Here is a 50395-nt window from a genome sequence, read left to right as displayed (position 1 = left end):
CCGTCAAGCGCTGGGGCCCAGGATGGGCCCTGCAGCGCGGTCCTCCCGGGAGCAAGGCCGGAGTGAGGGAACCCCGGAGCGAAGCGCAGGGGCCGTATGAATGGAGCGCAGCGGCTTTGGTTACTTTGGCCAAGACCAAAGTAACCCGCCGTAAGGGCGGAAAGGTGACTATGCGTCGACATCGCAAATGAATGCGCATACAACTATAAAAACAATCACCGCCCAGACTCAGAAACTCAGAAACAAAAAACCATGACAAACTAACCCGACTCCAACAGCAAGGCCCCACCCCACCATGTTCTACCGCCTGGCCGCCGACACCCTGGTCCTGTTCCACCTCTCGTTCATCCTGCTGGTCCTGTTCGGCGGCCTGCTGGTGCTCTGGCGCCGCCGCGCCCTGCTGATCCACCTCCCCGCCCTCGCCTGGGGCCTGGCCGTGGAAGGCCTGCACCTGGAGTGCCCCCTGACCGACTGGGAAAACCACCTGCGCAAAGCCGCCGGCGACGCCGGCTACCACGGCGGCTTCGTCGAACACTACATCTGGCCAGTGATCTACCCCGCCGGCTTGACCCCGCAAATCCAGCTGTGGCTGGGCACCATCGTACTGCTGCTCAACCTCGGCATCTACGCCTGCGTGCTCTGGCGCCTAGCGCGTCGCCACCACGAATAACCGCGGGAACGGCAACAACACCCTGCCATCGCTGGCCGGCGGGTAGTCACGCTGCATGGCCTGCAAGTAAAGCTGCAGGAAACTCGCCTGCTCCTGCTCATCCAACCGCGCCAGGTAAGGCCGCAACGCCGAGCCCTTGAACCACTCCACCACCGCCTCGGCGCCGCCGACCAGCGGGTGGTGATAGGTGGTGCGCCAGACATCCACCCGCGCGCACAGCGGGCTGAGCAGGTCGTAGTAGAACCCGGCGTTGTGCCGCGGCGGCAGGCTGAAATCGGCGAACTTCGCGGCCCAGGGCCCCTGGCTGGCGATCTCGCTCAACCGGCGGTGCGCCGGCTCGTCGAGGTTATCGGGGGTCTGCACGGCCAGGCTGGCGCCCTCGCCCAGTTGCCGCACCAGGTGCGGGTAGAGGCTGGCGTGGTCCGGCACCCACTGCAAAGACGCGTTGGCCAGGATCAGGTCCTGGGGCTCGTGGGCGGTCCAGCTGGCGATCTCGCCAATCTCGCAACGCACCCGTGGAATGCTCAGCCGTGGCCGCTGCCGGGCCTTGTCGATCATGTCCGGATCGCTGTCCAGGGCCAGGACCTGGGCATCGGGGCAGCGCTGCAGCAACACCTCGGTGGAGTTGCCCGGGCCGCAGCCAAGGTCCGTGGCATGCCGCGCCGGACGCGCCGGCACGGCGGCCAGCAGATCACGCACGGCGCGGGTGCGTTCATCCTCGAACAACGAATACTGGGTGGCGGACCAGGCCATGGGCGACTCCTAGTAGGGCAATTATGTGCAGCATAAGCCATGTCGGCATGCTGCAACGTAAGGATGATCTGACTGGCAAACAAGGTTTTGCCCACAAACGAAAACGGCCGGCCCCTCGAAAGGTACCGGCCGTTGCCAGAGGCACCAGCGCAATCAGTGACGCTTGGCGCCACGGATCTGGTGCACCACGCCCATGGCCACCACGATGGCTGCGGCGATACCGGTGGAAATCACCAGGATCTGGTAGTCAGGCATGAAGGCCATGGTCACCAGGGCCGCCACGATGAACAGGATCACCAGGTAGGTCAGCCATGGGAACAGCCACATCTTCAGGCGCACTTCCTTGCCCTCGGCGATCAGCTTGCGACGCATGCGCAGCTGCGAGAAGGCGATCACCAGGTACACCAGCAGGGCGATCATGCCGGTGGTGTTCATCAGGGTTTCCAGCACGTCCTTTGGCCGCAGGGTGTCACTGAAGTTGATCAGCGCGCAGAACACCGCCACCAGGCACGAGCCGATGATCGCGTTCACCGGCACACCGGTACCGGTGCGGGTGAACGTGAACAGGCGTGGCGCGTCGCCGCGCTGGGCCAGGGAGAACAGCATGCGCGAGGCGGTGTAGTGGCCGGAGATCAGGCAGCTGCTCACCGAGGTCAGCACCACGAAGTTCATCAGCAGCTCGGCATACGGCACGCCCAGCAGTTCCAGGGTACGGCGGTAGGCGCCATAGCCGGAGACACCCAGTTGCGGGTCGTTCCACGGCACCAGGCAGACGATCAGGAAGATCGAGCCGACGTAGAACAGGCACACACGCCACACCACCGAGTTGGTCGCCTTGACGATCTGGGTGGCCGGGTCCTTCGCCTCTGAGGCGGCAATGGTGACGATCTCGGCGCCGAGGAAAGCGAACATCACCCCCAGCAAGGCGCCGATCACCGTGGTGATGCCGTTGGGCATGAAGCCTTCGGCGGTCAGGTGGGTAATGCCGCGCACTTCACCGAACTGCCAGATGTTCATCACCGCGGCGGTGCACACCACCAGGAAGCAGACGATCGCCACCACCTTGATCAGCGCGAACCAGAACTCGAACTCGCCGTAGTGCTTGACGTTGAAGAAGTTGACGGTGATCAGCAGCAGCGTCGTGGCCAGCACGAACACGTTGACGCTCACGTCGGGGAAGAAACCGTGCAGGATCTTGCCCGCCACATAGGCCTCCCAGGCCATGAGGATCACCCAGTACCACCAGTACAGCCAGCCGATGGTGAAACCGGCCCAGCGGCCAATGGCGCGGTCGGCGTAGGTGGAGAACGAGCCGGTGTCCGGCGAGGAGGTCGCCATCTCGCCAAGCATGCGCATGATCAGCACCACCAGGATGCCGCCGGCAAGGTATGCCAGCACAGCAGCCGGGCCGGCGCTGTGGATGACACTGCCGGAACCGACGAACAAGGCGCCGCCGATCACCCCGGCAATCGACATCATTGTCAGGTGGCGCGACTTGAGCGAGGCACTGAGCTTGCTCTCGTGCCCGTCCTTCGCGGTGGTGGATGTGGATGTTGCGTCCATCAGTTATTTACCCCGTGCTTCTTTTTATCCAAGGAAAAACTGTGAAACCCCGATGGTTATCGGTCTCACCTGTACATCAGTGCTACTGCGGGCAGGGAGGTGTGCGCGAGCACACGCAGGCCATCCGTGGCGGCCTGCTTACGCGGCCAGAGGCAACCCTCTGGACGAACTGAACCATGCTGGGGACGGACGAGAAGCGTCCGGCCAGGCGAAAGGAAGGTACGGGGCAAACCCCGACGGCAAAGCAGCGATGTTGTGATTATTCATGGCGCTGGTACGTGCTGTGTTGGCTATATCTGACACGTAATGTAAAAATGTCGAACACATAGAGCCATGCACAGCGGCATGAAAAACGCACTGCACTGTACAGGCCGCCGATGCAATACACCCGCGATACCCCTGCAGGCGCCTGGCGCCGCGCACACCTGAAGGCCCCCGAATGCTCCAGCTCCATCCGGACTCCTCCACCCCGCTGGTCAACCAGATCATCGACGGGCTGCGCGCGCTGATCGATGACCAGACCCTCAAGCCCGGGGCCAAGGTCCCGTCGATCCGGGCATTCGCCTCGACCTACTCGGTGAGCACCTTCACCGTGGTCGAGGCCTACGACCGGCTGGTGGCCCAGGGCTTGCTGGTGAGCAAGGGCAATGCGGGGTTCTTCGTCAATCGTGCGGCGAACGAGCTGCTGGACAAGCTCAACGTCGAGGTCGACACCAGTCGCCCCACCTTCAATTCCGAGTGGTACCTGCAGCAGATCTTCGAGATCCGTCAGTTGCCGTTCAAGCCCGGTTGCGGCTGGCTGCCCAACGACTGGATGTACGAGGAAGGCCTGCGTCGCGGCCTGCGCCAGGTCGCCGGCAGCCCGCTGGAGCTGTCCGGCTACGGCGACCCCCTGGGCCTTCCGGAGTTGCGCGCGCTGACTGCGCAGAACCTGCAGCAGGAACTGTCGATCGTCGCCAACCCGGCGCAGCTGATGCTCACCCACGGCGCCAGCCAGGCCCTGGACCTGGCCGTGCGCACCCTGGTGCGCCCCGGCGACGTGGTGCTGGTGGACGACCCCGGATACCCCAACCTGATGAGCATCCTGCGTACCCAGGGCGCCACCCTGGTGGGCGTGCCGCGCACCCCGGCGGGCTACGACCTCGACCAGCTCGAGCGCCTGCTGGCCCACCACCGCCCCACGGCGTTCTTCACCCAGCCGCACCTGCACAGCCCGACCTGCTCGCGCACCCCGCTGGCGCAGCTGCACCGCCTGCTGCAACTGGCCAGCCAGCATGGCTTCCGCCTGGTGGAGAACAACCTCTACGCCGACATGATCGCCGACCCGCTGCCCTGCCTGGCCAGCCTCGACCACCTGCAGCAGGTGGTGTACGTGGGCAGCTACTCGAAAAGCATCTCGCCCAATGTGCGGGTCGGCTACCTGCTGGCCAACCCCGAACTGACCCAGCAACTGCTGCACCTGAAGATGCGATCGGGCCTGACCACCTCACAGGTGATGGAGCGGGTGGTATACGCCGCGATCATAGACGGCCGCTGGCGCAAGCACCTCAAGCGCCTGCGCCAACGCCTGGCCGAGGCGCACCAGGAAGTGGGCCGGCACCTGCACCGGCTGGGCTTCGAGCTGTTCATCGAATCGGACGAGGGGATGTATATCTGGACCCGCCACCCGGCGATCCCCGACAGCGCCGCGCTGCTGGACGATGCCCTGGAGAAAGGCATCATGCTCGGGCCCGGACAGCTATTCATGGTCGATGCCAAGGCCACCGGGTGGATGCGTTTCAATGTGGCGTTCAGCACCGATCCGGCGATGTGGGAGTTGTTGGAGAAGGTGCTGGTCAAGCATGTTCGCCGGGGCGGGGTGTAACACCCCTACCACCGCTATCGCCAATCCCGCTTTTCAGAGAAGAACGCCCGCGCATTCGCGTCCAGGCTCTCAAGGTGATACCCCCCCTCTTGCACAATCAGGCAAGGCAACTGCAGCGCCCGAATACGTTCCCCCAGCCGCGCAAAACCGTCGGTCGTCACCGCCACCTTGCTCTGCGGATCCAGCTCGTAGATATCGAAACCCAGCGACAACACCAGCACTTGGGCACCAAAGGCCTTCACCGCCTCGAGCGCGACCTCGAGCTGCGCCATGAAGTCTGCCTCGCTGGCGCCATGGGCCATTGGCAGATTGAGATTGCAGCCCTCCCCCGCGCCTTGGCCACGCTCGTCCGCAAAACCCGCCACGCCGGGATAGAAGTTGGTCGGGTCACCGTGCACCGAGACATACAGCACGTCGTCGCGCTCGTAGAAGATCTCCTGGATGCCCTGCCCGTGGTGCATGTCGGTGTCCAGGATCGCCACGCGGCTGTAGCGACTTCGCAGTACTTGGGCGGCCACGGCGGCATTGTTGAGGTAGCAGAAACCGCCAGCGGCATCGTAACGGGCATGATGCCCCGGCGGACGGCACAAAGCGTAAGCGGCGGGTTCACCATCGAGAATCGCCTGGGCGCCCGCCACCGCGCTCTGCGCCGACCAGTAGGCCGAGCGCCAGGTGTGCTCGCCCACCGGGCAGCTGCCATCGGCCAGGTAGCGAGCAGCCTGGGCAAGAATGCCGCGCAAGGCGTTGGGCTCGCGCACGAAGATATTGGACATGACTTCATCGCCCCAGTCCTCGGGTACCTCTTTCCAGCGCGCATGGGCTTGTTCGAGGAACCTCAGGTAGGCCTCGCCGTGTACGGCCTTGAGCGGTGCGAGGCCGGCGTCGGCAGGCTGGCGAATGTCGAAGCCCAGGCCCTTGGCGGCCTGCAACAGCCGCTGGGCGCGCTCGGGCACCTCCTGAGGGGTGCGCATCGCGCCACGGGAGTAATAGCTGCGCGGATGGTGCAGCAGTTGTTCGGGGTGGAAATAGCAGCGCATCAGGCCTCTCCTTCGTCAACCTGGCCGGCACGGGCCAGCACGGCGTTGAGCAATACATCGACGCCCTGGCGGGCATCGTCGGGCAACACGTCCTCGGCTTCGTTGTGGCTCAGCCCGCCGACGCAGGGGATGAACACCATCGCCGTGGGGCAGAAGCGCGCCAGCAGGATCGCGTCATGACCGGCGCCACTGACGATGGACTGCTGGCTGTAGCCCAGGCCATCCACCGCCTGCTGCACGACGGCCACGCACTGGGCATCGAACGGCGTGGCCGGGCTGACCCAGTGGCGCTCGATGCGCACGCTGAGGCCGCGCTGGCTGGCAATGGCCTGCAGTTGCAGGCTGATGTCGCGCTCCATCGCGTCGATGGCCGCGTCGCGGTGATGGCGCAGGTCTAGGGTGAAGCGCACGACGCCCGGAATGGTGTTGCGAGAAGACTTGGCAATACTCAGCTCACCGACCGTGGTCAGGCCCTCGGGAGCGAAGTCCGTGGCCAGCTGCTCGATGGCCTGGATCATTCTCGCCACGCCGTACAAGGCATCCTTGCGCAGCTTCATCGGCGTGGTGCCGGCATGGGCGGCCATGCCCTCGACGGTCACGTCGAGCCAGCGAATCGCCTGGCCGCCGCTGACCACACCAATGCTTTTGGCGTTGTCCTCGAGGATCGGGCCCTGCTCGATATGTGCCTCGAAATAGGCGTCCACGGCGCCACCCAGCGGGCGCTGGCCGGCAAAACCGGTGCGCGCCAGTTCATCGGCGACGCTGATGCCGTCGGCATCGCGGATCGCCAGGGCCTGCGCCAGCGGCAAGGTGCCGGTGAACACCGCCGAGCCGAACATGGCCGGGGTGAAACGGGCACCCTCCTCATTGGTCCACACCGCGATCTCCAGCGGCTTGCGGGTACGAATGCCCAGGTCGTTCAGGCGACGCACCACTTCAAGCCCTGCCAGCACGCCGTAGACGCCATCGAAACGCCCGCCTTCGGGCTGGGTGTCGAGGTGGCTGCCCATCATCACCGGCGCGGCGTGCGGGTCGCTGCCCTGGCGACGAGCGAACAGGTTGCCGATGGCATCCACGCTCAGGCTCAAGCCGGCCTCGCGGCACCAGTGGCCGAACAGCTCGCGACCGGCCTTGTCCTCGTCGCTCAGGGCCAGGCGGCAGCTGCCGCCACGAGCGGTGGCGCCGACCTCGGCCATGGCCATCAGGCTCGCCCACAGGCGTTCGCCATTGCATTTCAACATTGCGGATACTCCAGATTCAGGCCAGCTCGAGCTGCCGGCTACGGGCGTACCGGCGCGTCAGCGCCAGCACGCAGACCAGGGAAGTGCAGGCGATCAGGCTGTAGAAGACCGCCATCGGCCACCATTGGCCGGGAAAGCTGTGGGCCAGCCAGGTGCCGATCAGCGGGGTCAGCCCCCCGGCGATGGCGCCGCAGACCTGATAGGCCAGGGAGATGGCGGTGTAGCGCACGCGGGTGTCGAACATGCCGCTGACATACCCGGCGATCACCGCGTAGAACGACGCCATGCACGCCGCCGCCAAAGCAATGCCAAGCACGATCAGCGGGCCTTCGCCACTGCTCACCAGCACGAACATCGGGTACGGCGAGGCCATCGCCAGCAACGCGACCAGCGCCAGGAAGCGCGTGGCGCCGAGCTTTTCCGAGACCCACGCGGCCAGGGGCTGCACGCAGAACTGGATGATCGCCACGAAGAACAGGCATTCGAGGATCAGCGAACGCTCCAGGTGCAACTGCTGGGTGGTATAGCTGATCATGAAGGTGTTGGTGAAATAGACCCCGGCGATCCCCAGCGTATTGGCGCCGATGCACAGCAACAGCGGTCGCCACGCGGTGCGCAGCACCTCCAGCACCGGCGCCTGCTCCTTGCGCCGGGCCTTCTCGGCCTGCGCGCGGCTGGTGAGGAACTCGGGCGATTCGTTGACCCCCAGGCGAATCGCCAGGCCCACCAGCAGCAGCAGCGCGCTGGCCAGGAACGGCACACGCCAGCCCCAGCTCATCAGGTCGTCTTCCGGCAGGCGGGTGACCGCGCTGAACGCCAGCAGCGACAGGATCAGGCCCGCCGGGCTGCCCAGCTGGGCGAACGAGGCGAAGAAATTGCGGCGCCCCTTGGGCGCATGCTCGCCGGCCATCAGCACTGCCCCGCCCCACTCGCCGCCCACGGCAATGCCCTGGACCACCCGCAGCAGGATCAACAGCACCGGCGCGGTGGCGCCGATCTGCGCGTAGGTCGGCAGCAGGCCGATGGCGACGGTGACCACGCCCATCATCAGCAGGGTGATGACCAGTGATTTCTTGCGACCGATGCGGTCACCGATGTGGCCAAAGACGATGCCGCCCAGGGGGCGGGCGAAGAAGCCCACGGCAAAGGTGCCGAAGGCGGCCATGGTGCTGAACAGGCTATTGTCGGAGGGGAAGAACAAGGCGCCGAACACCAGCGCGGCGGCGGTGGCGTAGATGTAGAAGTCGTACCACTCGATCATGGTGCCGATGAACGCGGCGGCGGCGGCACGGCGCGGTTGAGGCGAAGCGGCGGGCTTCATGGGTGGCTCCTTTGGTTGTTTTTCTGGCAGGAGTTTTTTAGGACATGGCGACGCTCTGACGGCGCCTGCACTGCTGGAGATGATTCATCGCCAAAGCCTATAATTCAATTTTCTATTTATTATTCGAATTATTAGCCACACTTATTATCGAGCCTGACCATGCCCGACCGCCTGCTCAACGACCGCCTCGACTGGAACCTGCTGCGCACCTTCCGCGTCATCGGCCAGGAGCTGTCGATCAGCCGCGCCGCCGCCCGCCTGCACCTCACCCAGCCTGCCGTGAGCCAGGCGCTCAAGCGCCTCGAGGAACAGCTCGGACGCCAGCTCATCGCCCGTCGCGGCCCGCGCTTCGTGCTGACCGAGGTGGGCGAGCAACTGTTCCAGCTGGCCGGCGAGGTGTACGGGCAGATGTCGCAGATCGGTGGCTTGCTGGAGCAGCCGGCGGACGAGCTGGTAGGCAAGGTGCGCCTGCTGATGATCAGCCGCATCGTCAGCGAACGCTTCGATGATTTTCTCGCCGAGTTTCACCGCCAGCACCCGCGGGTGGAGCTGGAGATCGACGTGATGCGCAGCTCCGACATCGTCGCCGCGCTGCAAGAAAAGACCGCCACCGCCGGCCTGAGCCTCAACCGTCGGCCGCAGCAACGGCTGGAGCAACGGCTGTTCCTGCGCCAGCGCTATGCGTTCTTCTGCGGCAGGCACCACAGGCTGTTCGGCCAGGCCGAAGGCGACCTGCAACGGGAGAACTTTGTCAGTTTTACCAGCGACCAGATCGGCGGCATGCTTTCGCCGCTGACCATCTTCCGCGACCAGCAGGGCTTCGCCGGGCGCATCGTCGCCTCGTCACCGAGCCTGGAAGAGGTGCGCCGCCTGGTGATCGCCGGTTTCGGCATCGGCTGCCTGCCCGAACATGTGGTGGCGGCGGATGTGGACACGGGGTTGTTGTGGAAACTGCCGCCGCGGGAGGGGATTGCCGATGTGGACATCCACCTGTTGTGGAACAGGGATCAACGCATGAGCCGGGCGGAGAGTCTGTTTATTGAGACCTTGCTGTCTGCCTGCGCACCAACGAGCTAGCTGGGAGCCCAGCGAATGTAATCCAAGTAGTTGGCCTGCTCACTCGCGCTTGCCTATGACCACCACCCGACGTGGTAGACCAGTCGGTAACCACTCTCCTCTGAACTTGATCTTGCTGTGGTTGGGCAAACCACTCAGCGCGTACGAACCTTACTCGGAGCGAGCGCAAGCAGTACACACACTCAATCAGCAACCTGACAATTTTACCAGTTGCATTCCCATAGCTACCAAGCGACCCTGCCAATAAAAAATTTTGCCGCAACGGTGATCGCTATGCAATTTTTCTATAACCGTACGAAACTTACAACCCTCATTCATGCCGAGGGCAAAAGTACATGGCTCGGCCTACCCGGAAAATTGCTTGCCATTCACTGCTCAGACAAGAATCAATCCCCCTCGACACTCATCGCCAACGATGTTCATGGGTCTCCCGTCAGCCTCCACTCAACCTCCAAAGCGCAACAGGAGGTTTTTACACCTTACGGTTTTTCCATGCGAGATAACCCGGAGCGCGTTGGTTTCAAGGCAGAGTATTGTGATACAGCAACTGGCTTCTACTTCCTTGGCAACGGATACCGCATTTACAACTCAAAACTTACGCGCTTTCACAGTGCCGATACACTGAGTCCATTCAATGAGGGTGGGATCAATGCATATACCTTTGTATCAGGGGATCCGATCAATGGCTCCGATCCGTCCGGCCACTCACCAGTGTTTCAAAAAGGAACGGTGCATCAGTACTATGGTCCTGTGCGAAGGGTAGCAAATGACGTCAACTACTTCATCACACCGTCAATTGAAACCCCCAAAGAAATCAACATATCTGCTCATGGCAGCCCAGGCTTTATAGAGGTCAACGGCACCGACACAACAGCCAAGGGCTTTGTAAACCTCCTTCATCTTTCAAACCTCCCAATCAAGGACTTGCCGATAAACGTCTTTGCTTGCGAATCTGCAAAACCAAACAAAAAAAACAAAAACATCTTTCATACAAGACCTGTCAAATATAACCAATCAGCGCGTAAACGGCTTTAAGGGTGAAATTGCCACCAGAGAAAAAATCTCGTCACCTGCGGCAAACGGTGCCCCTTATATGTTCAGATTCGAAGTTTACAAAGAAAACCCTTTTAAGTTCCTCAGCACTGATCACCGGCATTTCAGCTACAAACCTCACACCGTAGAGCCAGTGACAACCAGCCAGTCAGCAATACGAGAAAATTCGAAGTAGATCAATGTCAGCCCCTGCATCTGATACCAACCAGGTCTTTTTCGAGCAAGCCACCTAGCCTGATCGACTAAAGAGAATGCGAAACACCCGCAGTTCTGCCCCGCCCCAGCCACGCATAAGCCAAAGCCAGCAACCCCAGCACCAACCCGGCAAACACCGCGACCACCACCTGGCTGTAACGTGCCAGCAGCGCCGGGAACCCCACCACCTCGCGGGTCACCTGGATATCGGCGCTGCCGTCGGCATCGCGGATGCTGATCCCACCCTGGCGGATCTGCGAATAGTCGGCGTCGAAGTACACCCAGACCTTGCTCTCGCTCACCCCGTCGATGGCCGGCAGGTCGATGCTGCTGGTGGGCGTCGGCACCAGCGTGTCGTTGCCGGCGGCGTCGCGCACCTGCACCAGGCCCTTGGCCGGCAAGCGGATGTGCACGGCCTTGAGCGGCGCCTGGGCGGGGTTGTACAGCTCGATGAGCAGGCCGGTGCGGTGATCCACCAACCCGGCCTCGAACGGCCTGGCAAACAGTTGCAGGTACGGGGCCTGGGCCAGGTCGACCAGCTTGTCGATCTGCGGATGGCTGAGGGCGCCGTCGCCGATCTCGCTGATCTGCGAGTGCAACCGCTCATACTTGAGCAGGTCGTTGGCCTGGCTGATGCGCTCGCTGAACTGGCCCGGGTAGGTGAGATGGGCGTAGGTCAGGCGTGCCTGCAGGCGGTCGTCATCGCGCAGTACCGCATAGAGCGTGGCGGCGACGGCGACCAGGGCGAGCAGACCCACCAGGGATTTACCGACTTTTTCCCAATTCACCTTGAGGATTCCTTGTTTTACAGGGGCGACGAGACGCAAGGCAGGCAAGGGTGCCAAGAACACCGGGTTCGGGCAAGGGTTGGCTGCCCCGCGATCGGCCGTATCAGCCCCGCGCCAGCAAGCCCGGCACCGCCACGCCCAGCATCGCCACCCCGGACAAGGTCAGCAGCCCCAGCACGATCCGGCGAAACGCCCGCTCACTGATCCCCAGGTACAGCCGCGTGCCCAGCAGCGTCGGCACTGCCATCGCCAACACCACCACCGCGAACGCCGGCAGCAGCGCCGGGGTCACCAACCCGCTGCCCAGGTAGGTGAGCATGGTCACCGCCAGCATCGACAAGTTGAAGTTCTGGATCACCGCCCGCTGGGTATCGCGCTCGAACCCGCGCAGGGTGCACCAGAGCGTCGGCACGGTGCCGGTAAAGCCGCCGATGCCGCCCAGCACCCCGCCGACCATGCCCACCGCGCCATCGGCCAGGCGCCCGCCCTGCAGACGCGGCAGGCGCGGCGCCAGCAACATCAGTGGGCACCACACCACCAACAGCGTGCCGAACACCGCCTTGAACCACAGCATGTCCAGGTAAGGCAGCACCCACACACCCAGCGGAATCCCCGCCAGGCCACCGAGCACAAAGGGCCACAACAGCGACCAGCTGAAGCCCCGGCGCACGCTGAACACCGCGATCAACTGCCCGGTAAGGCTGCCGAATACCGTCAGCACCGCCGCCACCTTCGGTTCCAGTCCCCAGGCCCAGAACGACATGGCCACCATGCCGAAGGCAAAGCCTGACAAGCCTTGGACGAACCCGGCGACGATGGCGCCAAGGGCGATAAGGTAAAGCGGATCCATGTGGGCTCTCGGTGACGATCGAAGGCATCGGGTGGGCAGCATTCCCCACCCAGCAGTGGGTGTCCAGCCCCAGGTCTGCGGCAATACCTTGAGCGTTTCTCGCCCGCACCGCCGCAACATCTTGAAACAACTGGCGTTTGGCCATTTGCCGTTTGGCACAGCCGTTGCTGTGCCCTGTTCAAGGCACTTCGTCGCTCTTCGAGTGGCAACAGATGCCGGTCTGCACAACACGGGGCATACGGCAATGAACAAAACCGCTGCGACATCGACCCAGGTGTTCAGGTTGTCTAGCGTTACGGCACTGCTGGTCAGCCTTGGGCTGGCCAGCGCGTTCGCCGGGTCGCTCGACGACGTGAGCCAGCCACCGCCTACCGATCCTTCCGCCTACAGTGAACCGCCCGTCACGCCAGTGGCCCAGGCGGCGGCGCTGGAAGACTTGAAATCGATGCCCGAGGCCAACGAGGGCTCGCTGGAACTGACCGATGGCGTCTATGGCAACCGCGCGACGGTGACCACCAACAACGTGCTGCCCCCCGCGCTGCAGACCTCGCGCAAATACCCCACCAACGGCAAGCCCAGCCCCTTGTTCGGTGCCGAGCCGTTCACCCAGCAGTTGCTGCTGTTCGAAGAGTTCGGCCCGGAGAAACTCGACCCGGCCACCCCGCCCTACGTCATGACCTTTCCGCCGCCCGTGGTCGGCGCGGCCCCCGCCCAGGACCCCGATTACGCCGCCCGCAGCAGCCCCAACGGCAACGCTCTGGAGGCGTTCCTGACCCAGCCGGGGCTGACGCCGTTCCCGTCGCAGTACGCCAACGTGCTCGACCGCAACCCGTGGAAGGCGCAGATCGAGATGTTCCTCAACCGCAGCGGGGTCGGCTCGCCCGCCGAAGGCCGTCCGCCAGGAAAGGGCTGGTCGCACCAGCGCTGGAACGAGTTCTACCCCCAGGCCGCGTTCAAGACTGCCCAGGCCGGGGCGCGCATCAACCAGGGCCTGCGCGACCGCAAGCAGTTGCACAACTATGCCAAGGGCGAGTTCGCCCCGGGCGGGCTGTACTACCAGACCTCCGACATCCCCACCACCCTGGGCACCACCAAGGGCATCGACACCCGCTTCCACCCCAAGATGCCCCTGCAGGGCCACAAGGCGCTGTGGACCTTCGACGGCACCTTTCCACCCAAGCTGCTGATGGTGCGCTACGGCCAACCGGTGCTGATGCGCCATTACAACGCCCTACCGATCGACCCTTCGGCCAACAACGGCTTTGGCCTGCATACCATCTCCACCCACGAGCACAATGGCCACTCGCCGGCCGAGAGCGACGGCTTCGCCAACGCCTACTTCTTCCCCGGCCAGTACTACGACTACCGCTGGCCGATCCAGCTGGCCGGCTACGACACCATCAACACCCGCGCCCAGGACCCGCGCGCGGCCTTCCCCTGCGCACCGGGCGAAACCCTGTTCGTCAACGACGCCTCCCCTGGCCTGAAGACCTGCGAGAACGGCAGCATCAAGATCCGCGGCGACTGGCGCGAGACCATGAGCACCCACTGGTTCCACGACCACATGCTCGATTTCACCGCGCAGAACGTCTACAAGGGCAATGCGGTGATGATGAACTACTACTCGGCCATCGACCGCGGCAACGAAGCCCTGCAGGATGGCGTCAACCTGCGCTTCCCCAGTGGCGCGGCGATGCCCTGGGGCAACCGCGACTACGACGTCAACCTGGTGATCGCCGACAAGGCCTGGGACGCCAACGGCCAGCTGTGGTTCAACCCGTTCAACACCGACGGCTTTCTCGGCGACCAGATCCTGGTCAACTGGCAGTACCAGCCCAAGCTCAAGGTGCGCGCGCGCAGCTACCGCTTCCGTATCCTCAACGGCTCGGTGTCGCGCTACTTCAAGTTTGCCGTCGTGCGTGAAATCGCCGGCAACAGCGGCGAGTTCAAGGGCCCGAGCGGCTCCAACGTCTCCTATGCCCGCGTGCCGTTCCACATGATCGCCAACGACGGCAACATCATGGAGCACGCGGTGCCATTCGACGGCACCCTGGACCTCAATGGCGACGGCAACCTGCAGGACAACAACGCCATCCTGCCGCTGCAGGGCATCGCAGAGCGCTACGACATCATCATCAATTTCGCCAGGAACGGGATCAAGGCCGGAGACAAGCTGTACTTCGTCAACCTCATGGAACACGACACCGGCAAGGGCCCGAAACAGGCCATTAGCCTGGCCGACGTGCTGTCGGAAAAGTACAAGGCGGTCATCAAGCAGACCAGCAAGGGCCCGGAATGGGATGGCGGCGACCCGGTGGTCGGCAAGTTCATGCAGTTGATCGTGCAGCCCTATACCGGCCAGGACGTCAGCATGGACCCGAGCCTGTATGAACCGGCCAAACCCGGCAAGGCCGCGGGCTTGGTGATGATTCCCCTGCCCCTGGACCGCACCAGCGCCAGCGATCAGGTCAAGCTCAGGGCCGCCCGCCACCGCGAGTTCATCTTCGGCCGCTCCGATGGCACCGACAGCGCGCCCTGGACCATCAAGACCGACGGCGGCTTCGGCTACAGCATGGACCCGCGGCGCATCAACGCCGCCCCGCAACTGGCCAACGAAGCCACCGATGGCGGTTTCAGCGGCGACGGCACCCTCGAGGTGTGGAAGATCAAGAACGGCGGCAATGGCTGGAGCCACCCGGTGCATGTGCACTTCGAGGAAGGGGTAATCCTCAGCCGTGACGGCAAGGCGCCGCCGGAATGGGAAAAATGGGCGCGCAAGGACGTCTACCGCATCGGCCCGGACACTGATTCGTCGGAAGAAGTGGAAATGGCCATTCGCTTTCGCGAGTTCGCCGGCACCTACATGGAGCACTGCCACAACACCCAGCACGAGGACACCTCGATGCTGCTGCGCTGGGACCTGGAACACCCCGGCCAGTTCCAGATGATGCCGACGCCGCTGCCCGGCTGGGATGGCGTGGAATACGTCAACTCCGCCGCCCTGCCGACCTTCCGCACTGCCGGCAGTGGCTCCGGCAACGACGGCAACAAGCCGCCGGTGGCAGTGAACGACAGCGCCGCGACCCTGGCCGGCAAGCCGATCGTGCTCAACGTGCTGGCCAACGACACCGACCCCGACGGCAACCTGCCGCTGAGCATCAGCAGCCTGGCCCAGCCCGACTCCGGCCAAGGCACGGTCAGCAGCAACGGCACGCAGCTCACCTACACCCCACCGGCCACCGTCGCCACGGCGTTCACCGCCAGCTTCACCTACGCCGCGCGCGACGCCAAGGGCCTCGAGTCGCTGGCGCCGGCCACGGTGAGCATCGCGGTCTCGCCAGCGGTGCCGATGGACGAGATCCAGGTCAGCAGCGCCACGGTGCAGTTGCGCAGCAACAACCGCTGGACCTGGGAAGTCTCCGGGACCACTTCGGTGGCCACCGGCAACAGCATCCGGGTTTCCACCAACACCACCAGCGGGCCGCTCGACCTGGGCCTGGCGTCCTTGAGCAGCAGCGGCAGCGGCGCGCGCTGGAAGCTGTCGGTGACCACCACCGGCAGCGGCCCGGCGTCACCACCGGCGGTGACGGTGAAGTCGGCACTGGGGCAGAGCGTGACGGTGCCGCTGAGTATCAAGTGACGTCGTGCAAGGGCCGCCAGGCGGCCCTTTCATGCCAACCCAAGAGGGTCAGACCATGCCCCGCCTCTGCCGCCTGCTGCTCCTGCTGCTGCTCACCCTCGGCCTTTCCTGGTCGTTGCCCCCCAGCCCCCGCGCAACACCCTCCACCCCCTGGGGCGCCGACTACTTCCCCAACATCCCCCTGCTCACCCAGGACGGCCAACAGGTGCGCTTTTTCGACGACCTGATCAAGGGCAAGGTGGTGGCCATCAATTTCATCTTCACCGGCTGCGGCGACTCCTGTCCGGTGGAGACCGCCCGCCTGCGCCAGGTGCAGAAGCTGCTGGGCGAGCGCGTCGGCCAGGACATCTTCATCTACTCGATCAGCATCGATCCCTACAACGACACCCCCGCCACCCTCAAGCGCTACGCCGAGAAGTTCGCCATCGGCCCCGGCTGGACCTTGCTCACCGGCGAAGCCGCCGACATCGAGCAACTGCGTCGCAGCCTCGGGTTGTACATCGAGGGCCTTGAGAATGGCCGCAGCAAGGACCACAACCTCAGCCTGATCATCGGCAACCAGGCCACCGGCCGCTGGATGAAGGCCTCGCCCTTCGAAAGCCCGTACATCCTCGCCGACCGCCTGGCCAACAGCCTGCACAACTGGAAGACCGCCAGCGCCCAGCGCCGCGACTACACCCAGGCCCCCGACATCCGCCCGCCCAGCGCCGGCGAACAACTGTTCAGGACCCGCTGCTCGTCGTGCCATACCCTGGGCGAGGCCGAGCCCGGCGCCACCCGCGGCATCGGCCCGGACCTGCTGGGAGTGACCCGCCAGCGTGACGAGGCCTGGCTCAAGCGCTGGCTGGTGGAACCGGACCGGATGCTGGCGGAGAAAGACCCGCTGGCGATGCTGCTGTACGCGCAGTACAACCAGCTGGCGATGCCCAACATGCGATTGGGAGAAACAGAAGTGGCGGCGCTGATCGGCTATCTCGAGGAAGAGACGCAACGGCGCCAGGTGCCCTCGGCGCAACGTTGAACCTCGACCCTTGACCGCCAGCGCTGCCCCAGCCCATGCTCAACCGCTTCCACCCCACGCTCAAGGAACGACCGCATGAAGCTGGAAACACTCGCCATCCACGCGGGCTTCAGCCCCGACCCGACCACCAAGGCGGTGGCCGTGCCGATCTACCAGACCACCTCGTTCGCCTTCGACGACACCCAGCACGGTGCCGACCTGTTCGACCTGAAGGTGGCCGGGAATATCTACTCGCGCATCATGAACCCCACCAACGACGTGCTCGAGCAACGCATGGCCGCCCTCGAGGGCGGCGTCGGCGCGCTGGCGGTGGCCTCGGGCATGGCCGCCATCACCTACGCCATCCAGACCGTCGCCGAGGCCGGCGACAACGTCGTCTCGGTGGCCAAGCTGTATGGCGGCACCTACAACCTGCTGGCCCACACCCTGCCGCGCATGGGCATCACCACCCGCTTCGCCGCCCACGACGACATCGCCGCCCTCGAGGCGCTGATCGACGAACGCACCAAGGCGGTGTTCTGCGAGTCGATCGGCAACCCCGCCGGCAACATCGTCGATATCACCGCCCTGGCCGAGGCCGCCCACCGCCATGGCGTGCCGCTGATCGTCGACAACACCGTGGCCACGCCGATCCTCTGCCGCCCGTTCGAGCACGGCGCCGATATCGTGGTGCACTCGCTGACCAAGTACATCGGCGGCCACGGCACCAGCATCGGCGGCATCGTCATCGACTCGGGCAAATTCCCCTGGGCCGATCACAAGGAACGTTTCGCCCTGCTCAACACCCCCGACCCGTCCTATCACGGCGTCACCTACACCGAGGCCTTCGGACCCGCCGCCTTCATTGGTCGCTGCCGCGTGGTGCCGCTGCGCAACACCGGCGCCGCGCTGTCGCCGTTCAATGCCTTCCTGATCCTGCAAGGCCTGGAAACCCTGGCCCTGCGCATGGAGCGCCATACCGAGAACGCGCTCAAGGTCGCCCGCTACCTGCAGGAGCACGACCAGGTGGCCTGGGTGAAGTACGCAGGCCTGCCGGACCACCCCGAGCACGAACTGGCCCGGCGCTACACCGGCGGCAAGCCGGCATCGATCCTGTCGTTCGGCATCAAGGGCGGCCAGGCCGCCGGGGCGCGCTTCATCGATGCGCTGCAACTGGTGGTGCGCCTGGTCAACATCGGCGACGCCAAGTCGCTGGCCTGCCACCCCGCTTCCACCACCCATCGCCAGCTCAACGACGAAGAGCTGGAAAAAGCCGGCGTGCCGCGCGACATGGTGCGCCTGTCGATCGGCATCGAGCACAGCGACGACATCATCGCCGACCTCGCCCAGGCGCTGGAGGCCAGCCGAGGCTGATTGACCCGCGCCCCACCCAATGCCGACGGCGGGCGCAACCCTTGCAGAACCGGAACCCCGCGCAATGACCCTTTTCTACCTGAAACTCGTCGTCACCCCGCTGCTGATGTGGGCCATCTCCCTCGCCTCGCGGCGCTGGGGCGGCCTGCTTGGCGGGCTGCTGTCCGGGCTGCCGATCACCTCGGCGCTGGTGATGACCTTCCTGTGCCTGGAACAAGGCACGGGCTTCGTCCTGGGCGCGGTGCCCGGCGCGTTGGGCGGGCTGGCGGCGGTGCAGGCCACCTACGCCTTCTACTTGTTTGCCACGCGCAGACTCGGCATCGCTCCGGCAGTCGCGCTGTCGATATTGTTCTATGGCCTGGCGGCCTATGCCTTCACTCATTGGGGCGGGTTGTATTTGTCGATCGGCGTGGCGCTGCTGCTGATCGGCGTGCTGATTCGTGCCAGTGGCCGCGAGCCCAGGCCCGACACCCTTGCCCGCCCCCGACACCGGTATTGGGAGATTCCGCTGCGCATGGTGTCCGCCACCTCGCTGCTGATGGTCACCACCAGCCTGGCCAGCTGGCTGGGCCCGGCCACCAGCGGCATGCTGGCGCCGATCCCGGTGATTGCCTGGCCACTGGTGGTATTCGCCCATGTGCAGGGCGGGAGGGCCGGGATGGCGGCGATGGTGCGGGGCAATGCAATTGGCGCGGTGGGGGTGATTGCGTTCTACCTGGCGATTGCGGGGTTGCTGGAACAAACGAGCGTCGCGCTTACCATGCTGGTTGCAATGACAATCGCCGTTGGCCTCACCGTCACCCTGGCAACCTTGTTGAAAGGGCGTACCTTACGCCACCGCAATTGAAGGCACATCGGTACCGCCGACATTGATGCCCCGCAAGGGCAACACACGGAGAAACACCATGCATCTGGATCAGGCACGCGCCCTGCTTGCCGAAGCTGAACGGCATCGCCAGCCGGCGTATGAGCCCAGCATTTTTGCCCTGGGAGGGCGCGGTTACTACGAAAACCCCACCACTGACCTACTCGCGTTCTTCCTCGACCCCGATCAGATCCATGGCTTTGGTGATTGCTTCCTCAGCACTCTGCTGGGCTGCATCTGCAAGGAGTCGCCACCCCAACCGACCCTGCGCCTGCCTCCGCAGCGTGAAGTGACAACCACCAACGGCAAACGCATCGATCTGTTGTTGCAGGGCGAGGACTGGCTGCTGATCCTCGAGAACAAAGTCTTCCACGCCCAGGTCAACCCGTTCGCCGACTACGAACTGTATGCCGATACCTTGGTCGGTGGCCGCGACAAACGCGTGTTGTTCGCGGTGCTGTCACCGTCGGGCAGCAATGTCGCCGATGGCTGGACAGGGCTCAGCTATGCCGAGCTTCTCGGTGCCCTGCGCACAGCGCTGTCGCAAAACGTCGAGCACAACCGCCTGAACAAGTGGCGTGTACTGGCCGACGAGTTCCTGCTGCATCTGGAAAACATCACCGTAGAGCGTGACATGAACCCTGAAAGCATTGATTTCATCTTCGAACACCTGCCGCAGATCAATGCACTCAACAAGTTGCGCGACCAGGCAGTCGAGGCACTGGATCGCAAGATCATCGCCCACCTGCAGGCCGAGATCGACGGCTTCGAAACCTTCACTCGCCGGCAACCCTGGGCGGATGGACCGGCGCTACGTTACGCCTGCAACAACTGGGTCGAATGGTCGGATGTGGTGCTCTACCTGGACGGCAGCCAGACGCCACTGCGGCCGACCATCCGCGTGTACCTGATCAACGTCGACACGCGCCAGATGGCGTTCGGTCGCCATTTGTTCGTGGATACCACAAGACAGCCGTGGACCGAAGGCCGGCGCGTGATCGGCTTCGAATGGAAGTTGGAAAGCTTCGACGAACGCGTGGTAATCGACATGATCCTGGAGAAAATGCGATTGTTGATTCAATTCGAAGCCGAAATGCGCTGACGTACTCCCTCCAGATGAAAAAGCCGCTTTCGATTGCTCGAAAGCGGCCCTTACCTTTACGCCGATGCTCAACTGTCGCCTTGCTCACACCTGGCCGGCAACTGCCCATCGATCATCGCCTTGGCCATGCCACTGAGGTAGTACGTCGCCCGCATCAGCGTCTGTGCCTCTTCGGGCTGGTTCAACGCCTGGTACGTCAGCGATGTGATACAGCCCAGGATGATCGTTGTTTCCTGCAGCACGTCCTCGGTCGGCAACCCCGGCATCGCCTGCACCCAATCGCGCACGGAGAACTGCTTGGTGCGGCCGACCAGGCTGACGATCTTCAAGTCTGCGGTGCCCTTTGCGTGTTCGTCCTTGTCCATGACCTTGCCCCCTGGAAAAAGAATGAGCCCGTCGCGGTTCATCCTCCGGAACCGCCAGACCAGACCGCGCGATCCCTGCGCAGTAAGTTGCCCAGTGGTCCGGCCTGTTCCGGCGGGTGAAGCGCGACGAGCAGGCCGAGACTAAAGCCAGCGCCAATCCGCTACAACGGGCTACCGGGGGGAAAAGGTGCCTTTAGGAAAAGGACTACATAAACAACGGAAGAATGGCTGTAGGACCTACATAAATCACCAGGATCATTGCCAAGCAGACGCCTCATGCATCAGCAGGCTCATTCCACCGACCACACCGGGGTTGGCCTGCCAGCAGCCCCGGGTCGCCTCGATCCCTCCTGTGGCATGCCCGCACTAACCAGGCATGCCACAGATACGCGGCACCACGACTTCCCAACGCTGGCAGGGGTACTTGTCCCAGTGCTCCTCGTTGCCCTCCTCCCGGTAGCGCACGACGATATCGGCCACTTCACATCGCTCGACCGAGAATCCCGGCGTGAAGGACTTGGCGGTTCGCCCGACCACCTGCCCCCACTGGTTGAGGATCAGGAAGCTCTGACCCTGAGACCTCAGTGTCAGCGGTGCGCCAGGGCGCAAGTCACGCACCCGCGCATGGATATCGTCACCTTCGGCATGGAGCCCCACATGACCAAGATAGATATCCTTCAGGCTCAGTTGCTGGTAGCGCCTGTCGAGGAGCGGGTCGTGACATCCCGCGAAAACCTGACGCGGGATGCTCGAGGGCAGGCACCCACTGAAGAGGTTGTCCACAGTGAACTCGCACAAGGTCAGGGTCTGCTCGGCACGGGTCATGCCGACGTAGTACAGGCGACGCTCCTCTTCGAGTGTCTCCTGCTTGTCGACCCAGCCCCCGTCCAACAGCACCACATGGCGGAACTCCAGGCCCTTGGCCGAATGCACGGTTCCCAGATACAGGCCGTTGCCCGCCTGCCGTCGCATCTCGCGCACATAGTCGTACAAGCTCCGGCTGATCGTCGCAGGCTTCACCTGGAAGTCACCGAACTCGACCCGCAGCTCGTCGAAGGCTGCCTCGAAAAAGGCCGTCGAATACTCATCGAGCAGAGTCCGCACCCGCTGCCACGCCTGATCGACGGCCAGGGGCTCGGCCAGTTGCGCGAGGCAGTCGACCACCGCCACGAAGTCGCGCTGGCGGGTGGGCGGCAGACCACTGTCCTTGTCCGACGCCAGGTGATACGGCACGCCGTTGTGCTCGCACCAGGCCTGGACCGCCAGCAGGTATCGGTGATTACGAGCGAGTACCGCGCAGCCCTGCCAAACACCGTTCTCGAGCGCCAGCAGACGCTGCAGCTCCTGCAGCGCGGCCTGGGCCTGGCGGTTGCCGAACGGCCGATCGGCCGGATCGACGGTCAGGCGCAACACCTGGCCACGGCGCTGAGGATCCAGGGCCTGCCACTCGCCACCCGGCGGGTCGTCCCGACGCCGCGCGTCGATCGAAATGGGATTGCCGAGCTTCAGCCGCTGGCCGTTGAGGCCGATCAGGTGGTTGGCCGCCGCGATGATGCAGGCACTGGAGCGGTAGTTCTCCACGAGGAAGGCTTCCTGGGCCTCGTAGTCTTTGCGGAATGCCTCGATGTAGCGGTTGTTGGTATCGCGAAACGCGTAGATGTTCTGATCGTCGTCGCCCACGGCCATGATGCAGGGCTTGGCGTCATCGGACGAACCCCGGTCGGCCAGGGCACTGACCAGCCGGTACTGCAGCTCGTCGATGTCCTGATACTCGTCCACCAGGATATGCCGGTAGCCGCGCAGCAGCATCGCGCGCAGATTGGCGCGGGCATCGTCGAGTTCTTCCTGGGTCACCTCTTCTTCATCATCGGCGTTCACCACCAGCGAACCTTCAAGCAGTCTCACCGCGTCCTGCATCAGATTGCCCAGCGTGGTCTCATCCACCTCGTCGCCGCGCTGGAAGCGCGTACCCGTCAGGCGCATGGCCAGGCTGTGGTAGGTCATCACGCTGACCCCGTAGGCATCGGCCCCCACCAGTGCCAGCAGGCGTTTGCGGATCTCGTTGGCGGCATGGCGGTTGAAGGTCAGCGCGACGATGGCGCTGGCAGGCACCCGGCGCACCCGCAACAGGTAGGCGATACGGTGCACGATGACCCGTGTCTTGCCCGAACCGGGCCCGGCAAGCACCAGCCTGTTGCTGTCCAGATCGTCGGTGACGATACCGCGCTGGGTATCGCTCAGGTCCTCGACAATCATCCGCCACGACGCCTCGCTGGTGGAATACTTGAGCACCGACTCGCGACCGGCAAAATAGTCCTTGAGGAAATCCGCCTTGTTCGCCGTGAAGTAGTCGTCGACCAGCTGGTAGGCAGCCTTCGGCTCCTGCAGCCAGCGCTCGGCATACTCGCGCATCACATGCACCTGGATACGCTTTTCGCGGTAATGCTCCTCGAGGCCCTGGTAGTCGTCCTTGAGGAAGCGACCACGCTGGGGATCGGCCTTGATGGTCATGGCCCGGCGCATCACGGTCATGCCGTGGTTGAGGCTGAATACCTCCTGGCGGTGCAGGAACAGCAGCACTCGCTCGACATACCTGTCGCGATTGTCCGCAACCCGGGCGCGCAGTTCCAGATCCTGCTCGATCAGCCCGACCAGTTCACCGAAGGTGGCTTCGGCCAACTGGTTCTTGCCCCGCTTGGGCAGTTTGCGGACCAGGTGGCTCAACAGCTTCGTGGCGATGATGCCGCGCGTCTCACTGACGGCCTTCAGGCCGACCCAACCTTCGTCATGCTGGATTCGTACCTTGATGTACTCGTGGCTGAGCTGGCGCAGGTCGAAACTGTTGTTGCGCCGCTCGGCAATCGCATCGCGATCCGGCGACAGCCCGCGCAGCAGGCGCAACACATGCAGGGGCAGCAGGTTGGTGCGCCCGAGGCGGGTCTTGAGCACCGAGGTCAGCGCCGTCACGTTGATGTCCTGCCATCCCGCGCCCGGCGCGTCGGGCGCTTGCTCGGCCAGGGTCTCCAGCAGCGCACGCTCGAGCTCCAGCAGCTGCTGCAGCAACTGCGGCGAGGCATCGGCCTGGCCATAGCTGAGCACCACCGTGAACTGGGTGTCGCTCACCAGCAACTCGCGCTTTTCCAGGTCCTTGAGCACATGGCCAACCTCCTGGGGTTCCAGGCTGGTGAGGTCCACCAGCTTCTGGATATCGATACGCTCTGCGGGGCTGGCCTTGCGCAGGTAGCCCAGGATGGCCAGGTACTCCGCCTGGCGGCGTTCCGTCAGCTCCGATGCGCCCAGCGCGCGCTCGGCCTCTTCAAGCGGCACATCCACCTTGGAGGCGAAGATCTGTGTGTGGTTTTCTTCTCGGGTCAGATAGCCGCCACGCTCGAGCCAGGCGACCGCCGTGACCACCTTGGTTTCGGCATCCACGGCATCGGCGTCGAACGAGGTCTGCACACTGTCGTCCATGAGGATTTCGCCCGCCGTGATCACCAGCTTGCCGCCACCCCGGCGCTTCGACTCGCCGTTGAGTTTCTTCTGGATCTGCTGGATATCCCGCAGGCTCAGACAGGCACGCTCGCACAGGCCAAACTGGGTCTCGATGTCCTGCGGGTCATACAGCAGCACGCAGTGCGCCGGCAGTTGGTCACGCCCTGCCCGGCCGGCCTCCTGCAGGTAGTTTTCCAGCGAGCCGGGAATATCGGCATGCACCACCAGGCGGATATCCTCCTTGTCCACCCCCATGCCGAAGGCATTGGTGGCGACGATGGTCTGGATCTCGCCGTTCTTGTAGAGGCCCTGGACCTCGAGCTTGTCCGCCGCATCCATCCCGGCATGAAAATGCCGGCAACTGAGCCCTTGGTGCGCCAGAAACTCCGCCAGTTGCTCCGCCGCCTTGCGGCTGGCCACGAACACCACCGCCGCGCCCGCCTGTTCCTCGAGGTACTCCTCCAGCAGGCGATGCACCCGCGACGCCTTTTCGCCGCGGTCGCAGCGCATCACTTCGAAGGTCAGGTTGGTACGTTCGTGGCTGCCGAGGAACTCAGCGAACCGGACCCGCAGCACGCTCTTGAAGTGACTGCGGATATCCGCCAGCACCTCCGGCTTGGCCGTGGCCGTGAAGCAGCCGATGGGCGCCGGTTTGCGCGCACCGTGGTACTGCGCGATATAGCGCACGGCGTAGTGGTAGTCGGGGCGGAAGTCGTTGCCCCACTTGGACAGGCAGTGGGCTTCGTCGAAGACCCAGCCGCCCACCTCGCGTTGCTCGATGGCGCTGCAGAAAGCCCTGTTGCGAAACTGCTCCGGCGACACCAGCAGGATGCCGATGTCCCCCAGGCGAATCTTCTCCAGCACATCCGCGCGCTCGGGCATGTTGAGCAGGCCGTTGAACGCCGCCGCGCAATGCACGCCTTTTTTCAACAGGCCGTCGACCTGGTCTTTCATCAGCGATTGCAACGGCGAGACGATCACCGTGAGGCTGCCATTGCGGTGGTAGCGATTGAGCGCCGGAATCTGGTAGGTCAGCGACTTGCCGCCACCGGTGGCCAGCACCGCCAGCACATGCTGGCCACGCATGCCGGCCAGGGTGATGTCATGCTGCAGCGACTTGCCCGACGCCTCCTGGCGGAAATCCGGGTAGTTGAAATAACGCCTGAGTTCATGACGCGGGTCATGGGTGGTGAGGCAGTACTGGCAATCGTCGCGGCCACAGGGCACATCGCGCAGTTCGCGGATCAGCGCGCCGACCTTGGGGAACTGATGTCGCACCCATGGCGCCAGCACCGAGTTGCCCCCGGACACCCGCAACCAGGCCAGCACATAGGCCAGTGGCAGGTGCATGTCGGGATCGTGCAGGTCTTCGGCCAGCAGCTTGTCCAGGCGCGTTCGGCACACCTTCAGGTCACGATTGGCCTGGGCGTCGCTCTCCTTCATCTGCTGCGCGATCAGCGGCCCGATTTCTTCCAGCGTCACCGACTCCCGGCCGGTCAGGGCCTTGAACAGGCCGCCGGCATCCGCCGCCGCCGTGGGCGCCAGCAGCGCCTGGTAGCAGAGCAACTCAGCGGGCTCGGTCTGCTGCAGCTGGGCAAAGGCCTGACGCTGATCGTTGAACAAGGTGAGGGTGAGGCGGCAATCGGCCAGCGGCGAGTTGAGCGTGTCGCGCACCAGCTTGTAGTCCTTCACCAGCCGGTGGTAGGGGTTGCGCGGAAAAGCCAGTGGTGACAGCCGCAAGGTGTCGATGCTCGGCAGGCCGTGCAACAGCATGTTCGACGCCTGCTGGCGCAGGATGCGCAGGTCGTGGGCGATCAGGTTGTGGCCCAGCAGGTAGTCGGCGCCTTCGGCAAGGTCATCGACCTTGGCCAGCACCTGGGCCAGGTCCTTGTTCACATCGCATTCGAGCTCGCTGTCCGGACGCTTGCGCAGCGCACCGACCTTGAAGATCTCCTCCGGCTTGCCCGACCTGGCGGGCCTGACCTCAAGGTCGACGACCAGACTTTTATCCTGGGTAAACGAAAACATTCCTACGCAATCCTTGCCCGAATATTACAGAGGAGCCAGATTACAGGCTAAAGGCCATCAGCAGAACCCTGGGCCTGCCTTGACACGGGCGCGGGCCCCTCTGCCCCGCTCGACCACTTCAGGCTACGATGACACCTCGCCCGCCAGGCCCAGCCACCGCCATGCCCAGAACCAGCAAAGTCACCGACCCGTCCTACGAGTTGATGGACGACCACGAAGGCGCCTCGCTGATCTACCGTCAGCACGGCTTCCCCAGCCCGCTGGTGCGCTGGCATTTCCACAAGGAATACGAGCTGCACCTGATCGTCGCCAGCGCCGGCAAGGTGTTCATCGGCGACTACATCGGCAACTTCGCCCCCGACACGCTGTTCCTCACCGGCCCCAACCTGCCGCACAACTGGATCAGCCAGGTCGGCCCCGACGAAGTGGTGGCCAAGCGCGACATGCTGGTCAACTTCACCGACGAGGTGCTCGAGGACGGCAGCCAGGTGTTCTCCGAGCTCACCCTGCTCGCCCCGCTGCTGGCCCGGGCCCGCTACGGCATCGAGTTCCGCGACCCGGCGCTGATCGGCGAGAGCCGCCAGCTGCTGCAACGCATCGCCGACAGCCGCGGCATGACCCGCCTGGGATACTTTTTTATCCTCATGGAACAGCTGGCCGCCTGTGAGGACTACCAACTGCTGTCCACCGTCACCTCCTCGCAGCTGGCCGACGAGCACAACGTCGAGCGAATCAACCGGGCGGTGGACTACATCTTCCAGCACTACGCCCAGGACCTGAGCCAGAACGAGGTGGCCGAACACCTGGGGATGACGCCGACCTACTTCTCGCGGTTCTTCAAGCAGGCCGCCGGGCGCGGCTTCGTCGAGTTCGTCAACCGGCTGCGGGTGAGCAAGTCGTGCGAGCTGCTGGCCAAGGGCGAGCTGCCGGTGACCGAAGTGTGCTTCGAGTCGGGGTTCAGCAACCTGTCGAACTTCAACCGGCGCTTCTTGCAGCTCAAGGGCATGACCCCGTCCGACTACCGCAGCCTGGTGACCCAGCGCCTTACCGAGCAGAACCGGGCCTGAATCGGGGCGATGTGCCGAGGTCGTACGCAATCCCTGTGGGAGGGCCCTTTCGCGACACAAGGCCGCTCCCACAGGGAAATACCTAATCCCGGCACAGCAAAAAAGTATCAGTCAAGGTGCAGGCGAGGCTTTGTCGATGTCGTCGCACAACGGTGTAATCGGCAGCGAGCGACACAAAAACAATAACGTCATCCCCGAGGGAGTTCACCGATGAACGACTCGATCAAGGCCTGCCTGGCCGCCGCCTGCCTCAGCCTGCCGCTGCATACCCAGGCCGCTGAGACCCTGACCATCGCCACGGTCAACAACAACGACATGATCCGCATGCAGCGCCTGGCCAAGGTGTTCGAACAGCAGCACCCGGACATCCAGCTCAAGTGGGTGGTGCTCGAAGAGAACGTGCTGCGCCAGCGCCTGACTACCGACATCGCCACCCAGGGCGGGCAGTTCGACGTGCTGACCATCGGCATGTACGAAGCCGCGCTATGGGGCGCCAAGGGCTGGCTGGCGCCGATGACCGATCTGCCCGCCGACTACCACCTCGACGATGTGTTCCCCTCGGTGCGCAACGGCCTGTCGGCCAACGGCACGCTGTACGCCCTGCCCTTCTACGCCGAAGCCTCGATCACCTACTACCGCAAGGACCTGTTCGAAAAAGCCGGGCTGAGCATGCCCGAGCAACCCACCTGGACCCAGCTCGGCGAGTTCGCCGCCAAACTCAACCACCCCGACCAGGGCCAGTACGGCATCTGCCTGCGCGGCAAGGCCGGCTGGGGCGAGAACATGGCGCTGATCGGCACCGTGGCCAACGCCTTCGGCGCGCGCTGGTTCGATGAGCAATGGAAACCCGAGTTCAGTGGCAGCGAGTGGAAGAACGCGCTGAACTTCTATGTGACCACCCTCAAGCAGTACGGCCCGCCCGGCGCCTCCAGCAATGGCTTCAACGAAAACCTCGCGTTGTTCAACAGCGGCAAGTGCGCGATGTGGGTCGACGCCAGCGTCGCCGGCTCGTTCGTCACCGACAAGAGCCAGAGCAAGGTCGCCGACCAGGTCGGCTTCACCTTCGCGCCCAAGGAGGTCACCGACAAGGGCGCCACCTGGCTGTATTCCTGGGCCCTGGCGATTCCCACCAGCTCCAAGGCCAAGGACGCCGCCAAAACCTTCAGCACCTGGGCCACCTCCGAGGCCTACGGCAAGCTGGTGGCCGAGCAGGAAGGCGTGGCCAACGTGCCACCGGGCACCCGCGCCTCGACCTACAGCGACGCGTACCTGGCCGCCGCGCCGTTCGCCAAGGTGACCCTGGAATCGCTCAAGCGCGTCGACCCCAACCACCCCACTCTCAAGCCCGTGCCTTATGTGGGCATCCAGCTGGTGACCATCCCCGAGTTCCAGGCCATCGGTACCCAGGTCGGCAAGCTGTTTTCCGCCGCGCTCACCGGGCAGATGAACGTGGACCAGGTGCTGGCCTCGGCCCAGCAATCCACTGAACGCGAGATGAAGCGCGCCGGCTACCCCAAGTAGCTCGCACCGCCGTAGACCGCGCCGTCCTGCGGCGCGGTGACCGCCCCTTTCCGATGCACACGGAGTCGCCATGAACACATCGGCCCTCGACACCCCGAGCCTCGCCACCGCGCGCCCCGGCAAACGCCGCGTCGGCCCCGGCTGGTTCCTGGTCAGCCCTTCGGTGGCGCTGCTGCTGTTGTGGATGATCGTGCCCCTGGGCATGACCCTGTATTTCTCGCTGATCCGCTACAACCTGCTGTACCCCGGCGAAAACCAGTTCGTGGGCCTTGAGAACTTCGCCTTCTTCGTCACCGACGCCGGCTTCATGCCCGGCGCCCTCAACACCCTGACCCTGGTCGGCAGCGTGCTGGCGATCAGCGTGGTGCTCGGCGTGCTGGTCGCCGCGCTGCTGGAAGCCGGCGAGTTCTGGGGCCGCGGCGTGGTGCGGGTGCTGCTGATCTCGCCGTTCTTCATCATGCCCACGGTCAGCGCGCTGCTGTGGAAGAACCTGATCTTCCACCCGGTGTCGGGCATCCTCGCCGCCGTGTGGCGCCTGTTCGGCGCGCAGCCGGTGGATTGGCTGGCGCACTACCCGCTGCTGTCGATCATCCTGATCGTGTCGTGGCAGTGGCTGCCGTTCGCCATCCTGATCCTGATGACCGCCATGCAGTCGCTGGACCAGGAACAGAAGGAAGCCGCGCGCCTGGATGGCGCAGGCCCCTTGGCGATCTTCTGGCACCTGACCCTGCCGCACCTGGCCCGGCCGATCGCCGTGGTGGTGATGATCGAGACGATCTTCCTGCTCTCGGTGTTCGCCGAGATCTTCACCACCACCAGCGGCGGCCCCGGATACGAGTCCACCAACCTCGCCTACCTGATCTACAACCAGGCGTTGCTGCAGTTCGACGTCGGCATGGCCTCGGCCGGTGGCCTGATCGCCGTGCTGGTCGCCAATATCGCCGCCATCGTGCTGGTCCGCATGATCGGCAAGAACCTCACCGCGCGCAGCTGAGGAGCCCGCCATGCTGACACTCAAGCAAACCCGCACCCTGAAGAACGCGCTGCTCGGCCTGCTGTGCTGGGCCATCGCCCTGGTGATCTTCTTCCCGATTTTCTGGATGCTGCTGACCAGCTTCAAGACCGAGCTGGACGCCTTCGCCACGCCGCCGCAGTTCCTCTTTGCGCCGACGCTGGAGAACTACCTGCACATCAACGAGCGCAGCGACTACTTCGCCTACGCCTGGAACTCGGTGCTGATTTCGTTCTCGGCGACCCTGCTGTGCATGCTGATCGCCGTGCCTGCGGCCTACTCGATGGCCTTCTTCGAGACCCGCCACACCAAGCGCACGCTGCTGTGGATGCTGTCGACCAAGATGCTGCCGCCGGTGGGCGTGTTGATGCCGATCTACCTGCTGGCCAAGCAGTTCGGCCTGCTCGATTCGCGCCTGGCGCTGATCATCGTCTACACCCTGATCAACCTGCCGATCGTGGTGTGGATGGTGTACACCTACTTCAAGGACATCCCCGTGGACATCCTCGAAGCCGCGCGGCTGGACGGCGCCGGCACCTGGCAGGAGATCGTCCGCGTGCTGTTGCCGATTGCCCGCGGCGGGCTGGCCTCGACCTTGCTGCTGTCGCTGATCCTGTGCTGGAACGAGGCGTTCTGGTCGCTGAACCTGACCTCGTCCGCCGCCGCGCCGCTGACCGCGTTGGTGGCGTCCTATTCGAGCCCTGAAGGGCTGTTCTGGGCCAAGCTCTCGGCCGTCTCGACCCTGGCCTGCGCGCCGATCCTGATATTTGGCTGGATCAGCCAGAAGCAGCTGGTGCGCGGGCTTTCGTTTGGGGCCGTCAAATGAGTGTTTTCTTCAAGCCTGCTAGGGCTGCTTCGCAGCCCAATCGCGACACAAGGCCGCTCCCACAGGGGATAGCGCACGCCTGTGGGAGCGGCCTTGCGTCGCGAAAGGACCGCGAAGCGGTCCCAGCATTCCCGCATCCAACCCCGACTTTCGCCGAGGACCCCCCCCATGGCTGACCTGAAAATCCGCAACCTGCACAAAGGCTTCGATGGCCACGCCATCATCAAGGGCATCGACCTGGACGTGCGCGACCGCGAGTTCGTGGTGTTCGTCGGCCCCTCCGGCTGCGGCAAGTCCACCCTGCTGCGACTGATCGCCGGCCTCGAGGAGGTCAGCAGTGGCAGCATCACCCTCGACGGCACCGAGATCACCGACACCGCCCCGGCCAAGCGCGACCTGGCCATGGTGTTCCAGACCTACGCCCTGTACCCGCACATGACCGTGCGCAAGAACCTGTCGTTCGCCCTGGACCTGGCCGGCGTCGGCAAGCAAGAGGTGACAGCCAAGGTCGACAACGCCGCGCGCATCCTCGAGCTGCAACCGCTGCTCGAACGCAAGCCCCGCCAGCTCTCCGGCGGCCAGCGCCAGCGGGTGGCGATTGGCCGGGCGATCGTGCGTAATCCGAAGATCTTCCTGTTCGACGAGCCGCTGTCCAACCTCGACGCCGCCCTGCGCGTGCAGATGCGCCTGGAACTGGCGCGCCTGCACCAGGAGCTGGCGGCGACCGTGATCTACGTGACCCATGACCAGGTCGAGGCGATGACCCTGGCCGACAAGGTGGTGGTGCTAAACGGCGGGCGCATCGAGCAGGTCGGTTCGCCGCTGGAGCTGTACCACCATCCGGCCAACCTGTTTGTCGCAGGATTTCTGGGGACGCCGAAGATGGGCTTTTTGCGTGGGCACCTGAGCCGCAACCAGGGCAACCAGTGCGAGGTAGCGCTTGAGTGCGGCGCCCGTATCGCCCTGCCGTTGTGCGCGGGGGAACTGCATGCCGGTAGCCAGGTGACGCTGGGGATTCGCCCCGAGCACCTGAACATCGACCGCGCCGGGCAAGGTATCCAAGGCTCGCTGCAGGTGACCGCCGATGTCAGCGAGCGACTGGGCAGCGACAGTTACTGCCATATGCGCGCCGCCTCCGGGGAAATGCTCACCGTGCGAGTGCGCGGGGATTTCGCACCAGCCTTTGGCGAGGCGCTGGAACTGACCTTCGATCCCGCCCATTGCCACCTGTTCGACAGCAACGGCCAGGCCCTCGACAAACGCCTGCAACAAGCGGCCTAAGGACTCCAGGATGAAACTGAACCAGCACAACCTCGGCCAACTGCCGCCCACCGTCGCCCGCCCCAGCTACGACCGCGCCCAACTGCGCCAGGGCATCGTCCACATCGGCGTCGGCGGCTTCCACCGCGCCCACCAGGCCGCCTACACCGACGCCCTGATGAACTGCGGCGAAGGCCTCGACTGGGCCATCTGCGGCGTCGGCTTGCGCGGCGAAGACCGCGCCATGCGCGACGCCCTGGCCGGGCAGGACCATCTCTACACCCTGTTCGAACTGGGCGACCAGCCCGACACCAAGGTACGCGTGATCGCCGCCATCAACGGCATGCTGTTGGCCGAGGACGGCGCCGAACCGCTGCTGGCCAAACTGGCCGAACCCAATATCCGCATCGTCTCCCTGACCATCACCGAAGGCGGCTACTGCATCGACGACAGCACCGGCGAGTTCCGCGCCGACCTGCCGCAGATCCAGCACGACCTGGCCAACCCGCAATCCCCGCAAAGCGTGTTCGGCTACCTCTGCGAAGCCCTGCGCCGCCGCCGCGAAGCCGGCACCGGCCCGTTCACCGTGATGTCATGCGACAACCTCCCGCACAACGGCGACGTCGCCCGCAAGGCCCTGTTGGCCTTCGCCCAGCGCCTCGACCCCGACCTGGCCGACTGGATCGCCAGCCACGTCAGCTTCCCCAACGCCATGGTCGACCGCATCACCCCGATGACCAGCCCCGCCCACCGCCAGCAACTGCGCGAGCGCCACGGCGTCGACGATGCCTGGCCGGTGGTGTGCGAGCCGTTCTTGCAGTGGGTGGTGGAAGACAACTTCGTCGCCGGCCGCCCGGCCTGGGAAAAGGTCGGGGTGCAGTTCACCCGCGACGTCACCCCGTATGAAGAAATGAAGATCAAGCTGCTCAACGGCAGCCACCTGGCCCTCACCTACCTGGGCTTTTTGCAAGGCTACCGCTTCGTCCACGAAACCCTCGCCGACCCGCTGCTGCGCCGCTACATGCGCACCTTCATGGACCAGGACGTGACCCCGCAACTGGCCCCGGTGCCCGGCATCGATCTTGAGCGCTACAAGCAAAGCCTCGGCGAACGCTTCGCCAACCGTGCCATCGCCGACCAGCTGGAGCGCGTGTGCTCCGACGGCTCGTCGAAGTTTCCCAAGTTCATCGTGCCCACCGCCAACCGCCTGATCGCCGACGGCAAGCCGCTGGAGCGCGTGGCCCTGGTGGTGGCCGCCTGGGCCCTGTACCTGCGCGGCGAAGACGAACACGGCAACCGCTACAGCATCCCCGACCCCCGCGCCGCCGATTGCCAGGCCCGTGTGGTGCAGCGCGACGGCCTGGCCGCCCGGGTGCTGGGCGACGAGGCGATCTTCGGCAGCGCCATCCCCGCGTCCAAGGCGTTCGTCAGCGCCTTCGAGCGCCTGTACGACAGCTTGCGCGAAGTCGGCGTGAGTGAAACCCTGCGCCAGGTCCTCGGCGACTGACACGGAGTGTTTCGAAATGGACGGATTGTTCCTCGGCATCGACTGCGGCACCCAGGGCACCAAGGCCCTGGTGCTGGACGCCGGCAGCGGCCAGGTACTCGGCCTGGGCAGCGCCGCCCACGCGCCGCCCCAGGGCCGTGACGGCCGGCGCGAGCAGGACCCCGCCGACTGGCTGGATGCCTTGCGTGCGGCGGTGTCCGCTGCCTTGCGAGAAGCCGGTGTGGATGGCCACGCGATCCGCGCACTGGCAGTGTCCGGCCAGCAGCACGGCCTGGTGATGCTCGACGCCCAAGGCCAGGTGCTGCGCCCGGCCAAGCTTTGGTGCGACACCGAGAGCGCGCCCGAGAACCAGGCATTGCTGGATGCCCTCGGCGGCGCACAAGGCTCGCTCGAGCGCCTCGGGCTGGTAATCGCGCCGGGCTATACAGTGTCCAAATTGCTGTGGACCAAGCGTCGACATCCCGAGCTGTTCGACCGCCTCGCCCATATCCTGCTGCCCCACGACTACCTGAATTACTGGCTGACCGGTCGCGTCTGCACGGAGCCCGGCGATGCCTCCGGCACCGGCTACTACGATGTGCGCCGACGGACCTGGGCGCCCGATGTCTTTCAGCACATCGAACCGGGCGAGCGTCTTTTGGCTGCGCTACCTGAGGTGGTCGAATCCGGCGATTGCATCGCCACCCTGCGCGAACAGGCCGCTACTGCACTCGGCCTGAGCCCACAGACCTGGGTGGCAACGGGCGGCGGCGACAACATGCTCGGCGCCATCGGCACCGGCAATATCGCCCCCGGCATGATCACCCTGAGCCTCGGCACCTCCGGCACCCTGGCCGCCTACGCCGACCAGCCCCACGTCAGCGCCCAGGGCGAGGTGGCGACATTCTGCGCCTCCAGCGGCGGCTGGCTGCCGCTGATCTGCACCATGAACCTCACCAGCGCCTGCGCCCTGGTGCGCGACCTGCTGGAGCTCGACCTCGACCGTTTCACCGCCCTCGCCGCCCAAGCCCCGATCGGCGCCGACGGCCTGCTGATGCTGCCCTTCTTCGACGGCGAGCGCGTGCCCGCGTTGCCCGAAGCCACGGCCAGCCTGCACGGCATGACCAGCGCCAACCTGACCCGCGCCAACCTCTGCCGCGCCGTGCTCGAAGGCACCTGCTTCAGCCTGCGCTACGGCCTCGACCTGCTACGTACCAGCGGCCTCCAAGGCAGCGAAATCCGCCTGGTCGGCGGCGCGGCGAAGAGCCCGCTGTGGCGCCAGACACTGGCCGACCTGCTCGGCCTGCCAGTGGTGTGCCCCCAACAAACCGAAGCCGCCGCCCTGGGCGCCGCGATCCAGGCTGCCTGGAGCCTTGGTCGCCAACTAGGCCAGGGCGACAGCCTCGAAGCCCTGTGCAAACGCTGCGTCGCCCTCGACGAAAGCACCCGAACCCTGCCCCGTCCGGCACAGCAGGCCGAGTACGAGGTCGCCTATCAACGCTACCGGGATCAACTGCCTGCACGCTGAGTGCGGGTATCCTTCCCTTGTCTTTGTATCTGGAGAACTGCATGTACCTGGTGTGTGGCGAGGCCCTGTTCGATGTCTTCAGCCTGGAAAACAGCAACCGCAGCAGCGAGCTGGGGTTTACCGCGATTGCCGGCGGATCGCCGTTCAACGTGGCCGTCGGCCTGCGCCGGCTGGGCGTGGAATCGGCGTTGTTCGGCGGGTTGTCCAGCGACTACCTCGGTGCCCGGCTACGCCGGGTGCTGGAAGAGGAACGGGTGGACTGCCGCTATGTGGTGACCAGCGATGCGCCGACCACCTTGGCGATGGTTGGGTTGGATGCCAATGGCTCGGCGCAGTATCAGTTTCGCGGTGAAGGGTGTGCGGATCGGCAGGTGATGCTGGAGCATTTGCCGGAGTTGGATGAGCGTGTGCGGGGGCTGCATGTGGGCTCGTACACCTTGGTGGTGAAGCCCGTGGCCGATACGCTGATGGCGCTGGTGGAGCGCGAGCGGGACCGGCAGCTGATCAGCCTTGATCCGAATGTGCGGCTTAATCCGCAGCCGGATGTGGCGCTGTGGCGGCGGCAGGTGGAAGCGTTTGCCGGGTATGCGCATGTGATCAAGGCCAGTAAGGAAGATATCGCCCTGCTCTATCCGGGCCGGGAGACTCGTGACGTGGCGCGGGGCTGGCTCAACGAACGCTGCCGGTTGGTTTTCATTACTCATGGAGCAGACGGAGCCAGTGTGCATTGCGCACATGGTTCATGGCAGCGCCCAGCGGATACCTCGTTGCCGGTTTGCGACACCGTAGGCGCCGGTGACACCTTCCAAGCTGCAGTGCTCGCCTACCTCGCACGCCTCGGAGCAGACAGCCCAGCCGGTGTGGCGAAGCTCCCCCATGAAACCATCGATGCGATCCTCGCCTACGCAATCCATGCCGCAGCGATCACCTGCTCCCGAACAGGCCCGGATCTGCCCTTCGAGCATGAACTACCACCGACATTCTGAGGATCATCCATAGCCTGGGAAGCTTTCATACAACGCTTCCCACTCTCATCATTTTTCCTATACCGCCCATCAAAATCCTGACTGAATGTATGCAAATGTAAAAAAATATGATGGCACTATGCCTCGTTAGCCGGCAAAATCCATACATTCCCAATGGATTTGAAGGATCGGTTCCAATGACATGGCCAGTCATTCTGAAACTCGACAGCGCAGCCTATTCCCTAAGCGTGGTGCAACGAACCGCTTATGCCTTGGCTGAAACAGTCGCGATTCAGATCGGCATTGAAGCTGACCAGATCAGCCTCACTGCCTTCCCTGCTAAAGCGAAAGTCATCCTGCCTCAGGAGCAGGCGCATTCGCTGATCCTCCAGCATTTAAATGACTTTGCCCTACGTGATCACATCAACCGTGAGACAGCTGGGTTGCGTGAGGTGCTGGCTCGAGCAGCGCTTGCTGGATGCGGAGTTTCGCGGTGACACTGATTGCGACCGACGCTAACGGCTACCGTCTGCTACCCTTTCGCTTCATGCGCCTGAACACCGCAAATGAACGTGACATTTTGCTCACCTCCGATACAGGCGAGTACATGCACGTGAACGACGCGCAGTTGCGGGCCCTCAGTTACTTCGACATAGAAACAGGCACACCTTTCTACAAGGACCTGCTAGCTCGCCATTTCATCTACGAACCGACACGTCACGACCCTTTTCCCGAAATGGCGGCGCAATATCGCAGCCGCAAAGACTTTCTTTTCCAGGGCCCAGCCCTGCACTTGTTCGTTGTAACGCTACGCTGCAACCACACCTGCCAGTACTGCCAAGTTTCGCGCGCACCGCTGGGTGGCTCAGGCCATGACTTATCGGAAGCGGATGCACTCGCTGCTGTTGATCGCTTGTTCGAGTCGAACGCTCCCGCCCTGACAGTGGAGTTTCAGGGCGGCGAGCCACTTCTGGCCTTCGAACGTGTACGCCAGATTGTCGAATGGGTAGCTGCACGAAACTTAGTCGAGCAACGAGATATTCAGTTCGTCATTACCACAACGTTGCACCACCTGACAGACGAAGTACTCGACTTCGCAAAACAGCACCGCATCCAGTTCTCGACGTCCCTCGATGGACCGGCGCCCTTGCACAATGCCAACCGCCCAACGCCTTCACGAGACTCTTACGAGCGCACCGTGGAAGGCATAAAACGGGTCCGTGAGCATCTTGGACACGACGCAGTCTCCGCACTGACAACGTTGACTTCTCGAAGCCTTGAACAGCCTGAAGCTATCATCGACGAATACGTAAAGCAGGGTTTTTCCAGCATTTCACTTAGACCGCTCAGCCCTTACGGGTTTGCTTCCAAGAGTGCACATCGCCTTGACTATCCGATTGAGCAGTACCTGACCTTCTACACGAGGGCGCTGGCCTATCTGCTGAAGATCAACCAGCAAGGAACCTGCCTGTCGGAGAGCTACACCAGCTTGCTGCTGAAGAACATCCTGACGCCCTTCTCATCCGGCTATGTCGACCTGCGCTCACCCGCCGGCGCGGGTACAGCGGCGCTGGTCTACAACTATGACGGTTACGTCTACCCGTCGGACGAGGCTCGGATGCTGCTGGAGATGGGCGAAGACGGTTTAAGGTTGGGCACAGTCCAGCAACCCTTGTCAGAACTTTTGGCCTCACCCGTTATGGAGGCGCTACTTGCCAGTGGCGTCGCGGAGGCATTGCCGGGCTGTTCGGATTGCGCATTGGTTCCCTACTGCGGCGCAGACCCGGTCGAGCATTATGCTCGCCAAGGTGATCCGATCGGACACCGGTTGTTCAGCAGTTTCTGCAAGAAGAACATGGGGCTGTTAAAGCACTTGTTCGCCTTGCTTCGCGATGGAGATGACAACGTCCAAAGGGTACTGCTGTCCTGGTTGAACAGGCGCTCATACAACGATGTTCGCTTCCCAGGCTACAGGGGCTGAGGACGATGCTGCGCAAAGATACCCACTTCGAAATTCAACACCTGAATGAACCAAAGCTGCTCAAGGTCATCACCTTGGATGAGTTCATTGAGCAAGGTGTCGCAGTTTGCGCCGGTGCCGCGCAATTCAATGATTTGCTGCTCTGGCTACCCAACAAAGATCTTGAGCGAAATCCACATCTGGTTTCATTGCCAGTGGGCGGCTTCCTGACCCCAGAGTCACTCACTAGCCCCATCGACAACGGCAGGCTACATCTGCATTCCCCCAAAGACCCGGATGTCGTTCAACCTGGCGATGTCATTGCCATTACCCCTGGCAATGGATTGGTAAGAGTGCTCTATCGACGCGGGTCAGACAGTAACCTGCTGTTCATGACGGATCGTTGCAACAGCCTCTGCCTGATGTGCTCGCAACCGCCTAAAGATATCGATGACCGCTGGCATATCGAGGAAAACCTTCGACTGATCGACCTGATGGATGCAGGCGAGGAAAACCTGGGGATCAGCGGCGGAGAGCCCACACTTTATCGTGATGGCCTGCTTGAGATTCTGGCCAAGTGCAAAACCGTTTTGCCGCAGAAGTCCATACATGTGCTCAGCAATGGACGGCTGTTCAAAGATCCGAGCTGGATCGCAGCCCTCGCGGCCCTAGGCCACCCACAGTTGAGTTGGGGCATCCCGCTGTATGCCGACAACGCAGTCGACCATGACCATGTAGTTCAGTCCCCGGGCGCCTTCAGCGAAACCGTGCAAGGACTCTATAACCTCGCACGCGCTAACCAGATCATTGAGATACGCGTGGTACTCAGTCGCCTGACCACACCACGCTTGCCTGAATTAGCTCACTACGTGTTCAGGAACCTCCCCTTCGTGCGGCACGTTGCGTTGATGGGTATCGAAAGTACTGGTCTGGCCAGAAAGCACTACGAGGAGTTGTGGATTGACCCGCTGGATTATCAAGAGGCATTGAGCCAAACCGCCTATTTCCTCTTCAACCGTGGGATGCCGGTTTCAATCTACAACCTGCCCCTGTGTTTGATCCCACCCCACCTCTCACGATTCGCCCGCCAGAGCATCTCCGACTGGAAAAACCTGTTCATCGATACCTGTCAGCAATGCGCTGCCGTCAAACATTGCTCAGGGTTCTTCAAATCCCACACTGACCGCTGGCAGAGCCGCGGCGTACGACAACTATCGACCGAGGCCTTTAGCGCCTATGCAAGGAGTGCACAGTGAAATTGCTTGACCGCTGGAAAATCCTGATCAGTGGCATCACCTTGTTGCCGATGGCTGGTACCACATTGGCACAGGCGGGCCATACACCGCTTGCCGATGCGAACTGGCAACCAAGCGACAAGCTGCAGCCTCCAGTCTTTGCCGATACGCTCAATGCCGCAGACGCAGTGAACATTTATGCGGCACATCGCTCGCACAGCTCACATCGGTCCCATAGCTCCCACAGTTCCCATTACAGCGGGTCCGGTGGCTATAGCGCGCCTCGTTACTACAGCCCGCCCGCAACGAGCACGCGGAGCTACAGTGCGCCGAGTACTTCGCACAGTACTTCAGGTAGCAATAGCCTTTATCAGTCGACCGGCACTGCTCCCGGAGCGAGCCCGGGTACGTCAAAGACCCGCGCGACCAACGAACAGAAAAGCAACTTGGTCAAGCGCGTACAGACTGCACTTATGGTTCGCCAGTACTATCAAGGCACAATTGATGGGGTCTTGGGCAAGGCTACTCGTGGCGCGTTAATGGCCTTCCAAATGGATAGTGCCCTGACCGTGAATGGCAGGATGGATACACCCACTCTCAATTCACTGGGGATCAAGATTCCATAAAGGCAAGGCTCACCTGACAACCCCGAGCGGGATTACCTTTTGCCCAGCAATTCAGACGCAAAGCTGCTCGATCATCGCCGCGTTATTGTCACGCGCCGATAAAGCTTGGCCACGAGCCTGGAACGGACATGGACGTCAAGGTCATGGTCAAGCAACTCCAGACCGTGGTTCATCCAGGAGGCTTTGTGTCACCGAGGCTACAAAATTCGCTCATTTTAGTAGTCCAGGGACTACAACATTAAAGAGGCGAAGGCACGTTCCGCGAAGGGCAATCGACACCATCGAAATCATCGTGGGAGCGGGCTTGCCCCGCGATGCGGGCGACACGCGGTAGGACACCTGTTGCACGCCTAATTGCAGCTGCAGGACCGCCGTGGATCGTTACACAGGTAAGTCCAAAGAATGATGTCATTCGGACATCATGCCACGCTAATCTAGGAAGACGACCAGCGAACAACAAGGAAGGACGCCATGCAGCACATTACCCAAGTCGATAACACTCTTTGGGCACTGATCAGCCGCTTACAGGGGACGGAGCTGCGAACGCCCTCCAACGCCAGCAACACCCGTTTCAGAATCGCGGCGGTCAACAACGACCACGTAAGGGTGGTAACCGGCACGAACAACAGCTCAATCACCCTGACCCGTGCGGCCTTCCAGCAAACGCTAGATTACCTGGCCAGCAACCGACATTTCGGGGAAGCACACGCAGTGGAGATTCGCTCCAATCTAGCGCCAGAAAACGCCGGCCCGCTCTGCCACGCCGCTCGTCGCCAACCCGATGGCCGTCCAAGCACCGTCGTCATCACCTACATCCTGCCGATACTGGAACACTGCCAGGCTGTCGCCATTCAGCGCGACGCCAGGCCTACCAGCACCTGGCTGGTGCCTTGAGCCCACCCCACCTTGTACGGGGGCACCCGCTCCCTTTACCCGATACACCGTTCAAAAGGTAAGGACACACGATGGCAACCTCAGGAATCGATTGCGACGACGACTTGTTCACCAGCCTCATCAGCGCCACGCCCGAAGAAGTGGACATTCTGGTGGACATCATCACCGACTTCTCCCGGGGCCGCGCCGGCCTGGATGCAGACATCAAGAAGCAGCTGGTACAGGCCAAGCACAGCTCGCGACCGGCGGGCTATACCGAGCAGCAACTTGACCTGCTGGGCCATGAGCTGCAGCAGTTCGGCGGGCATTCGGCCATGAACCTGGCCCGTCGCCTGTTGAAGAAATCGGCGGTGCCCTACGCCGAGATCGTCAACGACGTGTACCAGAAGCTCAACGGCAGCGGCGCAACCAGCGTGGCGGACAAGGAACGCCAAATCGCCCTGGCGCTGTTCGGTGCCGGCTGGCGGGAGCTACCGGCTAGCGAGCGTTTCGAGCGGGCCACCAGCACCAAGGTGCTGACCGGGCTATTCAAACTCGACGAGGCGCTGCCCAAAGGGGCCGCCAGCATGATCGGCCTCTCCGCCTCGCGCAGCGCGGCACTGTTCACCATGGCCGCGACCACCGGATTGCGCCTGAACCCCTTCGGCGCTGCCTTCACAGCCGGCGTGGGCCTGCACAGCAGCGTGGCTGAAGCCTACCGCGTGACCGTGCCCTTCGTTGCCCAGATGGGCTGGATCCGCCTGCGCCGGGAAGCACCCGCCACGCCCCCGGCCACACGCCCCGACACCCAGCCAGTGGCCACCGCTTCCCAGACCACGGCCGATCTGGTGGTCCAGGACGGCCAGGGCGGCACATTGCTCAAGCTCAACGTCGTGCAACGCCCGCCCGCAGGTACCCATCGCTCACTGCCAACCGACCAGATCAGTGCGCTCAACCCGCTGCTGGCCAATGTGCCCGGCCTGGCCGCCATGGGCGAGCTGGCTAGCGGCAACTACGTGGTGTGCAGCCTGCCGTTCGAGACACTGACCAAGAACGCCAACGGCGACGGCAGCGTCCGGGCCTTCGTGCGTACCGGCGGCAAGATCAGTGAACAGGCCAGCCTGTCACTGCCTGAAGACCTGCAGAACGTGCTGCTCAGTGGCGTGGTGTGGAACGCGGTGTCCTCGGCGGTGGGCCAGAAGCACTTGCACGACATCAACGAGAAGCTGGACGCCATCAAGCGTCAACTGGATGCCGTGCAGCACGATCTGGACGAAAAACAGTGGGAAGAGCTGACCGGGATGTTCGAGTACACCCAAGGCGTGCTCGATCACTATCCGCAAGAAGGCATCGACAGCATTGCCCGCCAGACACTTGAGAATCAACATAGCCAGATCACCTCCCTGGCCAAATACTTCGATCGCAAGATGAACGAAGAACTGAAGCACGCCCAAGATGTGCAGGCTGACAGATTGTTCGGCGTGGACAGCACCCGCCAGGCATTGCTGGGCAGCCTGACGAAGATGGAGGGTTGGGTCAGCGGTTACCTGCAAACCGCACAGCTGCAGGTGGTCAGTTGTGCCTTGCGCTACCTGGCCGAGCCACTGCAACGCTATCGCACCCAGGCGGCCAAGGCTCTCGAAAGTCTCGGCCAACTGGAGGAAATCGATAACCAGAGCCGCAGCATCTACAACTCGCAGATGGAACTGACCAGTTCACGCATGTTCAGCCTCGACGCCTCGCTGAAACAAAGCTTCACGGCGCAACTGGACGGCCTGAGCAGCGTCTTGGCCCAAGGCCCGCGGGACACCCAGCAACTGCAGCAGTCGCTGTTCGATCAAGGGGAGCGTCAGGTACTGCTGCGCTATGAGAACGGACAGATCGCCGAAGCCCAACTGCTGGAGCGGGCAATCTGAGGGCGGCCAACGTAGCCTTTGGTATAAGCGGAACGGGGGATGGCACAATCAGGGCCGGGGGCGTGAGTGTGCAGAAGTTGTCTGCTGACGATCACGCTCTCAACCTTCGAACAGCACGGTGCACTTGCGATTCGCTTGTGCCCGTGCCCGAAGATCAGCCATGCGACTCAGCAACGATGCAGGGATGGGCTGGAGACGTTCCGGGTTCTCGGTAATGTCCGTGTGCACAAGCTCAAGAATGGCTTTTTCGGCCTCCTGCGCTTCGCATTCGATGGCCAGAAGTTCCACGTTCACCCTTGATTTGGACATGTTTTGCTCCTTCATCCGAACTATGCGACAACTGCCGCATGTGCGGTCTGACCAAGGGAATGTACAGCAGAATGACTTGAGGGAAATGAGGCACAAGCCCACCGTTACATGTTTCAGAACGGGACTACATGCCCATTGCCGATCGATCGGCCCAGGCGCTCGCTCTAAACCGCACCTGAACGCCGCAGGCCTTTAGCCATTAGCACAACCGCCCTAATCGACCCTACTCACCCAGCACTCGTATAGTCCCCTCTGGATTACAAAAACCAGGAAAGGACTCCATGGGTCACAAACTTCCACCCCTCTGCCAATGGCTGGCCATCCTGGCCCTCACCTGCAGCACCCCAGCCCTGGCCGCCCCTGCCTCAGGCGACTACTGGATCATCTACGGCAAAGGCGAACGCCTGCACAACGAGGTCTACGTCGCCGATGCCGCCGGCATCCTGCAAAAGCCCGGCGGCGTGCAATCGGCCCAGGTCATGCAGCTGTTCGAAGACCCGGCCTTCCCGACCCTCGCCGCCTACGAGGTGCAGGTCAAATGCAAACAGCGCCAGATCCGCCTGGACAGCGCCCGGGCGATACGTCGCTTCGACGGCGCCGTGCGCGATGTGAAAACCAACGCCAAAGACTGGGCCGCACCAAAGGACTACTGGCTGCAGCGCACCTTCGCCTTCGTCTGCGCCCCCGACAACCGCGCGCGCAACCAGATGCTGTCGATCGGCAAGATGCCGGCGGCGAAGATGGTCGCCACCATCCAGGCCATGTTCATCCAGTTGATTGGCGTCCAGGCCAACAGCCAGGCGGTGCAGGAGCTGGACGACATGCTGGCGAACACCCCACGATGAGCACGCGTCCTCTGCTGGTCCTTAGCCTGTTGCTGCCGACGCTGGCCGGCTGCATCCCGACCCTGCCGGAGCTGATGGCGGGCAACCAATGGCAAGGGCGCGACGCCAAGCAGGCCATCGACTTCTTCGGCCCGCCCATGCGCATGGAGCCGCTACCCAACGGCGCTGGGGTGCAGTTGGGCTGGTACCGCGATACCACCTACGTGCAAAAGGAGGTGGTCGGCAGCACCGCCGAGATGCAAGGCAACGTGATGGTCCATACCAACTACTGGGACGACGTGGCCCATCCTGGCGGCTGCACGATCCTGATGTCGGTGAACAAGGCGCGGCAGATCAACGATTTCTCCACCAAGGGGCGCTGTAACGGCGTGAACCTGGCGCCATAGCGACAAGGCGAAACACAAATCCTGTGGGAGCGGGCTTGCCCGCGAACACCGGCGCAGCCGGTGCCATCCACCACATGGCCTGCTTCGTAGCGACCTAGGGGCCTACCCTACCAAACCAACCCCGCTCAACGCCGCGGTATCCGATCCTGCTCAGCCACCGTGCCATTTAGTCGCCTGAGCATGGCCATCAGATTCCCATGCAACCCCGTACGCGTAGGCCTACGCCCAGCCAGTTGCTGCTGGATCAAGTAGCCCGGACCGTTGTAGACCTCTTCAAACGTGCCGTCCCGGTTCATGCGAATACCGAGGTAATAGTCAGGCACGTGATGCACGGGGAATGTCAGGGTGGTGCCGAAGGTGGTCTTGATTTGCACATTACGCCCCGCATCACACACCGCATCGTGATGCTTGGTGAGCCCGTCATTGAGCGTCAGCCTGTACGCAAGACTCGCCACCACCTCGCCGATATCGCCGACCAACCTGCCGTCCAGGGTAAAAGGCTTGCCAGGATAGGCAGCCTGCAGTTGCCCAACAGCGGCGAATAGATCGTGCAGTGCGTTTTTGATCTTCGGTTCAATGGTCGCATCCATGGGCGGGCCTATAGCTGAATACGGTGTCGTCGGCGGTACAGCGCACAACGTTGCTCGGTAGCGCTGGACTAGTGCAGCTGAATATTCCCTCACAACGTCAGAATGGGAAAGCGCCCAGGCAATATTGCCTGGGCGATTTACTCAATCGCTATTCGGCCGGCAAACGAACCGTCAGCCCATGATTCACATCCTGGGCCAACGCCTTGGCCATGCCACTTAGGTAATGCACCGCCGTCAGCAGCGTAGGCAGATGATCAGTCTCCACCATCGCCAGATCACTGATCTTGTGCACCGCACACATCAGCACGGTCGCCTGCTCCACCGCATGGTCCAGCGGATGCCCCGCCACCACGCGGAACAGCGGGGCTTGCACCCCCACCTGCGCGCCTTCGCCGAAATGCCCGACGCCGGTGGTGGCGAGTTTCTTGATGCGCGGGATTTGCAATTCCTTATCCATGCCATTCCTCCTGCGGCCCCGCGAACGACGCGGGGCCTGATCGGTGAACATCAAGTGCGAGCCAAGGCTCGCCAGGTCAGTGCCGGGATTGCACGCGACTCAGCGCCACTTCCACCAGGGTGCGGGCGCTGTCGATTTCGTGCATGGCAGCGAGGGTCAGGACCTGCCCTGGGGGTTTGGCGTGGAGCAGGACGGTCTGCTGACTGACGGTCAGGGCGCAGACGAGGTATTCGGAGATCTGGACCAAGAGGTCCTCGAGGGTGTGGGTGGTGTATTTGTCGTGTTGGGGTGGATCGGGGACGATCTTTAGCATGTTGTTTCTCCGTCTCGGTGGAGCCACCACACCCTGCTGTCAAACAGAGGGTGGCAGCTGTACGTGGGTTGACAGGCCGAGGAGACGAAGAAAACCCGGCGCACACGAGGTGCCCCACGTACAGCCGCCATAACGGCTTGCTACGAGACTTCGTTCTACCTGCGGCCTGTCAAAGCCGATCGCTGGATTGGTAGCGACTTGGCGAGACTAGACGGCTGGTGGGCGAGCGGCAACAGGCTGTAAGGCGGTAGGAGTATGTTTCGGAAAGGGACTACAGAGAAGAGGGAAAGTCCGATTCCTCGATACAATTCAAGGGGATTCTCGAGTTTGGGAGCGTCAATTTTTTGTGTTCAGGCAGTTTAAGCCCCCTGGCAGTTGGGGTCCCGCAAGCGACAACCGTCGCCTAACTCAATGTCTCAATTTTGACAGCACCATCGGGCCCCTGTAGCGTACACATCCCTCGCCGCTCCTGTATGATTCGCCCACCACAGGCGAGCCACCTCTGTCTATTGCCTCCGTCACAGCCAATGGCCCCCTATGCTGAGAAAGCTGGCACGCCGGCCTCATTTTCATTTATCAGTTTGAGCCCAATGATCGATCCTATCCTTGTACAGATTCGCCAATGCATTGAGACCCGGGGGTTGAGCCTCCAAGAGGCTGCCGCCTCCATAGGAATCGGCACATCTGCGCTTGAGCGGCACCTTTCTGGCGAATACGTCCGCAGTGACTCGCTAGCAAAGTACCGGCTCTGGCTTGACGGATCAGTATCTAATCAAGCTCAGCCACAGCAACGAGATCCAGCTGACAAGACCGCCACCCAAACGGCCAATGAGCTTCCCGATCAGATGATTGAAATGAGCTCACTAGAAATTGCCCCCAAACGGCCGTTGAACGTGGTGGATCTTTTTTGTGGCTGTGGCGGCATGTCGCTAGGTTTTGAACGACTCAAGGATGGGCGTATCTACCGGGTCGCCATGGCACTGGACATCGAAGCTCCTATGGTCCGGGTGTTCAATGACAACCACCCTTCCCCGTCTGGGGCTTTGCCTATCGCACGGCAAAGTGATATCACAGACTTCATGAGTGAAGCCGAGATTCAAGGCTACTACTTGGACCATCTCGCCCGTACGACCGGCGATACAACACTCACGAACGAGCTATCTGAGCTTGCCAAGGGAGGCATACCTGGCCTCAGAAAACACCTTAGAGAAATCGACCAGAATTTTCTGGATGAGCTGGCTTCCCGGAGGATCGCGCCTGAGTATGTTGCAACGATCAGAAAACTAGGCTCTGCCGTTCTGGGGCAGACCTCAGTTTCGGGCTTTCATAATGCAACCAAATTGCCGAACAGCGGCACTTCATATCCTAAGCTTGGTCCTCTAATTTGGCATCACGATGGCGAAATTCCCAGCACTGCAAAGATTTCGAACAACCACCTTTTAGACGAAAAGCTCATCCGGGGATGCCGCACACGGATGCGCAAGCTCTGGGACAATGAAATCGAAAAGCTCTCGACGAGAGCTACAGGCGCTGGACGCGGCCAGCTAGCTTCCGCTGCCGAGCGGATCAATCGGTTTCTGGAGTTTCTTGATACTGCCTCTATGCGAAGCATCCGCTCTCTGTGGATTGATTGGCGTGCAACTCGTGAGGCTGTGAGAACATCCTTCTTTGAAGATCCACTTGTTCGCTCCCAGCTACGCTCCATCTACGAAGATGGAAGACAGGTAGCAGTGTTACTAGGTGGCCCCCCCTGCCAGGGTTTCAGCCGTATTGGGCGAGGCAAAATACGCAGCCTGCGCGAACAAAGCGTCCACGTACACGAAGATGAAGACTCCGTCGATAGCCGCAACCAGCTGATGCATCAGTACGTTCTTTTCGTAGCTGCGCTTGCTCCTCAAGCTTTTCTGTTTGAAAACGTGCGCCACTTTCAGGCAGTTGTGAAGTCTGAAGGCATCGAATTTGATGCGGCGGATATTTTAGCGGAAGCGATCGAATCGGTATCTACCCGAGGGCTTGGCTACGCCGTGTCTCGGCGAATCGTTGTGGCCTCCCAGCATGCAGTACCTCAGGCGCGTGAGCGCTTCGTCATGGCCGGAGTGCGAAAAGACCTGAATCAGAAACTCCCAGGGGCCGAGGCAGCCTCTTGGTGCCTATCATTGCAGCGTCGCGAACCGGTCCCTTTGCAGGTTGCCCTTGAAGGACTACCCGAGCCCGAATTCAGTAATCAGGAGTCACAGCAGTCCACTCTGGCAAAATATGAAGATTTTCAGACGATAATCTCCCCTGACGGCAACCAGGCCAGTGATGTTTTCAGAAATTGGGCGTTTCGTGGGAAATCAGTCGACGCACATATTGCTCGCCCTCCAAGACCGGATGACGCTGCGTTTTTCGCACTTATGGGACCCGGAAAACGGTGGATGGACTATCGCTGTGATGATACACCCACCCTTCAAAAAATTTCCTCTGCCCTGATCTCAATTCGGGACGCCTTGGAGACCTCGCCCGATCTCAGTTCTCGACTAGGAATTTCAGAAGAAGAGGTTAAAAGCCTTTCCGAAATCGTTGACGGATCTCTCAGTCTTCGCTTGCTTCTAGAGAAAATCCCGCCGCATCCGGGAGAGCTTCAGCATCATCTTTTAACAGCAACCTATCTACGCAAGCGTGAAGGTTCTCATGGCGACTGGCTCTCACGCATGGACCCAGCACAACCATCGAAGACCATAGTTAGCCATATGGCTAAAGACACATACGCATTCGTTCACCCGTTTCGCCCCCGCACGCTATCCGTTCGGGAAGCTGCTCGGGTCCAATCATTTCCTGATGACTACCGGTTTGGAAGTGTCGGTCTCGTCGATGGGTTTAGAGTTGTAGGTAATGCTGTTCCACCTTTGCTGAGCTTACAATTTGCCGAACGCGTTGCCCAAGTTCTTGCATCGGCTCATGCACATCTAAATGACATTGAGACTGCCCATTCGCAAGATTCACAACCCGAACAGCTTGCCATCTACTGAGCTGCTAAGCGAACTAGAGCGGAGCCTGCTTCGCAGTAAAAACATGGCCAAAATCAGGAGTCGTGACACGACTCCTGAAATTCGGCTACGCAAAGCCTTATGGAGAAATGGACTCAGGTACCGAGTTCACCTTAGGGTGGAGGGCACACGACCAGACATCGTCTTCACGTCCTGTAAACTCGCAGTCTTTGTCGATGGCTGTTTTTGGCATGGATGCCCACAGCACTACGCAATGCCCCGCTCTAAAAGGGCATTTTGGTCAGAAAAGCTGGCTACGAATACCAATAGGGACCGCTCTCAGACCCTTCACTTGATGTCCACTGGCTGGCGTGTCATGCGTTTCTGGGAGCATGAAATTGAAGCCGAACCAGACCGGGTGGCGACAGAGATTATTACTGCCTACAAGAAGCCAGTTAACCCATTCAAAAATAGATGTATGGTTACCCATGTAGAGCCTGCCAATTCAGATGGAAGCCTGGAACTGTGGACTATTGAAAGCCTTACAGGGAGCGAAGAAAGCTCTCAAGAGATACGCCGAAGAACACCCCGCAAGTAATTCCTAATCAGAAAATATCCTTTCAAGCACGTGAAAAATCGCGGCATAACCAATCTCTCGGACGTTAGCACTACGACTGATTAAGCTCTCTATATCAACACCTACGAGGTGAACCCGAGCAACACTTTCTGGATCTTGGTAAGCTTTCGTCCAACCTGGTGACATCCAAGGCGCCCAGGGCACTAGGATCAAAGCATTTTTCACTTTATATCGTGAAAGATAGGCATAGATCTGATAAAGATCCTCTCTTGTGACACCATGCCCAGCAGCTGACTCCTGTACTCGTTTCCACTTTGCATCTGCAACTGCAATATGCCTCCCTCCCCTCTCAAATACATAGTCAGGTTTAAGACGGACAATCCCACGCCCATCATTGCAGTCAGACAGGAGAAAAAACTGTTCACTGCGGCGACTCAAATTAATGCCAGTCCCACTCACAATTAAAGCGAGAATCTTCCGCAGAGCCCTTTCATATAGATGCGCTAAGGGAAATAGCAGTGAGAATGCCTCATTACTGCCCCCAAAAGTAGGATCTGGAGATTGCCCCACATGTAACAGCCTACCTATAGCAAGCGTTTTCGACCAGCGCGCCTCGTATCTAGAAAGGACAATAGTATCCAAATAGCTAGATTTTAAAGGTATGCTCTTTACCTGCGAGAGGTTATCCAAAATCTCACCTAGCCGCTGCCGATTCACACCATTTCTTGCTATTGGGTGCAAGTGCAGGGCAATACTCTTGACGGCCTGAGCAAGTCGGTTATCCACTCCAAGCGGAGAATGGCGTACAGGCACCATAGCCTTTCCAAGCGGACGAGTAGAAAGCCGCGTGAAGTCGATACGTCCACGCAATCGATGAACGTCTTCGCATCTTTCTTCATATCGCCTGGGAATCCCCTCCCTCAATGCCGAAGCCATTTCAATAGCAACTTCGGAGATCATGATTTCCAGCGGATCAAGAGCGGCTGCCCGCACATCAGCATTCCGCGGATGGAGATTACTTATATAACCAGCAGAGCGCATCAGGTTCAGCAAAAATATCTTATCGCGATGCACTTCGTCACTGTCAAGCTTTGGCAAAATATTGATCCGCAGCTGCCCAACTTGGACACTCCCAACAGCTTCACCGGCATGCAGCACACCTCTTTTCCAGCGAAATGCTGTGAACGGAGCATCGGCCGTAATACGCATCAACCGGTCGGCCATTTGGCGATGGTCGACGCCTGCTGGAAACGGGATAGGCATACCTTCCCAAGTAGTAATATTAGGCAAGAGCGCATCCTGTCCGCGAACTATTCACCTGCTGTTAGGGCAACCACAAACTGCCGAAATCGCTCCGAATCCCAGTCACTGCCGACAGGATCCCACCAACGAGCAT

The 50395-nt window shown here is 62.3% G+C and carries 42 protein-coding genes (1 of these 42 running past the window's edge); 27 read left to right on the top strand and 15 right to left on the bottom strand.

Annotated features, from left to right (window positions below):
- Positions 1-295: 295 nt before the first annotated feature.
- The gene (locus tag ACVWZ5_RS08815) at positions 296-670 is read left to right on the top strand and encodes a DUF2784 domain-containing protein (protein WP_062574377.1); all 375 of its coding nucleotides are present in this window, start codon (positions 296-298) and stop codon (positions 668-670) included.
- Here the strand turns inward: ACVWZ5_RS08815 and tam are convergent.
- Together tam and ACVWZ5_RS08805 are read right to left on the bottom strand one after the other, a co-directional pair.
- Entirely contained in the window at positions 647-1423 is a 777-nt protein-coding gene (gene tam / locus ACVWZ5_RS08810; RefSeq protein WP_062574378.1) for a trans-aconitate 2-methyltransferase, read from the bottom strand. The two genes, ACVWZ5_RS08815 and tam, sit on opposite strands and share 24 nt — an antisense overlap.
- A gap of 153 nt (positions 1424-1576) precedes the next feature.
- The gene (locus ACVWZ5_RS08805) at positions 1577-2986 is read right to left on the bottom strand and encodes an amino acid permease (RefSeq protein ID WP_062574379.1); all 1410 of its coding nucleotides are present in this window, start codon (positions 2984-2986) and stop codon (positions 1577-1579) included.
- A gap of 439 nt (positions 2987-3425) precedes the next feature.
- Between ACVWZ5_RS08805 and ACVWZ5_RS08800 the strand changes: the two genes are divergently transcribed.
- Positions 3426-4850: an aminotransferase-like domain-containing protein gene (locus ACVWZ5_RS08800; RefSeq protein WP_062574380.1), complete on the top strand. Its 1425-nt coding sequence runs from the start codon at positions 3426-3428 to the stop codon at positions 4848-4850.
- Positions 4851-4864: 14 nt separating this feature from the next.
- Here ACVWZ5_RS08800 and ACVWZ5_RS08795 read toward each other — a convergent pair whose 3' ends face one another.
- The 3 genes from ACVWZ5_RS08795 to ACVWZ5_RS08785 are packed head-to-tail and all read right to left on the bottom strand — an operon-like array spanning position 4865 to position 8449.
- Positions 4865-5887 (bottom strand): histone deacetylase family protein, encoded by a 1023-nt coding sequence (locus tag ACVWZ5_RS08795; protein WP_062574381.1) that lies wholly within the window; start codon positions 5885-5887, stop codon positions 4865-4867.
- Positions 5887-7128 (bottom strand): Zn-dependent hydrolase, encoded by a 1242-nt coding sequence (locus ACVWZ5_RS08790; RefSeq protein WP_062574382.1) that lies wholly within the window; start codon positions 7126-7128, stop codon positions 5887-5889. The genes ACVWZ5_RS08795 and ACVWZ5_RS08790 overlap by 1 nt, the downstream gene beginning before the upstream one ends.
- A 16-nt stretch (positions 7129-7144) precedes the next feature.
- Positions 7145-8449: an MFS transporter gene (locus ACVWZ5_RS08785; RefSeq protein WP_062574383.1), complete on the bottom strand. Its 1305-nt coding sequence runs from the start codon at positions 8447-8449 to the stop codon at positions 7145-7147.
- A gap of 159 nt (positions 8450-8608) precedes the next feature.
- Between ACVWZ5_RS08785 and ACVWZ5_RS08780 the strand changes: the two genes are divergently transcribed.
- Entirely contained in the window at positions 8609-9526 is a 918-nt protein-coding gene (locus ACVWZ5_RS08780) for a LysR family transcriptional regulator (protein WP_062574384.1), read from the top strand.
- 273 nt (positions 9527-9799) lie between these two features.
- Positions 9800-10561, top strand: a complete 762-nt coding sequence (locus ACVWZ5_RS08775) for an RHS repeat-associated core domain-containing protein (protein WP_457340564.1) — start codon at positions 9800-9802, stop codon at positions 10559-10561.
- A 260-nt stretch (positions 10562-10821) separates the two neighbouring features.
- Here the strand turns inward: ACVWZ5_RS08775 and ACVWZ5_RS08770 are convergent, their stop codons facing one another.
- A complete protein-coding gene (locus ACVWZ5_RS08770; RefSeq protein WP_343581783.1) occupies positions 10822-11562 on the bottom strand; it encodes a hypothetical protein in 741 nt (246 codons plus the stop codon).
- A 103-nt stretch (positions 11563-11665) separates the two neighbouring features.
- Complete coding sequence (locus ACVWZ5_RS08765; RefSeq protein ID WP_096049913.1) at positions 11666-12412, bottom strand: sulfite exporter TauE/SafE family protein; 747 nt, start codon at positions 12410-12412, stop codon at positions 11666-11668.
- 244 nt (positions 12413-12656) lie between these two features.
- Here ACVWZ5_RS08765 and ACVWZ5_RS08760 point away from each other — a divergent pair, with 244 nt between their 5' ends.
- From ACVWZ5_RS08760 to ACVWZ5_RS08740, 5 genes are all read left to right on the top strand, one after another.
- Positions 12657-16052: an Ig-like domain-containing protein gene (locus ACVWZ5_RS08760; RefSeq protein ID WP_457340563.1), complete on the top strand. Its 3396-nt coding sequence runs from the start codon at positions 12657-12659 to the stop codon at positions 16050-16052.
- A 55-nt stretch (positions 16053-16107) separates the two neighbouring features.
- Positions 16108-17073 (top strand): SCO family protein, encoded by a 966-nt coding sequence (locus ACVWZ5_RS08755; protein ID WP_062574388.1) that lies wholly within the window; start codon positions 16108-16110, stop codon positions 17071-17073.
- A gap of 75 nt (positions 17074-17148) precedes the next feature.
- Positions 17149-18426, top strand: a complete 1278-nt coding sequence (locus tag ACVWZ5_RS08750) for a bifunctional O-acetylhomoserine aminocarboxypropyltransferase/cysteine synthase (protein WP_096049911.1) — start codon at positions 17149-17151, stop codon at positions 18424-18426.
- A 64-nt stretch (positions 18427-18490) separates the two neighbouring features.
- Positions 18491-19273 carry a hypothetical protein gene (locus ACVWZ5_RS08745; RefSeq protein ID WP_457340562.1) on the top strand — a complete coding sequence of 261 codons (783 nt, stop codon included), beginning with the start codon at positions 18491-18493 and terminating at the stop codon, positions 19271-19273.
- Between the two features lie 58 nt (positions 19274-19331).
- Positions 19332-20393: a PD-(D/E)XK nuclease family protein gene (locus ACVWZ5_RS08740; RefSeq protein ID WP_062361033.1), complete on the top strand. Its 1062-nt coding sequence runs from the start codon at positions 19332-19334 to the stop codon at positions 20391-20393.
- A 68-nt stretch (positions 20394-20461) separates the two neighbouring features.
- On the opposite strand, the gene ACVWZ5_RS08735 is transcribed toward ACVWZ5_RS08740, so the two are convergent.
- Together ACVWZ5_RS08735 and ACVWZ5_RS08730 are read right to left on the bottom strand one after the other, a co-directional pair.
- The gene (locus ACVWZ5_RS08735) at positions 20462-20758 is read right to left on the bottom strand and encodes a DUF3077 domain-containing protein (RefSeq protein WP_457340561.1); all 297 of its coding nucleotides are present in this window, start codon (positions 20756-20758) and stop codon (positions 20462-20464) included.
- A gap of 366 nt (positions 20759-21124) precedes the next feature.
- Positions 21125-26278 carry a RecQ family ATP-dependent DNA helicase gene (locus ACVWZ5_RS08730; RefSeq protein WP_457340560.1) on the bottom strand — a complete coding sequence of 1718 codons (5154 nt, stop codon included), beginning with the start codon at positions 26276-26278 and terminating at the stop codon, positions 21125-21127.
- A gap of 161 nt (positions 26279-26439) precedes the next feature.
- Here ACVWZ5_RS08730 and ACVWZ5_RS08725 point away from each other — a divergent pair, with 161 nt between their 5' ends.
- From ACVWZ5_RS08725 to ACVWZ5_RS08660, 14 genes are all read left to right on the top strand, one after another.
- Positions 26440-27345, top strand: a complete 906-nt coding sequence (locus ACVWZ5_RS08725; protein ID WP_457340559.1) for an AraC family transcriptional regulator — start codon at positions 26440-26442, stop codon at positions 27343-27345.
- A gap of 210 nt (positions 27346-27555) precedes the next feature.
- Positions 27556-28866: an ABC transporter substrate-binding protein gene (locus tag ACVWZ5_RS08720; protein ID WP_028692022.1), complete on the top strand. Its 1311-nt coding sequence runs from the start codon at positions 27556-27558 to the stop codon at positions 28864-28866.
- Between the two features lie 70 nt (positions 28867-28936).
- Positions 28937-29860 (top strand): carbohydrate ABC transporter permease, encoded by a 924-nt coding sequence (locus ACVWZ5_RS08715; RefSeq protein WP_084942479.1) that lies wholly within the window; start codon positions 28937-28939, stop codon positions 29858-29860.
- A gap of 10 nt (positions 29861-29870) precedes the next feature.
- The gene (locus ACVWZ5_RS08710; RefSeq protein WP_028692024.1) at positions 29871-30704 is read left to right on the top strand and encodes a carbohydrate ABC transporter permease; all 834 of its coding nucleotides are present in this window, start codon (positions 29871-29873) and stop codon (positions 30702-30704) included.
- A gap of 168 nt (positions 30705-30872) precedes the next feature.
- Positions 30873-31985: an ABC transporter ATP-binding protein gene (locus tag ACVWZ5_RS08705; protein WP_457340558.1), complete on the top strand. Its 1113-nt coding sequence runs from the start codon at positions 30873-30875 to the stop codon at positions 31983-31985.
- A gap of 10 nt (positions 31986-31995) precedes the next feature.
- The gene (locus ACVWZ5_RS08700; protein ID WP_280070469.1) at positions 31996-33471 is read left to right on the top strand and encodes a mannitol dehydrogenase family protein; all 1476 of its coding nucleotides are present in this window, start codon (positions 31996-31998) and stop codon (positions 33469-33471) included.
- Positions 33472-33487: 16 nt separating this feature from the next.
- Complete coding sequence (gene xylB / locus ACVWZ5_RS08695) at positions 33488-34978, top strand: xylulokinase (RefSeq protein ID WP_457340557.1); 1491 nt, start codon at positions 33488-33490, stop codon at positions 34976-34978.
- A 41-nt stretch (positions 34979-35019) separates the two neighbouring features.
- Positions 35020-35964 carry a carbohydrate kinase family protein gene (locus ACVWZ5_RS08690; RefSeq protein WP_457340556.1) on the top strand — a complete coding sequence of 315 codons (945 nt, stop codon included), beginning with the start codon at positions 35020-35022 and terminating at the stop codon, positions 35962-35964.
- Positions 35965-36140: 176 nt separating this feature from the next.
- Positions 36141-36440, top strand: a complete 300-nt coding sequence (gene hxsD, locus ACVWZ5_RS08685; protein ID WP_186600690.1) for a His-Xaa-Ser system protein HxsD — start codon at positions 36141-36143, stop codon at positions 36438-36440.
- On the top strand, positions 36437-37924 hold the full coding sequence (hxsB, locus tag ACVWZ5_RS08680) for a His-Xaa-Ser system radical SAM maturase HxsB (RefSeq protein ID WP_457340555.1): 1488 nt from the start codon (positions 36437-36439) through the stop codon (positions 37922-37924). The genes hxsD and hxsB overlap by 4 nt, the downstream gene beginning before the upstream one ends.
- 5 nt (positions 37925-37929) lie before the next feature.
- Complete coding sequence (gene hxsC / locus ACVWZ5_RS08675; RefSeq protein WP_457340554.1) at positions 37930-39159, top strand: His-Xaa-Ser system radical SAM maturase HxsC; 1230 nt, start codon at positions 37930-37932, stop codon at positions 39157-39159.
- Entirely contained in the window at positions 39156-39764 is a 609-nt protein-coding gene (hxsA, locus tag ACVWZ5_RS08670; protein WP_036986456.1) for a His-Xaa-Ser repeat protein HxsA, read from the top strand. Before hxsC ends, hxsA begins: the two co-directional genes overlap by 4 nt.
- Positions 39765-40235: 471 nt before the next feature.
- A complete protein-coding gene (locus tag ACVWZ5_RS08665; RefSeq protein ID WP_457340553.1) occupies positions 40236-40658 on the top strand; it encodes a hypothetical protein in 423 nt (140 codons plus the stop codon).
- Positions 40659-40729: 71 nt separating this feature from the next.
- The gene (locus tag ACVWZ5_RS08660; RefSeq protein ID WP_457340552.1) at positions 40730-42553 is read left to right on the top strand and encodes a hypothetical protein; all 1824 of its coding nucleotides are present in this window, start codon (positions 40730-40732) and stop codon (positions 42551-42553) included.
- A gap of 99 nt (positions 42554-42652) precedes the next feature.
- Here ACVWZ5_RS08660 and ACVWZ5_RS08655 read toward each other — a convergent pair whose 3' ends face one another.
- Complete coding sequence (locus ACVWZ5_RS08655; RefSeq protein WP_028692034.1) at positions 42653-42862, bottom strand: AbrB/MazE/SpoVT family DNA-binding domain-containing protein; 210 nt, start codon at positions 42860-42862, stop codon at positions 42653-42655.
- A gap of 281 nt (positions 42863-43143) precedes the next feature.
- Between ACVWZ5_RS08655 and ACVWZ5_RS08650 the strand changes: the two genes are divergently transcribed.
- Positions 43144-43707 carry a hypothetical protein gene (locus ACVWZ5_RS08650; protein ID WP_028692035.1) on the top strand — a complete coding sequence of 188 codons (564 nt, stop codon included), beginning with the start codon at positions 43144-43146 and terminating at the stop codon, positions 43705-43707.
- On the top strand, positions 43704-44093 hold the full coding sequence (locus ACVWZ5_RS08645; protein WP_301143550.1) for a hypothetical protein: 390 nt from the start codon (positions 43704-43706) through the stop codon (positions 44091-44093). The genes ACVWZ5_RS08650 and ACVWZ5_RS08645 overlap by 4 nt, the downstream gene beginning before the upstream one ends.
- Before the next feature lie 125 nt (positions 44094-44218).
- Here the strand turns inward: ACVWZ5_RS08645 and ACVWZ5_RS08640 are convergent, their stop codons facing one another.
- The 3 genes from ACVWZ5_RS08640 to ACVWZ5_RS08630 all read right to left on the bottom strand — a co-directional run bounded on the left by ACVWZ5_RS08640 (position 44219) and on the right by ACVWZ5_RS08630 (position 45453).
- On the bottom strand, positions 44219-44683 hold the full coding sequence (locus tag ACVWZ5_RS08640; protein WP_046856063.1) for a DUF6998 domain-containing protein: 465 nt from the start codon (positions 44681-44683) through the stop codon (positions 44219-44221).
- Positions 44684-44831: 148 nt separating this feature from the next.
- A complete protein-coding gene (locus ACVWZ5_RS08635; RefSeq protein ID WP_457340551.1) occupies positions 44832-45140 on the bottom strand; it encodes a DUF3077 domain-containing protein in 309 nt (102 codons plus the stop codon).
- Between the two features lie 76 nt (positions 45141-45216).
- Positions 45217-45453, bottom strand: a complete 237-nt coding sequence (locus tag ACVWZ5_RS08630) for a hypothetical protein (RefSeq protein ID WP_069017822.1) — start codon at positions 45451-45453, stop codon at positions 45217-45219.
- A gap of 590 nt (positions 45454-46043) precedes the next feature.
- Here ACVWZ5_RS08630 and ACVWZ5_RS08625 point away from each other — a divergent pair.
- Together ACVWZ5_RS08625 and ACVWZ5_RS08620 are read left to right on the top strand one after the other, a co-directional pair.
- Positions 46044-48464, top strand: coding sequence for a DNA cytosine methyltransferase (locus ACVWZ5_RS08625; protein WP_457340550.1), 2421 nt, complete (start codon positions 46044-46046; stop codon positions 48462-48464).
- Entirely contained in the window at positions 48406-49020 is a 615-nt protein-coding gene (locus tag ACVWZ5_RS08620) for a very short patch repair endonuclease (protein WP_457340549.1), read from the top strand. Before ACVWZ5_RS08625 ends, ACVWZ5_RS08620 begins: the two co-directional genes overlap by 59 nt.
- Positions 49021-49023: 3 nt before the next feature.
- On the opposite strand, the gene ACVWZ5_RS08615 is transcribed toward ACVWZ5_RS08620, so the two are convergent.
- Positions 49024-50289, bottom strand: a complete 1266-nt coding sequence (locus ACVWZ5_RS08615) for an McrC family protein (RefSeq protein WP_457340548.1) — start codon at positions 50287-50289, stop codon at positions 49024-49026.
- A gap of 20 nt (positions 50290-50309) precedes the next feature.
- On the bottom strand, positions 50310-50395 hold the end of the coding sequence (locus ACVWZ5_RS08610; RefSeq protein WP_457340547.1) for an McrB family protein. 1414 nt of this gene lie beyond the right edge of the window; 86 of the gene's 1500 nt are visible here — the last part of the coding sequence; the start codon falls outside the window, past its right edge; the stop codon is at positions 50310-50312.

Source organism: Pseudomonas sp. TE6283 (assembly GCF_054060555.1).
Note: the sequence above shows the minus strand (reverse complement) of the source record. Positions and strands in the feature narration are given on the sequence as shown.

Coding starts and splice junctions, on each gene's coding strand:
- ACVWZ5_RS08815 (WP_062574377.1), top strand. CDS start 296: ATGTTCTACCGCCTGGCCGCCGACACCCTGGTCCTGTTCCACCTCTCG.
- tam (WP_062574378.1), bottom strand. CDS start 1,423: ATGGCCTGGTCCGCCACCCAGTATTCGTTGTTCGAGGATGAACGCACC.
- ACVWZ5_RS08805 (WP_062574379.1), bottom strand. CDS start 2,986: ATGGACGCAACATCCACATCCACCACCGCGAAGGACGGGCACGAGAGC.
- ACVWZ5_RS08800 (WP_062574380.1), top strand. CDS start 3,426: ATGCTCCAGCTCCATCCGGACTCCTCCACCCCGCTGGTCAACCAGATC.
- ACVWZ5_RS08795 (WP_062574381.1), bottom strand. CDS start 5,887: ATGCGCTGCTATTTCCACCCCGAACAACTGCTGCACCATCCGCGCAGC.
- ACVWZ5_RS08790 (WP_062574382.1), bottom strand. CDS start 7,128: ATGTTGAAATGCAATGGCGAACGCCTGTGGGCGAGCCTGATGGCCATG.
- ACVWZ5_RS08785 (WP_062574383.1), bottom strand. CDS start 8,449: ATGAAGCCCGCCGCTTCGCCTCAACCGCGCCGTGCCGCCGCCGCCGCG.
- ACVWZ5_RS08780 (WP_062574384.1), top strand. CDS start 8,609: ATGCCCGACCGCCTGCTCAACGACCGCCTCGACTGGAACCTGCTGCGC.
- ACVWZ5_RS08775 (WP_457340564.1), top strand. CDS start 9,800: ATGCAATTTTTCTATAACCGTACGAAACTTACAACCCTCATTCATGCC.
- ACVWZ5_RS08765 (WP_096049913.1), bottom strand. CDS start 12,412: ATGGATCCGCTTTACCTTATCGCCCTTGGCGCCATCGTCGCCGGGTTC.
- ACVWZ5_RS08760 (WP_457340563.1), top strand. CDS start 12,657: ATGAACAAAACCGCTGCGACATCGACCCAGGTGTTCAGGTTGTCTAGC.
- ACVWZ5_RS08755 (WP_062574388.1), top strand. CDS start 16,108: ATGCCCCGCCTCTGCCGCCTGCTGCTCCTGCTGCTGCTCACCCTCGGC.
- ACVWZ5_RS08750 (WP_096049911.1), top strand. CDS start 17,149: ATGAAGCTGGAAACACTCGCCATCCACGCGGGCTTCAGCCCCGACCCG.
- ACVWZ5_RS08745 (WP_457340562.1), top strand. CDS start 18,491: ATGACCCTTTTCTACCTGAAACTCGTCGTCACCCCGCTGCTGATGTGG.
- ACVWZ5_RS08740 (WP_062361033.1), top strand. CDS start 19,332: ATGCATCTGGATCAGGCACGCGCCCTGCTTGCCGAAGCTGAACGGCAT.
- ACVWZ5_RS08735 (WP_457340561.1), bottom strand. CDS start 20,758: ATGGACAAGGACGAACACGCAAAGGGCACCGCAGACTTGAAGATCGTC.
- ACVWZ5_RS08730 (WP_457340560.1), bottom strand. CDS start 26,278: ATGTTTTCGTTTACCCAGGATAAAAGTCTGGTCGTCGACCTTGAGGTC.
- ACVWZ5_RS08725 (WP_457340559.1), top strand. CDS start 26,440: ATGCCCAGAACCAGCAAAGTCACCGACCCGTCCTACGAGTTGATGGAC.
- ACVWZ5_RS08720 (WP_028692022.1), top strand. CDS start 27,556: ATGAACGACTCGATCAAGGCCTGCCTGGCCGCCGCCTGCCTCAGCCTG.
- ACVWZ5_RS08715 (WP_084942479.1), top strand. CDS start 28,937: ATGAACACATCGGCCCTCGACACCCCGAGCCTCGCCACCGCGCGCCCC.
- ACVWZ5_RS08710 (WP_028692024.1), top strand. CDS start 29,871: ATGCTGACACTCAAGCAAACCCGCACCCTGAAGAACGCGCTGCTCGGC.
- ACVWZ5_RS08705 (WP_457340558.1), top strand. CDS start 30,873: ATGGCTGACCTGAAAATCCGCAACCTGCACAAAGGCTTCGATGGCCAC.
- ACVWZ5_RS08700 (WP_280070469.1), top strand. CDS start 31,996: ATGAAACTGAACCAGCACAACCTCGGCCAACTGCCGCCCACCGTCGCC.
- xylB (WP_457340557.1), top strand. CDS start 33,488: ATGGACGGATTGTTCCTCGGCATCGACTGCGGCACCCAGGGCACCAAG.
- ACVWZ5_RS08690 (WP_457340556.1), top strand. CDS start 35,020: ATGTACCTGGTGTGTGGCGAGGCCCTGTTCGATGTCTTCAGCCTGGAA.
- hxsD (WP_186600690.1), top strand. CDS start 36,141: ATGACATGGCCAGTCATTCTGAAACTCGACAGCGCAGCCTATTCCCTA.
- hxsC (WP_457340554.1), top strand. CDS start 37,930: ATGCTGCGCAAAGATACCCACTTCGAAATTCAACACCTGAATGAACCA.
- ACVWZ5_RS08665 (WP_457340553.1), top strand. CDS start 40,236: ATGCAGCACATTACCCAAGTCGATAACACTCTTTGGGCACTGATCAGC.
- ACVWZ5_RS08660 (WP_457340552.1), top strand. CDS start 40,730: ATGGCAACCTCAGGAATCGATTGCGACGACGACTTGTTCACCAGCCTC.
- ACVWZ5_RS08655 (WP_028692034.1), bottom strand. CDS start 42,862: ATGTCCAAATCAAGGGTGAACGTGGAACTTCTGGCCATCGAATGCGAA.
- ACVWZ5_RS08650 (WP_028692035.1), top strand. CDS start 43,144: ATGGGTCACAAACTTCCACCCCTCTGCCAATGGCTGGCCATCCTGGCC.
- ACVWZ5_RS08645 (WP_301143550.1), top strand. CDS start 43,704: ATGAGCACGCGTCCTCTGCTGGTCCTTAGCCTGTTGCTGCCGACGCTG.
- ACVWZ5_RS08640 (WP_046856063.1), bottom strand. CDS start 44,683: ATGGATGCGACCATTGAACCGAAGATCAAAAACGCACTGCACGATCTA.
- ACVWZ5_RS08635 (WP_457340551.1), bottom strand. CDS start 45,140: ATGGATAAGGAATTGCAAATCCCGCGCATCAAGAAACTCGCCACCACC.
- ACVWZ5_RS08630 (WP_069017822.1), bottom strand. CDS start 45,453: ATGCTAAAGATCGTCCCCGATCCACCCCAACACGACAAATACACCACC.
- ACVWZ5_RS08625 (WP_457340550.1), top strand. CDS start 46,044: ATGATCGATCCTATCCTTGTACAGATTCGCCAATGCATTGAGACCCGG.
- ACVWZ5_RS08620 (WP_457340549.1), top strand. CDS start 48,406: ATGACATTGAGACTGCCCATTCGCAAGATTCACAACCCGAACAGCTTG.